Source organism: Enterococcus cecorum DSM 20682 = ATCC 43198, assembly GCF_000407565.1.
In the GTDB taxonomy this organism is placed as follows: Bacteria; Bacillota; Bacilli; order Lactobacillales; family Enterococcaceae; genus Enterococcus_E; species Enterococcus_E cecorum.
Genome location: NZ_ASWI01000003.1, coordinates 173014 through 230684, shown reverse-complemented (window position 1 = coordinate 230684; position 57671 = coordinate 173014). Strand labels below are relative to the sequence as shown.

52 protein-coding genes, 1 rRNA gene, 5 pseudogenes and 1 other annotated feature (2 of these 59 only partly in view) are annotated in these 57671 nt (G+C 39.0%); of the genes and pseudogenes, 19 read left to right on the top strand and 39 right to left on the bottom strand.

Annotation, left to right across the window (positions count from 1 at the left end; all coding sequences use genetic code 11):
- Nucleotides 1–669, bottom strand: a 16S ribosomal RNA gene (locus I567_RS01800) (it extends 890 nt beyond the left edge of the window).
- Nucleotides 670–1320: 651 nt separating this feature from the next.
- Here I567_RS01800 and I567_RS01795 point away from each other — a divergent pair.
- The 3 genes from I567_RS01795 to serS all read left to right on the top strand — a co-directional run bounded on the left by I567_RS01795 (nucleotide 1321) and on the right by serS (nucleotide 4839).
- Nucleotides 1321–2010, top strand: a complete 690-nt coding sequence (locus tag I567_RS01795) for a response regulator transcription factor (protein WP_016250547.1) — start codon at nucleotides 1321–1323, stop codon at nucleotides 2008–2010.
- Nucleotides 2000–3178, top strand: a complete 1179-nt coding sequence (locus I567_RS01790; RefSeq protein WP_016250546.1) for a sensor histidine kinase — start codon at nucleotides 2000–2002, stop codon at nucleotides 3176–3178. The genes I567_RS01795 and I567_RS01790 overlap by 11 nt, the downstream gene beginning before the upstream one ends.
- A gap of 98 nt (nucleotides 3179–3276) precedes the next feature.
- Nucleotides 3277–3477 (top strand) — a binding site (T-box leader).
- Between the two features lie 93 nt (nucleotides 3478–3570).
- Nucleotides 3571–4839 (top strand): serine--tRNA ligase, encoded by a 1269-nt coding sequence (serS, locus tag I567_RS01785; RefSeq protein WP_016250545.1) that lies wholly within the window; start codon nucleotides 3571–3573, stop codon nucleotides 4837–4839.
- Nucleotides 4840–5203: 364 nt separating this feature from the next.
- On the opposite strand, the gene I567_RS01780 is transcribed toward serS, so the two are convergent.
- Genes I567_RS01780 through I567_RS01770 form a run of 3 tightly spaced genes read right to left on the bottom strand, consistent with a single transcriptional unit; the run spans nucleotide 5204 to nucleotide 7998 of the window.
- Nucleotides 5204–6418 carry an NAD(P)H-dependent oxidoreductase gene (locus I567_RS01780; protein ID WP_016250544.1) on the bottom strand — a complete coding sequence of 405 codons (1215 nt, stop codon included), beginning with the start codon at nucleotides 6416–6418 and terminating at the stop codon, nucleotides 5204–5206.
- 18 nt (nucleotides 6419–6436) lie between these two features.
- Nucleotides 6437–7042, bottom strand: a complete 606-nt coding sequence (locus tag I567_RS01775) for an NADPH-dependent FMN reductase (RefSeq protein WP_016250543.1) — start codon at nucleotides 7040–7042, stop codon at nucleotides 6437–6439.
- A gap of 20 nt (nucleotides 7043–7062) precedes the next feature.
- On the bottom strand, nucleotides 7063–7998 hold the full coding sequence (locus tag I567_RS01770; protein ID WP_016250542.1) for an FAD:protein FMN transferase: 936 nt from the start codon (nucleotides 7996–7998) through the stop codon (nucleotides 7063–7065).
- A gap of 288 nt (nucleotides 7999–8286) precedes the next feature.
- Here I567_RS01770 and I567_RS01760 point away from each other — a divergent pair, with 288 nt between their 5' ends.
- Nucleotides 8287–9738 (top strand): polysaccharide deacetylase family protein, encoded by a 1452-nt coding sequence (locus I567_RS01760; RefSeq protein ID WP_016250541.1) that lies wholly within the window; start codon nucleotides 8287–8289, stop codon nucleotides 9736–9738.
- Between the two features lie 228 nt (nucleotides 9739–9966).
- On the opposite strand, the gene guaB is transcribed toward I567_RS01760, so the two are convergent.
- The 15 genes from guaB to rsmG all read right to left on the bottom strand — a co-directional run bounded on the left by guaB (nucleotide 9967) and on the right by rsmG (nucleotide 23869).
- Nucleotides 9967–11451, bottom strand: coding sequence for an IMP dehydrogenase (gene guaB / locus I567_RS01755; RefSeq protein WP_016250540.1), 1485 nt, complete (start codon nucleotides 11449–11451; stop codon nucleotides 9967–9969).
- Nucleotides 11452–11732: 281 nt separating this feature from the next.
- Nucleotides 11733–12911, bottom strand: a complete 1179-nt coding sequence (locus I567_RS01750) for an MFS transporter (protein WP_016250539.1) — start codon at nucleotides 12909–12911, stop codon at nucleotides 11733–11735.
- Nucleotides 12912–13448: 537 nt separating this feature from the next.
- Nucleotides 13449–14045: an ATP-binding cassette domain-containing protein gene (locus I567_RS01740; protein ID WP_016250538.1), complete on the bottom strand. Its 597-nt coding sequence runs from the start codon at nucleotides 14043–14045 to the stop codon at nucleotides 13449–13451.
- A gap of 15 nt (nucleotides 14046–14060) precedes the next feature.
- Entirely contained in the window at nucleotides 14061–15017 is a 957-nt protein-coding gene (locus I567_RS01735) for an ABC transporter transmembrane domain-containing protein (protein WP_016250537.1), read from the bottom strand.
- Nucleotides 15018–15872, bottom strand: coding sequence for an ATP-binding cassette domain-containing protein (locus I567_RS01730; protein ID WP_016250536.1), 855 nt, complete (start codon nucleotides 15870–15872; stop codon nucleotides 15018–15020).
- Nucleotides 15873–15911: 39 nt separating this feature from the next.
- Nucleotides 15912–16583 (bottom strand): ABC transporter transmembrane domain-containing protein, encoded by a 672-nt coding sequence (locus tag I567_RS01725; protein WP_016250535.1) that lies wholly within the window; start codon nucleotides 16581–16583, stop codon nucleotides 15912–15914.
- Nucleotides 16584–16781: 198 nt separating this feature from the next.
- The gene (locus tag I567_RS01720) at nucleotides 16782–16997 is read right to left on the bottom strand and encodes a P-loop NTPase family protein (protein WP_016250534.1); all 216 of its coding nucleotides are present in this window, start codon (nucleotides 16995–16997) and stop codon (nucleotides 16782–16784) included.
- An 81-nt stretch (nucleotides 16998–17078) separates the two neighbouring features.
- Nucleotides 17079–17942 (bottom strand): Rgg/GadR/MutR family transcriptional regulator, encoded by an 864-nt coding sequence (locus I567_RS01715; protein WP_016250533.1) that lies wholly within the window; start codon nucleotides 17940–17942, stop codon nucleotides 17079–17081.
- A gap of 54 nt (nucleotides 17943–17996) precedes the next feature.
- Nucleotides 17997–18860, bottom strand: a complete 864-nt coding sequence (locus tag I567_RS01710) for a helix-turn-helix domain-containing protein (RefSeq protein WP_016250532.1) — start codon at nucleotides 18858–18860, stop codon at nucleotides 17997–17999.
- A 477-nt stretch (nucleotides 18861–19337) separates the two neighbouring features.
- On the bottom strand, nucleotides 19338–20036 hold the full coding sequence (locus I567_RS01705) for a DUF1129 domain-containing protein (protein WP_016250531.1): 699 nt from the start codon (nucleotides 20034–20036) through the stop codon (nucleotides 19338–19340).
- Nucleotides 20037–20133: 97 nt separating this feature from the next.
- Nucleotides 20134–21234 carry a redox-regulated ATPase YchF gene (gene ychF, locus I567_RS01700; protein ID WP_016250530.1) on the bottom strand — a complete coding sequence of 367 codons (1101 nt, stop codon included), beginning with the start codon at nucleotides 21232–21234 and terminating at the stop codon, nucleotides 20134–20136.
- 2 nt (nucleotides 21235–21236) lie between these two features.
- The gene (locus I567_RS01695) at nucleotides 21237–21425 is read right to left on the bottom strand and encodes a DUF951 domain-containing protein (protein ID WP_016250529.1); all 189 of its coding nucleotides are present in this window, start codon (nucleotides 21423–21425) and stop codon (nucleotides 21237–21239) included.
- A gap of 79 nt (nucleotides 21426–21504) precedes the next feature.
- The gene (locus I567_RS01690; RefSeq protein WP_016250528.1) at nucleotides 21505–22380 is read right to left on the bottom strand and encodes a ParB/RepB/Spo0J family partition protein; all 876 of its coding nucleotides are present in this window, start codon (nucleotides 22378–22380) and stop codon (nucleotides 21505–21507) included.
- Complete coding sequence (locus I567_RS01685) at nucleotides 22370–23134, bottom strand: ParA family protein (RefSeq protein ID WP_016250527.1); 765 nt, start codon at nucleotides 23132–23134, stop codon at nucleotides 22370–22372. Before I567_RS01685 ends, I567_RS01690 begins: the two co-directional genes overlap by 11 nt.
- Nucleotides 23135–23152: 18 nt before the next feature.
- A complete protein-coding gene (gene rsmG / locus I567_RS01680) occupies nucleotides 23153–23869 on the bottom strand; it encodes a 16S rRNA (guanine(527)-N(7))-methyltransferase RsmG (protein WP_016250526.1) in 717 nt (238 codons plus the stop codon).
- 741 nt (nucleotides 23870–24610) lie between these two features.
- Between rsmG and I567_RS01675 the strand changes: the two genes are divergently transcribed.
- Both I567_RS01675 and I567_RS01670 read left to right on the top strand, forming a co-directional pair.
- Nucleotides 24611–24919, top strand: coding sequence for a hypothetical protein (locus I567_RS01675; RefSeq protein WP_016250525.1), 309 nt, complete (start codon nucleotides 24611–24613; stop codon nucleotides 24917–24919).
- A 27-nt stretch (nucleotides 24920–24946) separates the two neighbouring features.
- Nucleotides 24947–25468 carry a hypothetical protein gene (locus I567_RS01670; RefSeq protein WP_016250524.1) on the top strand — a complete coding sequence of 174 codons (522 nt, stop codon included), beginning with the start codon at nucleotides 24947–24949 and terminating at the stop codon, nucleotides 25466–25468.
- Between the two features lie 189 nt (nucleotides 25469–25657).
- On the opposite strand, the gene I567_RS01665 is transcribed toward I567_RS01670, so the two are convergent.
- Complete coding sequence (locus I567_RS01665) at nucleotides 25658–26314, bottom strand: HD domain-containing protein (RefSeq protein ID WP_016250523.1); 657 nt, start codon at nucleotides 26312–26314, stop codon at nucleotides 25658–25660.
- An 82-nt stretch (nucleotides 26315–26396) separates the two neighbouring features.
- On the bottom strand, nucleotides 26397–27899 hold the full coding sequence (gene glpK, locus I567_RS01660; protein ID WP_016250522.1) for a glycerol kinase GlpK: 1503 nt from the start codon (nucleotides 27897–27899) through the stop codon (nucleotides 26397–26399).
- A gap of 234 nt (nucleotides 27900–28133) precedes the next feature.
- Between glpK and I567_RS01655 the strand changes: the two genes are divergently transcribed.
- Both I567_RS01655 and I567_RS01650 read left to right on the top strand, forming a co-directional pair.
- Nucleotides 28134–29177, top strand: coding sequence for a GGDEF domain-containing protein (locus I567_RS01655; protein ID WP_016250521.1), 1044 nt, complete (start codon nucleotides 28134–28136; stop codon nucleotides 29175–29177).
- A gap of 54 nt (nucleotides 29178–29231) precedes the next feature.
- On the top strand, nucleotides 29232–31430 hold the full coding sequence (locus I567_RS01650) for a glycosyltransferase (protein ID WP_016250520.1): 2199 nt from the start codon (nucleotides 29232–29234) through the stop codon (nucleotides 31428–31430).
- A 58-nt stretch (nucleotides 31431–31488) separates the two neighbouring features.
- On the opposite strand, the gene I567_RS01645 is transcribed toward I567_RS01650, so the two are convergent.
- Entirely contained in the window at nucleotides 31489–32376 is an 888-nt protein-coding gene (locus I567_RS01645; RefSeq protein ID WP_016250519.1) for a LysR family transcriptional regulator, read from the bottom strand.
- Between the two features lie 100 nt (nucleotides 32377–32476).
- Here I567_RS01645 and I567_RS01640 point away from each other — a divergent pair, with 100 nt between their 5' ends.
- Nucleotides 32477–34129, top strand: a complete 1653-nt coding sequence (locus tag I567_RS01640) for a malolactic enzyme (protein ID WP_224762890.1) — start codon at nucleotides 32477–32479, stop codon at nucleotides 34127–34129.
- Nucleotides 34130–34138: 9 nt separating this feature from the next.
- Nucleotides 34139–35443 carry a 2-hydroxycarboxylate transporter family protein gene (locus I567_RS01635; RefSeq protein WP_016250517.1) on the top strand — a complete coding sequence of 435 codons (1305 nt, stop codon included), beginning with the start codon at nucleotides 34139–34141 and terminating at the stop codon, nucleotides 35441–35443.
- Nucleotides 35444–35524: 81 nt separating this feature from the next.
- Here I567_RS01635 and I567_RS01630 read toward each other — a convergent pair whose 3' ends face one another.
- The 4 genes from I567_RS01630 to I567_RS01615 all read right to left on the bottom strand — a co-directional run bounded on the left by I567_RS01630 (nucleotide 35525) and on the right by I567_RS01615 (nucleotide 38090).
- Nucleotides 35525–36508: an aldo/keto reductase gene (locus tag I567_RS01630; protein ID WP_016250516.1), complete on the bottom strand. Its 984-nt coding sequence runs from the start codon at nucleotides 36506–36508 to the stop codon at nucleotides 35525–35527.
- A 469-nt stretch (nucleotides 36509–36977) separates the two neighbouring features.
- The gene (locus I567_RS01625; protein ID WP_016250515.1) at nucleotides 36978–37529 is read right to left on the bottom strand and encodes a TetR family transcriptional regulator; all 552 of its coding nucleotides are present in this window, start codon (nucleotides 37527–37529) and stop codon (nucleotides 36978–36980) included.
- Nucleotides 37530–37611: 82 nt separating this feature from the next.
- Nucleotides 37612–37836, bottom strand: coding sequence for a DUF2922 domain-containing protein (locus I567_RS01620; RefSeq protein WP_016250514.1), 225 nt, complete (start codon nucleotides 37834–37836; stop codon nucleotides 37612–37614).
- Between the two features lie 44 nt (nucleotides 37837–37880).
- The gene (locus tag I567_RS01615; protein ID WP_016250513.1) at nucleotides 37881–38090 is read right to left on the bottom strand and encodes a hypothetical protein; all 210 of its coding nucleotides are present in this window, start codon (nucleotides 38088–38090) and stop codon (nucleotides 37881–37883) included.
- 507 nt (nucleotides 38091–38597) lie between these two features.
- Between I567_RS01615 and I567_RS01610 the strand changes: the two genes are divergently transcribed.
- Complete coding sequence (locus I567_RS01610) at nucleotides 38598–39872, top strand: ISL3 family transposase (RefSeq protein WP_016250512.1); 1275 nt, start codon at nucleotides 38598–38600, stop codon at nucleotides 39870–39872.
- A 106-nt stretch (nucleotides 39873–39978) separates the two neighbouring features.
- Here the strand turns inward: I567_RS01610 and I567_RS01605 are convergent, their stop codons facing one another.
- From I567_RS01605 to I567_RS01585, 5 genes are read right to left on the bottom strand one after another with little or no spacing between them, the layout of a single operon-like run.
- The gene (locus I567_RS01605; RefSeq protein WP_016250511.1) at nucleotides 39979–41010 is read right to left on the bottom strand and encodes an ABC transporter ATP-binding protein; all 1032 of its coding nucleotides are present in this window, start codon (nucleotides 41008–41010) and stop codon (nucleotides 39979–39981) included.
- Nucleotides 40991–41848, bottom strand: a complete 858-nt coding sequence (locus tag I567_RS01600; RefSeq protein WP_016250510.1) for an ABC transporter permease — start codon at nucleotides 41846–41848, stop codon at nucleotides 40991–40993. The genes I567_RS01605 and I567_RS01600 overlap by 20 nt, the downstream gene beginning before the upstream one ends.
- Before the next feature lie 2 nt (nucleotides 41849–41850).
- A complete protein-coding gene (locus I567_RS01595) occupies nucleotides 41851–42660 on the bottom strand; it encodes an ABC transporter permease (RefSeq protein WP_026209928.1) in 810 nt (269 codons plus the stop codon).
- Entirely contained in the window at nucleotides 42657–43481 is an 825-nt protein-coding gene (locus tag I567_RS01590; protein ID WP_016250508.1) for an alkaline phosphatase family protein, read from the bottom strand. The genes I567_RS01595 and I567_RS01590 overlap by 4 nt, the downstream gene beginning before the upstream one ends.
- Nucleotides 43471–44562 carry an ABC transporter substrate-binding protein gene (locus I567_RS01585; RefSeq protein WP_016250507.1) on the bottom strand — a complete coding sequence of 364 codons (1092 nt, stop codon included), beginning with the start codon at nucleotides 44560–44562 and terminating at the stop codon, nucleotides 43471–43473. Before I567_RS01585 ends, I567_RS01590 begins: the two co-directional genes overlap by 11 nt.
- A gap of 177 nt (nucleotides 44563–44739) precedes the next feature.
- On the opposite strand from I567_RS01585, the gene I567_RS01580 reads away from it, so the two are divergent.
- The 5 genes and pseudogenes from I567_RS01580 (at nucleotide 44740) to I567_RS13090 (ending at nucleotide 46554) form a co-directional block, all read left to right on the top strand.
- Nucleotides 44740–45525 (top strand): PHP domain-containing protein, encoded by a 786-nt coding sequence (locus tag I567_RS01580; protein ID WP_016250506.1) that lies wholly within the window; start codon nucleotides 44740–44742, stop codon nucleotides 45523–45525.
- A gap of 31 nt (nucleotides 45526–45556) precedes the next feature.
- A pseudogene (locus I567_RS01575) lies at nucleotides 45557–45940 on the top strand (hydrolase).
- Between the two features lie 75 nt (nucleotides 45941–46015).
- Entirely contained in the window at nucleotides 46016–46147 is a 132-nt protein-coding gene (locus I567_RS13095) for a peptidylprolyl isomerase (RefSeq protein ID WP_080637635.1), read from the top strand.
- The gene (locus I567_RS01570) at nucleotides 46116–46340 is read left to right on the top strand and encodes a peptidylprolyl isomerase (RefSeq protein WP_016250505.1); all 225 of its coding nucleotides are present in this window, start codon (nucleotides 46116–46118) and stop codon (nucleotides 46338–46340) included. Before I567_RS13095 ends, I567_RS01570 begins: the two co-directional genes overlap by 32 nt.
- Entirely contained in the window at nucleotides 46315–46554 is a 240-nt protein-coding gene (locus I567_RS13090; protein WP_071858890.1) for a peptidylprolyl isomerase, read from the top strand. Before I567_RS01570 ends, I567_RS13090 begins: the two co-directional genes overlap by 26 nt.
- A 64-nt stretch (nucleotides 46555–46618) precedes the next feature.
- Here I567_RS13090 and I567_RS01560 read toward each other — a convergent pair whose 3' ends face one another.
- From I567_RS01560 to I567_RS01540, 5 genes and pseudogenes are all read right to left on the bottom strand, one after another.
- Nucleotides 46619–47419, bottom strand: coding sequence for a radical SAM protein (locus I567_RS01560; RefSeq protein WP_016250504.1), 801 nt, complete (start codon nucleotides 47417–47419; stop codon nucleotides 46619–46621).
- A 30-nt stretch (nucleotides 47420–47449) separates the two neighbouring features.
- A complete protein-coding gene (locus I567_RS01555) occupies nucleotides 47450–47737 on the bottom strand; it encodes a helix-turn-helix domain-containing protein (RefSeq protein WP_016250503.1) in 288 nt (95 codons plus the stop codon).
- A 386-nt stretch (nucleotides 47738–48123) separates the two neighbouring features.
- Nucleotides 48124–50028, bottom strand: coding sequence for a tRNA uridine-5-carboxymethylaminomethyl(34) synthesis enzyme MnmG (gene mnmG, locus I567_RS01550; protein ID WP_016250502.1), 1905 nt, complete (start codon nucleotides 50026–50028; stop codon nucleotides 48124–48126).
- 18 nt (nucleotides 50029–50046) lie between these two features.
- On the bottom strand, nucleotides 50047–51444 hold the full coding sequence (gene mnmE / locus I567_RS01545; RefSeq protein ID WP_016250501.1) for a tRNA uridine-5-carboxymethylaminomethyl(34) synthesis GTPase MnmE: 1398 nt from the start codon (nucleotides 51442–51444) through the stop codon (nucleotides 50047–50049).
- Between the two features lie 583 nt (nucleotides 51445–52027).
- A pseudogene (locus I567_RS01540) lies at nucleotides 52028–52225 on the bottom strand (recombinase family protein); the annotation flags it as partial.
- A 178-nt stretch (nucleotides 52226–52403) separates the two neighbouring features.
- On the opposite strand from I567_RS01540, the pseudogene I567_RS12600 reads away from it, so the two are divergent.
- From I567_RS12600 to I567_RS01520, 3 pseudogenes are all read left to right on the top strand, one after another.
- Nucleotides 52404–53823 (top strand): annotated as a pseudogene (locus tag I567_RS12600) (IS3 family transposase).
- Between the two features lie 50 nt (nucleotides 53824–53873).
- Nucleotides 53874–54837, top strand: a pseudogene (locus I567_RS01525) (IS3 family transposase); the annotation flags it as partial.
- Nucleotides 54838–54887: 50 nt separating this feature from the next.
- Nucleotides 54888–55852: pseudogene (locus I567_RS01520) on the top strand (IS3 family transposase); the annotation flags it as partial.
- 71 nt (nucleotides 55853–55923) lie between these two features.
- On the opposite strand, the gene I567_RS01515 reads toward I567_RS01520, so the two are convergent.
- The 3 genes from I567_RS01515 to I567_RS01505 all read right to left on the bottom strand — a co-directional run.
- Nucleotides 55924–56160: a hypothetical protein gene (locus tag I567_RS01515; RefSeq protein WP_016631275.1), complete on the bottom strand. Its 237-nt coding sequence runs from the start codon at nucleotides 56158–56160 to the stop codon at nucleotides 55924–55926.
- Nucleotides 56142–57188, bottom strand: a complete 1047-nt coding sequence (locus tag I567_RS01510) for a LacI family DNA-binding transcriptional regulator (RefSeq protein ID WP_016250496.1) — start codon at nucleotides 57186–57188, stop codon at nucleotides 56142–56144. Before I567_RS01510 ends, I567_RS01515 begins: the two co-directional genes overlap by 19 nt.
- Before the next feature lie 332 nt (nucleotides 57189–57520).
- A protein-coding gene (locus I567_RS01505; RefSeq protein ID WP_016250495.1) for a PTS lactose/cellobiose transporter subunit IIA crosses the window boundary here: on the bottom strand, nucleotides 57521–57671 show its 3' portion. The gene runs 164 nt beyond the window's last position; 151 of the gene's 315 nt are visible here — the last part of the coding sequence; its start codon lies beyond the right edge, outside the window; it ends in the stop codon at nucleotides 57521–57523.

Genomic DNA, 57671 nt, shown 5'->3' with positions numbered 1-57671 from the left:
AGTCTCCCAGTTTCCAATGACCCTCCCCGGTTAAGCCGGGGGCTTTCACATCAGACTTAAAAGACCGCCTGCGCTCGCTTTACGCCCAATAAATCCGGACAACGCTTGCCACCTACGTATTACCGCGGCTGCTGGCACGTAGTTAGCCGTGGCTTTCTGGTTAGATACCGTCAAGGGATGAACTTTCCACTCTCATCCTTGTTCTTCTCTAACAACAGAGTTTTACGATCCGAAAACCTTCTTCACTCACGCGGCGTTGCTCGGTCAGACTTGCGTCCATTGCCGAAGATTCCCTACTGCTGCCTCCCGTAGGAGTCTGGGCCGTGTCTCAGTCCCAGTGTGGCCGATCACCCTCTCAGGTCGGCTATGCATCGCAGCCTTGGTAGGCCGTTACCCCACCAACTAGCTAATGCACCGCGGGTCCATCCATCAGTGACGCAAAAGCGCCTTTCATCCATCTGCCATGCGGTAAATGGAATTATGCGGTATTAGCACCTGTTTCCAAGTGTTATCCCCCGCTGATGGGCAGGTTACCCACGTGTTACTCACCCGTTCGCCACTCATTTTCTTTCGGTGTAGCAAGCTACGGTGAAAGAAAATGCGTTCGACTTGCATGTATTAGGCACGCCGCCAGCGTTCGTCCTGAGCCAGGATCAAACTCTCATAAAAAGTATTGATAAGTCATAAATGACTTTAAGCTCAAAATTGATTTTGCTAGCTATTGCTTGCATGTATTTTTCTTTAACTCAAAAGTTAAAGACCCTACACATTGGTTGTTTGCATTTATTTGTTCAGTTTTCAAAGGTCTACTTTATTTAACTAACAACTCTTAAATCTTACACTAGATTCAATCGATTGTCAAGTATTTTTATGTCTCAGCGACTTTTTTATAATAGCAAATCCATCTTTTTTTGTCAACACTTTTTTAAAATATTTTTTCAAAAAAGTTATCTAAATCTGTCTGAATCAAGCAGCTATCTTTATCATCTCTCAAAGACATTGGCTAGTATATCAAGTTTCTAGCCCTTCGTCAACTAAAAAATAGAAGTTTCTTAAAGTTTGCTTTTATGTTGTTTATAAGCGTGCGTATTTCTACAAAACGTAAAAATATACCGAAAAGAACGAACATTAACCGATAAATTGATTATTTATTTCGATAATTAGCGAATATTCCTGATTTATCAGTAAAATTTTTTGGTAAATTTCTTGATATTTTTTTCTTTTCGGGCCAATTTTTGCTAAAATAAGGCTAGTGATAAGTCTAAAATAAGTGAGTAAAATCTACTTACTTCTATATATTATGTTAGGAGGCTTTTTTGTATGAAAATTTTAGTAGCTGATGATGATAAGGAAATTGTAGAACTATTAAGTATCTATTTACAAAATGAAGGCTATGAACCAGTCAAAGCCTATGATGGCAAAGATGCCTTAAGTAAGGTACGCACAAATCCTGATATTGAGCTTTTGATTTTAGATATTATGATGCCTGAAGTCGATGGTATGCAAGTGGTGAAAGCTTTACGTAAAGAGTCACAAATTCCGATTATTATGTTAACTGCAAAATCAACGGATATGGATAAGATCAAAGGGCTTGTAGCGGGTGCCGATGATTATGTCACTAAGCCATTTAATCCTTTAGAAATTATGGCGCGCGTGAAGTCTCTATTAAGAAGAACGAAAATGCAAGTCAAGGCCAACCAACCTGAAATTTTAGAGGTGGCTTCCTTAGTAATTAATCGAGATTCTCATGAGGTAAAAACGATTAGCGGCAAAGAAATTCAATTAACGGCTTTAGAATTTGGCATTTTATACTTACTTGCTTCTCATCCGAATCGTGTCTTTAGTGCAGACGAAATCTTTGAACGTGTCTGGAAACAAGAAAGTATTGTTTCTGCTAAGACGGTCATGGTGCATGTCAGTCATTTACGCGACAAGATTGAAGAAGCCACTGGTGGCGAAAAGATTATCCAAACTGTTTGGGGTGTAGGGTACAAGATAGATGCAAAATAAGAATGCTAACACCTTACATGACAATAAAAAAATCGTACTCACCTCCAAAGAAATCAGTGAATTATTTGCCGAGGGAATTGTAACAGTCATTTTATTACTACTATTAAATGTCTCGTTACTGGTCATTCTTTCAGCAATCATTAAAAGTTCGCCGAATCTGCAAGACGCTATCTTTGAAACGAAATTTATCTTCTCGCAAAATTTAGATAATGATCTATTTTGGAGTGGCCGCAACTTTTTGATTCCAATCTTTCTTGTGATAGATGCTTTGGTGCTCTATTGGCGGCTACATCGGCGGTATAAACAAATGCAGCTGCGCCATATTATTAGTGAGTTGCACTATATCGCTGAAGGGAACTATGATTATCGGATTCCTTTTGAACTGAAGGGAGATTTAAATCGGATTATTCAAAGTATCAATGGTCTTGTGGATAGTACCATGATGGCGATTGAAGAAGAGCGCAAAATCGAGCAATCTAAAGACGAATTGATTACCAATGTAAGTCACGATATTCGTACACCACTGACTTCGATTATTGGCTATTTAGGTTTAATAGAAGATAAGCAATATCATTCAGAAGAGGAATTGTTGAAATATACGCACACCGCCTTTATGAAAGCCAAACAGATGAAATCCTTAGTGGAAGATTTGTTTGAATATACGAAGGTTCGCCAATCTAGTGTGCCGATTTACTACATTACTTTTGATATGGTGCAATTAGTCGAGCAGCTAGCCGTCGATTTTGAACTGGAAGCGGCGAAAAAAGGCATCGAGATTATCGTACAGGCCAATCAAAAACAAATCATGATGGAAGGCGATACCGAAAAAATTGTCCGCGTCTTTAATAATCTGATTTCCAATGCTTTAAAATATGGTAAAGGTGCTACCCAAATTGTCGTGGAACTAGAGCAAATTAGTCAGGAAGTCATCATTACGGTAAAAAACAACGGCCAAATGATTCCACAAAAATCACTGGAACAACTATTTGACCGCTTTTATCGGGTGGAAGAATCGCGCTCACAAGAAACAGGCGGCACAGGATTAGGGTTAGCCATCGCCCAAAGTATCATCGCTTTACACGGCGGCTATATCTATGCCAAATCCAACCCAGAGTGGACGAGTTTCATCATGCATCTTCCTATTAAAAAAGGGAAAGTCAAAAAATAAATACATGCAGTCATTCTTTTTGGGTGGCTGCGTTTATTTTTTGCACAAATTTGCCAAAACACTTGCAAAATCTAAAATTTAAGCTACAATAAGCGTAAATAGATTTCCTGGAAAGACTAGTAGTTATTGACTCCTTTTTAGAGAGCAGTTGGGTGGTGCAAAACTGTATGGAAGATAGCGAATCCACTTTCTGATAGGACTCGCAAAGAAATTTGTGACGGCTCGCAACCGTTATCCTGTACAAAGTGTAGTATGTAGATACTAAATTTAGGTGGCACCGCGTAATTTACGTCCTAAAGTGTAAGAGATTTTCTTATGCTTTAGGGCTTTTTTGTTTACTGCCCCTATGACTTTGTGGATGAGAAGATAAAAAAATTTTTGGAGGGATTTTGATGTTAGATATTAAAATGATTCGTCAAAATGTAGCCATGGTTAAAGAAAAACTAGCTACCCGCAATGTCGACGAAGCAAAAATCAATGAATTTGTCGCTTTAGATGAAAAACGACGCGCAGAATTAGTCAAAGTAGAAGAGTTGAAAAAACTTAGAAATAACGTATCTGGTGAAATTGCGCAATTAAAACGCAATAAAGAAAATGCCGATGACAAAATTGCGCAAATGAAAAAAGTCGGTGAAGAAATCAAAGCTTTGGACGAACAAATCGCCAAAATCGACGAAGAACTAACCGCCATCGCCACGACTTTGCCAAACTTACCACATGAAAGTACACCAATTGGTAAAGATGAAGATGATAATGTCGAAGTTCGCCGTCATGGTAGCGTGCGTGCATTTGACTTTGAACCAAAACCTCATTGGGAAATCGCTGAAAACCTTGGTATTTTAGACTTTGAACGTGGGGCTAAGGTGTCTGGTAGTCGTTTTGTCTTTTATAAAGGGTTAGGTGCCCGTTTGGAAAGAGCGATTTACAACTTTATGCTCGATGAACACGGCAAAGAAGGATATACCGAAGTCATCCCCCCTTATATTGTAAATAGCCATTCAATGTTTGGGACTGGACAATTTCCTAAGTTTAAGGAAGATGTTTTCCAATTAGCCAACACGGATTTGACTTTGATTCCAACGGCTGAAGTGCCATTAACCAACTATTATAATGGCGAAATTTTAGAAGAAGCGGATCTACCTGTTTACTTTACAGCTTTAAGCCCTTCTTTCCGTTCAGAAGCTGGTAGTGCCGGTCGTGATACGCGTGGTTTGATTCGTTTGCACCAATTTAACAAAGTCGAAATGGTGAAATTAACGAAACCAGAAGAATCTTACAATGAATTAGAAAAAATGACGCAAAACGCTGAAAATATCTTGCAAAAATTGAACTTGCCTTACCGTGTTGTAGCCTTATCAACTGGTGATATGGGATTCTCTGCGGCTAAAACCTATGACTTAGAAGTATGGATTCCAGCGCAAGATACGTATCGCGAAATCAGTTCTTGCTCAAACTGCGAGGACTTCCAAGCAAGACGCGCCATGATTCGTTACCGTGATGAAAATGGTAAAGTGCAATATGTCCACACATTGAATGGTTCAGGGCTAGCTGTTGGTCGTACGGTTGCGGCTATCTTGGAAAACTACCAAAACGAAGACGGTAGCGTGACCATCCCTGAAGTCTTAGTTCCATACATGGGCGGCGTAACAGTTATCAAATAAGGTTGTGAGGCAGCTTGATTAGACATGAAGAAATTCGTGTGCTTACCTACCACTGCAAAAATCGGATGAAAGGAGATTTTTGCAAGTGGTAGGGCGAATTTCACAATGTCTAGCTGCCGAACACCGTGAATAAGGTTGTGAAGCGACTCGGTCAGCCACGAGCGGATAAGTTTGTCCAGAACGTCGGGAAAGTCCGAGAAGTAAAGACTTTCCCAGACGGGCTGGCTTATACGCCGAAGTGGCTAGTCGCTGAACACCGTCAAATAAGTTGTGACGTACAAAAATAAAGCGAATAGCCCTCTTAAGTTATATTCTTAAGAGGACTATTCGCTTTTTGAATTAATACTAACTAGTTATAACATGTTTAATGTTCAGATGCTCCAGAAGTGGCATCAGCTTGCCCCCCAGCTTGTGACGCTCCAGAAGTGGCATCGGCTGACGGCATTGTTGCTACTTTGCCACCTGCTAGATACTGACCGGTTTCTTGTAAATACCAATCTAACCATGGCTTAAAGTTAAAGACAATTTCATTAATTCCCGCAAAAGAACCATCTGGATAATACATCGCTTGATAGTTATGCGTATTGATAATGCCTTCTGGGGAACCTGGCACAATAGTCCGTACATATTCTTGGTTTCCATTACGTAAAGTTCCTACTACCCACTCTACATTTTTCATCCGATTTGCAGGCAAAGAATTATGAACTGTTGATAGTCGATTACCCACTTGACTTGGCACACGTTTAGCCAACATAGTATCTGGATCTTGATGACTAGCATTATAGTATAAAAATTGATTATTATCATCAGAATAAGTTAATTCAAATGGCATAGCTTTTAAAAACATATTTAATTGATTTACGGTTAATAAGCCATTATCTAACTTCACATAAGTATCTCCTGAAACAGCTCCTGTTAATTCGGCTGCTTTTTCTAACCAATCTGGGTCATCTGGATCAATTTCAGTAATCGTAGTAGCAATTGGATGAGAAGCAGTTAAATCTTCTGGTTCAATTGGTTTAGGTTTTTTTAAATGACTAACTACATCCACATATTTTACAAAATTATCTAAACAACTTTCTAAAAAATTCACTGTTCCTTCGTTAATGATATTCCCCTCGTTATCAAAGGCTTCTTTGGCTTTTCCTAATAAGAATTCATTACCTGGTAAAGTATATGCATTGACCCCAGGAGCATCTAAAATTTTTCGTAAATGAACTTGGGCACGAGAAGTTCCTTGATCATAATAAGAAGCCCCCACAATCATTACTGGTTTACTTTCAAATGGATGAACCTTATAAGATAGCCATTCTAAAACACTCTTTAAGGCTGCAGTAATTGTGTGATTGTGTTCAGGAGTTGCAATAATCACACCATCTGCTCGGGTAATTTTATTATAAAGATATCTTAGTTGGAAGCTCTCTTGCCAATCTTCATCTTGATTAAACATTGGTACTTGATCAATTTCCAATAATTCTAATTCAAATTTTGTTTTAAAGTGACGACGAATAAATTCTAATAACTTACGATTATATGATAGTTCTGCATTCGAACCGACAATACCGACAAATTTTTTCATGAAAGTATACCACCTTTTCTACAAGTTTTCCCAATCAAAGTTTTCTGCATCTTTTTTCAAAGCTTCTTTGGCATGAACCATTTTTTCATTCACTTTTATAAATAAGCGGAAATCAGCAAACAAGCCTTCTAACTTATGAATGGTATCTAGATCGATTAAATCCCCATTTTCATCAAATGCTTGTAATGAATGAGCCAATAGAAATTCTGAACTAGGCATAATTGTCGCATTGATTTCTGGTGAATCAAGAATTTGACGTAACTGTGCTTGTGCTCTTGAAGATCCTAATGTTCCGTAAGAGGCACCAGTAATCATCACAGGTTTATTTAATAATGGATGAATCCCATAAGATAACCAAGCCAAAGCACTCATTAACACCGCTGGAATAGAATGATCGTATTCAGGGGTCCCAATAATCACGCCATCCGCTTCTTCAATCTTTTTGGCAATTTCTGACACACTAGCAGGCACTTTACGATTGGCAGGTTTATTAAAAATCGGTAAATCTTTAATTTCTACCAACTCGATACTTGCTTGTTTTGCAAAATGTTTTTGCATATATTCTAATAATTGTCGATTCGTTGAACGTTTTGAATTCGTTCCTACAATACCAATTAACTTCATAAAAAAGCCTCCTTAAATATTTATCTATTTGGATAGTAAAAAGATTTCAATCCTGAAGAAAGATATACCTGATTTTCTTGATCTACAATAATTCCTTCAAGTTCTGGATGCTGCTCAATCACTGCTAATGCCTCTGAAATAGGTAAACCAAACAAACGACTTGTCCATATTTCACAGGTTAAGGATTGGTTTGCAACAATCGTCAAACTGGCCATCCGCGTTTCAAAAGGAAATCCTGTTTGCGAATCTAGCAAATGATGATACCGCTTTCCATCAACCATCAAAAAACGCTCATAAATACCTGAAGTGACTACAGATTGATTTTCAATTGCTAATATTCCTAAATGTTGGTGACGTGGCTTTTGTGGATGTTGAATACCTACATACCATTTGCCATTTTCACGTTTTGGATTAGGACCAAAAGCTAAAAAGTTACCACCTAAATTAATCATCGCACTATGGCATTGTTTTTTCAATTTAGCCATTAAATAGTCAGCAATGTAACCCTTAGCAAGTGCCCCTAAATCAATTTCCATCCCTTTTCGTGCTAAAAATACCGTTTGCTGTTGTGAATCTAAAATGATTTGTTCACTGTTGAGCAATGGTAAGGTCGCAAAAATCTCTGTTGGTGTAGGGAGTTTCGCTTGTTTAAAACCAATACGCCACAATTTCACTAAAGGACCAATAGCAATATTCAAATGGCTAGGTTGTGCCAAACTATGCTGCTTGCCAATTGAAATCAACGAAAAAAGCGCTGGACTCACAGCCACTGGACAAACTCCTGCTAAGTGATTTAATTGCATTAATTCAGAGGTTTCTTGATTGGCTGAAAAGCATTGATTTAAAGCTAATAATTCATCTGTTATATTTATGAATATTTTTTCACAATCTAAATCAGAATCTATCCATAAATCAATAAACGTGCCCATCATCCTCCATTGCTTAGATGCTTGCATTCTGTCACATCCTTCTTTTTACGTGTAGTTATGATATCGGTTTCTAAGGGAAATTGCAAGCAAAATATTTCACAGAGTGAACTATTATTGTTTATTAGCCAATACGTCAGATGACAGCTTATGCTTATCCAAAATTCGTTATTATCATTGAAAATATTTTGAAAAATTTTCAGTCTAAAGTCCCATTGTATTCATCTTTCAAACATGATAAGTTTAGAATATATGTGAAAGTGAAAAATCAATTAGTTTTTTATTTCACAGAATTGAAGGGAAAAAGGGGTTGGGAAAATGGCCGAAAATTCAAATGAAAAAACGACAAATTCTAGAAGACAACGCCGAGAAGTCCAACTAGAACATAGAAAGCATAAAACGGGTTGGATGTGGCACTTACCTTTAGCGTTGATTGTTCTGGGGATTGCCTTTTTAATCGTGTTTATCTGGCATAACAAAGACCAGCAAAAAGTCGATACCTTTGAAACGGCTCAAAAACAACTGATTAAACAGCAACGAATAGCTGATTTTAGTGAAGAAAAAGTTCAAGAAAAACGCTTATACACCGTAACTTTCCATCCGAAAAATGAAAAATTCACGAAAGAACAACCTTTAATAGAAGAAAAATTCCAAGAGATGAAGGTCGCTTTCCAGAAAAAACATAAAATTGATGCGGGTACAACTTGGATTAAAAAAATCGAAAAGCATGTCTTAAATCCAAAAATGAATAAAATTGTGCTCTCTAGCCAATTTTTCACATGGAATCAAGACAAGGAAAAATTTCATGAACAACCACTGCAACAGAGTGCGCTTTTGCTTTCAAGTGAAACGGGACAGATACCAAGCGCAAAGCAAATCATTGGTAGTGAAGAAAATTTATTGACGATTAAACCTATTGTCCAACAACAAATTCTCGAACAGGTAAAAAATCCTGACCAAGTCGTCGATGAAGTCTTGAATTTACCAAATCTCAATATGGAACAAAAAATGAAAATTCAGGATAATCAATTAAATATTACTTTAGCGAAAAAAATTGGCGATTTGAAAACTGTCAACGTGCCACTTAATCTTGTTTTGCCATATATCGACCAAAATTATGCGCTCGGACAAACACAAGAGCAACTGCCTGGCCTCGATCCGAATAAAAAGTACGTTGCTTTGACTTTTGATGATGGACCCAAAGCGCAAACCACCAATCAATTGTTAGATATTTTAGCAGCCCAACAAGTTAAAGCCACTTTCTTTATGTTAGGAAGTAGCGCACGTCAATATCCTGAAGTGGTGAAACGGGCCGCAAGTGAAGGTCATGAAATCGGTAACCACTCTAATGTGCATAATAATTTACGTTTGATGACTCCAGATGCAATCAAAACGGATATCCATGAAGCCGATAAGTCCATTTATCTAGCAGGTGGACAGCTACCTAAGATTTTACGTCCGCCATATGGTGCGATTAATAGCCAAGGTGCACAGGTTATCGACAAGGCCATCATCCAGTGGAATATTGATTCTCGTGACTGGGAGCTAAGAAATACACCACTGATTGTGCAACATGTCTTACAAACGGTACAGCCTGGTTCGATTATTTTGATGCATGATATTTATCAGTCTAGCGTTGATGCGGTCACCCCGATTATCGAACAATTAAAGGCACAGGGCTATGAGTTTGTTACGGTTGACCAGCTATTGCAGTATCAAGACAAACCTCGTATGCAATACTTTAGCCAAGACGATGCCCGTGCTGTATAAACTAACAAATCCTAGCCTACATGCAAAAAGTAGACTAGGATTTTTTGATTTGCTCTATCCGCTCGTGGCTGACCGACCCGGCTCACAACCTTTTATTAATCTGTGTTCGCCGGGTAACTCCTGTGTATCTAAGCCGCCTTGGCTAGGAAAGTCTTTAACCTTTCGGACTTTTCTGCCAATTCGGATCTTAGCTGCTTGGAGTTGACCGACCCGGCTCACATCTTTGTTTTAAAATTCGGCGGAGTAGTTTGGTGCTTCTTTGGTGATTTGGACATCGTGTGGGTGAGATTCGCGTAAGCCATTGCCACTCATACGTACAAATTGGGCATTTTCACGTAAAGCTTCTAAATTAGCGGCTCCGACATAACCCATACCAGCTTTTAGTCCGCCAATCATTTGGAAGATAATGTCGGCTACACTACCTTTGTAAGCGACACGGCCTTCAATTCCTTCTGGGACAAGTTTATTGGCTTCGTTCACGCCACCTTGGAAGTAACGGTCACTTGAACCTTTTTCCATCGCCCCTAATGAACCCATCCCGCGGTAAGTCTTGAAGCGACGACCTTGGTAGATTTCGAATTCACCTGGAGATTCATCGGTACCAGCTAACATACTTCCTAGCATCACCGCAAAACCACCAGCAGCTAAAGCTTTCACGATATCACCTGAGTACTTGATTCCTCCATCGGCAATGATTGCTTTTCCATATTGACGAGCCACACTAGCCGCATCGTAAATCGCTGTTAATTGTGGCACACCGACACCCGCAACGATACGAGTCGTACAAATAGAACCAGGTCCGATTCCGACTTTGACAACATCGACACCGGCATCATATAAAGCCTTCGTACCTTCTGCAGTCGCTACATTTCCGGCAATTAAAGTCGCTTCAGGGAAAGTTTCGCGGATTTCTTTAATCTTGCGTAAAACCCCTGCACTATGACCATGCGCAGTATCAATTACAATCGCATCGGCACCGGCTTGTAACAACGCTTGGGCACGCTCAAAGGTATCGCTTGTAACCCCAACAGCTGCGGCCACTAATAAACGACCATGTTCATCTTTAGCTGCATTTGGAAATTCAATCACTTTTTCAATATCTTTAATCGTAATTAAACCACTTAGACGACCTGCTTCGTCCACGATTGGTAATTTTTCAATTTTATGTTGTTGTAAAATCTTTTCGGCATCTTTTAGTGAAGTTCCGACTGGCGCTGTCACTAGATTTTCTTTCGTCATGACTTGTTCAATGGCAATCGAATAATCTGTCACAAAACGCATGTCACGGTTGGTAATGATACCGACTAATTTGCGGTTTTCCAATGTTTCAACAATTGGCACCCCACTAATGCGATATTTACTCATCAAGTGTTCTGCATCACTGACTAAATCTTGTGGTGTTAAGAAGAATGGATCAATGATAACGCCACTTTCTGAACGTTTTACCTTACGAACTTCATCTGCTTGAGCTTCGATGGACATATTTTTGTGAATAACCCCTAATCCACCTTGACGCGCCATTGCAATCGCCATTTTGCTATCAGTGACGGTATCCATACTTGCACTAATAATAGGAATGTTCAACTTAATATTTTTCGCAAGTTGCACGCTCATATCGACATCATTTGGCAAGACGTGACTTTCTGCTGGGATAAGCAAAACATCATCGAACGTTAATCCTTTTTTCGCGAATTTAGTCTCCCAATTTGACATTTCTTCACACACCTCGTTTAATAAATTTTTGATTGATTTTATGTCAAACAATCGTGATTTTCAGCGATTGGTCCGGCATAAAAATTTGGATATTTTTAATGATGAACATAACAAAAAAACCAAGAGAAGTCAAGGATTCTGACTAGATTCTCATCAAATTGCTAAGGTTGGGGGGAATTTATCGCTCATTTCATCAATCATTTGTCGCTCATTTTCTGACCATTCTTCCATAGACACAGCGCAAAAACACCTGCAAGCACGAAACTTACAGGTGTTTGTGTCTATTCGTTTATAAGATTTTGATTACGATAATAAATCCACGCTTCAACGACCAAGGCCAAAATAGCAATCATAAATACAACACGAACGCCAAAATACTGGGCTAGGCTACTCATGACTAGAGTAAATAAAGAAAAACTAAGCGTACTAATCACTTCTAAGGCAGCATATAGATGGACCAACTGATTTTCTGCCACCGCTGATTGAAGTAAGACGGTTTCCGGAATTTCTTTCAATTGTGAGAAAAAGCCAATCCCCACTGAACAAATAAGAAAAATCCAAACATTCGCACTCACTAAGCCAATCAACGTCATACTCGCAGCAAAAAGTAACGCCAGAATAATACTCTTACACTTTTTGTCACTCACCTTTTCAGCATAGCGATAAATCAAAGCACCACCTAAAATGATGCCCAGTGAATAAGTCGTGTTGATATATCCCCAATAATGCTCATCTTGATGCAAAATCTGCGTAACGAAAACCAAAATAATTGAGGAAACCCAAATGCTATTGGCTAAAATTTCGAACAAATTACAACCGACCACCACACTCAATGTCTTGTTTGTAAAAATGAAGCGCCATCCTTTTGTCACACTTTGCCAACTGGTCTCATTTTCGATAACCTCACACTGGGCAGTAGGCAAAACAAAGGATAGGATGCTCGCCAACAAATACAACGCAAAAATAACCCACAAACTTCCTATTAGATGCAAATAACCATACAAGATACCACCTAAGGACCAGCCGACAACCGAAATTATCTCACTAATGGTCGCAAACAAGGCATTTCCTCTAGCTAAATCCGTCAAGTAGGTCGGAATTAAAGCAGAACTCACCGGCTGCGCAAAACCATCAAAAATCGAAATCCCTACAATACAAATGTAAACAATGGCAATAGGATAAGCACAAATGTTTAAACTAACGACCAATAAGAGTAAAAGTAGCGTCTTAGCCAGTTGCGTAAAACTCAACACTTGATTCATAGGAAATTTTTTGGTCACTAATGGCACCAAAAAGCTGGCGATAAAAGCACTTAAACCAATTAATACAGGAATGACGGTGGTAGCCATCACAGAATGCGTGACTAAATAAATATCCGCTATCAAACTTAAGCGTAAAAAAACATCAGCCAAGTTAGCTAGCGATTGCGAAGTTACTAAAAGATAAAATGAACGAAACACGAAAAATCTCTCCTTTAATCATAGATGATCAGGCGAAATTTAGCATCTCTAGCTTTTTTGGCTATTCAATTCAATGAGACAAGCGAGCTAGCAATACCGTTCGCCTGTTATAGTTCGATGTTTCGTATCTTACATTTAGCTTCTTCCTCTCTGTTTTACTATCACTTTTTTGTTGTTTTAAGCGTATCGTAATTTTTTCACAATGTCAATATAAAAATGAAAATTTGATGAGATTCAGTTAGACTATCTTGATTCATTTTTATAAATATAAAAGCACATAAATAAACACCTACAAGCACAAAACTTACAGGTGTTTTCATTTTTATTGAATAAGCTTTATGATACTTTCTAATATCTTTGAAAAAATCCTCCACTCGTGGCTGACCGAGTCGCTTCACAACCTTATCCACGGTGTTCAGCGACTAGCCACTTCGGCGTATAAGCCAGCCCGTCTGGGAAAGTCTTTACTTCTCGGACTTTCCCGACGTTCTGAACAAACTTATCCGCTCGTGGCTGACCGAGTCGCTTCACAACCTTTTATTTCAATGCGATAATTTGGTCATAGTGGGCTTTTTGGTCGATGTGGTGAGCGATTTCGATAATGGTTAGTGGTAAGCTCAAAATCAATTCGTGGACTTTTTTGGCGTTTTCTGGGTCAAGGGAGGCCGTGGCTTCATCAACTAAAAGTACTTCCTTTTGACGCAGTAACGAACGCGCAATCTCTAGGCGAATCTTCTGCCCACCGGAGATATTTTCACCGTTATTTTCGATTTTTACATTTAAAATATCTTCAAACTCCGAAGTTAAACCTACTTGATCGAGTGCTTTTAGCATTTGTTCATCGGTAAAATCAGAACCTAACGCTAAATTGTAACGGATGGTCTGATTAAATAAATGCGGGCTTTGTGAAATCAAGCCAATATTAGCCGCAAAATTGTCCACTGTCTGACCATTTTTTTCACGGAAAATAATTTGTCCCTCATCCAACGTTTCATCGCCTAAAAGCATCGCAAAGAAGGTTGATTTCCCACAACCACTTGGACCAGTTAAGAGATATTTTTTGCCGCGTTCAAAGACGTGTGAAAAATGCGTAAACAAAGTACGTTCGCCAAAACTTTTCGCTAAATCTTGCACTTGTAATTGTGAAAATTAGGCATTTGCAGCTGGATGAACAATCAGAGGGGTCTCTTCTAATGCAAAGATTTCGACAAATTTATCTTTGACGGAATTACTTGCTCTAAGCTGATTATAACAGTCAATCGCTTCACCTATGCTAGTACCAAAAGATCTAGACGCTACAAACATCGCCACCAAACTCGCCATCGTTACACCAGAAACACCCAAACTTTGAAGATAAAAGCCGATAAACAATGGTAAGACTTGAGCGATAAACCCAACTAAACCTAAAACAAATTGTGCCCCTTTACGGATGATACTCGCTTTTTTTCGCGCATTTTCATAAGCGACTGTTGCGTCATTCACTTGTGAAAAAGCAGCATCCAAAGCTTGATTCATGCGTAAAGTTTGCTGACCATTCATCGCGTCCATGATTTTTGATAGCAAGGTACTACGAGTCGTCGATTGTTTGCCCCCTAATTCGTCAATTTTTTTATCAAAGGCGTGACGAACAAAAATCGATAGTGTTGCACAAACGATAAATAACGCACCTACAATGACATTTTGATATAACAAATACGCAGACAACACGATAATGAATTGTATTCTCACTAGTACCAATAATGCCATGGTCATATATTGTTGAAAGAAGAATTCGACATCTTGCGTTAAAATAGCAATTTGCTCGTCTTCAGTATAGGCATGCTTGCGTGTCGTGAGTAGCTGATACAGTTTCACTCGCAACTCGCCCGTACGATAGACCATATAATAATTGCTCAACAGATTATCCGCTAACATCAAAGCATAAAGTAAAAGATAAACGCACAAACCATAGAGGATAAAACTCCAGACTTGCTGTATTCCTTGTGCGTGTTCAAGCGTGAAAAGTCGTTTTAAAATCAAAGGTTCACACAAAATACACAGCGTTGAAATAAAGCCTAATAGTATTAAAAGCGCTACAACCTTTTTTCCCATAATTTTGACAAACATCTAAGCCACCTCCCAATCAATCACTGCATCATATACACTTAAATCGTCTACATAATGCGCCACTTCGATAATCATAATTGGTAGTGAAAGTAAGAGTTGACGGACTTTACGTGCATTTGCTAGATCGAGTGCCGCAGTAATTTCATCGGCGAGTAGGATATCTTTTTGCCGCAATAAAAAGCGTGCAATCTCTAGACGTACCCGCTGACCGCCAGAAACATTTTTCCCATTATCTTCCACTTGAAAATCTAAACCTTCAGGAAATTCTTGATCCAATCCGACTTGTTGTAAGAGCGTTAACAATTGCTCCTCTTGAAAATTTTGACCAAGGCTGAGGTTTTCGCGGATAGTCGCATTGAATAGATACGGATTTTGCTGAATCATCCCGACATTTTGCGTAAAGTCTGTAAAGGAGTGCTGTGAATCATCATAAACTGCAATCTTCCCTGCATCAAGGGTTTCTTCTTTACTAATGAGCTTGAGTAAGGTACTCTTACCACTACCACTTGCCCCACGAATTAAATAATGCTTGCCGGCTTCAAAAGTATAGTTAAAATCCTGTAAAATACATTTTTTATCAAAGCTTTTCGCAACATCCGTACAGACCAAACGTTGAAGCTGTTCGACATAATTCGTTTGTGGGCTTTCTGGGACTTCATCGAGCACTGCATAGACTTTTTCTGTCGTGCTTTTCGCTTCTTGAAAGGCTAACAGCGAGTACATCATCGTTTGTAATGGATTCGTTAGCGTACCTGAAGCAATAAACATCGCCACGAGTGCTGCAAAATTCGTTTCTTCAAAAAAGTGAGGGAACAAAAAGTATAAGGCAATCGGTACTACTCGACCTAAAAACATGGTAATCCCATTAAAGAAAAATAGAAAATTATAGATATATTAGTATTTCGCACGTTTACTTTCATAATCCATAATCTGCGTTTTCATATCGGCAAATGTCGCTTGATTGGATTGATTATGTAAAATGGTGCCTCGGCCTTTCACAAAATCCATCAATTGCGCCATCACCTCGTTACGGGCAACCCCTTGCGCTTCACCGACTTTTTCCGTATAGCTATTTAGCAATAATTGTGGCAGTGGTCGCAATAAAGAAAGAATAACAAATAGTAGACCGAGTTTCACATTTTGTAAGATAAGATAACCTGACACTGCACAAAAACTAAGTAGCATGGCAACAAATTTAAACACTTCTTCTACATAGTAATCATGGAAAAATTCGACATCTTGGCTCAAAAGATTAATGGCATCGGATTTGGCTGCTTTTTCATTGGCATATAATTTCCGTTGCACCAATTGTCGACGAATATTGACCAAAGCTTCTTGTGTGGCTTCAGAGGTTACTACATCGGATAGATACTGCAAACCATTAAAAAGCACATACACACCTAGACCAGATAATGTCAACTTCAATAACGAAGCCATGTCTGTTAGCTGATTTGTATTTAACACTTTGTCAATGACGATGGGCGAAACTAACCCCCAAAAGGCGCCGAGAACTGCCATGACGAAGAAGCCTAAGCGCCAGCGATGTATATAACGAAATAACCGCATAAAAACACTCCTTTTTTCTGTTTTCTTCACTTTAACGTAGATGGAAGAATCGTTTAAAAATTTCCCATATATGCAAGTTAGTATTTTCAGACAATTCTTATTATGCTCTCATCATACCGTATCGCCATTTGGATTACAATCGTTTTCTAAAAAAACAAATCGCAACAGTTTCTCCTTACAAAAAACTGTTGCGACTCGTTATTTCACAATTTCAAATTTCCCGTTTTTTAAGCACCACACACGATCAAAAAGTGAAAGTAAGTCTTTGTTTTGGTGAATAGTTAATAACACGGTTCCTTCATCATTTAGTACTTTAAGCAACTCTTTTTTTAATTGTTCTGCATCCATCGCTGAAAAAGGTTCATCTAAAATTAAGAATGGCGATTGATGATTTTGTTCCCTTGATAGATACATTCTTTGTTTTTCTCCACCGGAAAGGTTAATAATATTTTATACTATTTACAACTCTCTAAGAATATATCCCATATATGCAATCTAGCTATCACTACCCAACATTTTAGCTAATTCTTCTTCAAATGAACTGGCAATATTATGACAATCTACCATTTTTAATCCAGCAATAATCTTTTTCATTTCGATAATCGCGTTATCCTCTCCATCTTTTTTATATCTGAGCATTTGTTTGGCAAAATAAAAGTAATAACGTTCATAAATTTCTGTTTCCTTAAAAAAGGTCATTTCTAGTTGTTTTTCAAAATAATGTGCATCTAACCATTTATTTCGTTCAATACACGTAATGAAAGCATTTAAATTCATGGAAGCAATAATTCTTCTATTACTTGGGATTTCTTTATAAAAATCCGTTCGACGATTCATTTCTTTTAACAGCATCATACTCATTTCATGATTTAAAGCGAATAATAAGTTAGAGAAAATCAACAATTCATACTCTCCCCAATAATCCACTACGAATAGGTAATCAACAATATAATCAATATCTTTTTGAGTATATAATTTTTCCTTAGTTAAATCCGATAAATATATTTTAATAATGGTAGTATTCAACTGTTGAAATATTTTAACTTCTCGTTCCATTTCCTGTTGCTCACTTAGTAATTTTTGTAAGCCATGAATATCTTTAGTTATAAATAATGTTTGTATCTGAACCCATAATCTATTTATCTCATCTATTTTAAAATCATTTGTTGTATACATGAACTCATTGATGGGCATTTTGATTTTTCGTAAAGCCTTAATAAATTTTGTTATTGTTAAATCGCTTTCTCCTTTTTCAAATCTAGATAACTGTGAAGTAGATAAACCACTTTCAGCAATATCTTTTAGACTCAGCCCTCTTGCTTCGCGATAAGTTTTAAAAATTTCTCCATAGTTCTCCATAATATCCTACTCCTTGCATATATAGGATAAACAAAAACTTACTAGGTAATCCCTTTACTCATTTAGCTGCAATATCTTATTTAAATGTTCCTCAAAATTTTCAGCTAGGTGAACACTTCCAGCAAGTTTCATCGCCTTGATTACATCGTATAATTGTCTTAACGCTTTTTCATCTTTATTCTTTTTATAATCATGGAACGCTTTAGCATAAATAAATACAAGACGTTCATAGATTTCTGTTTCTTTAAAATAAGTTTCCTTAAGTTGTTGTTCAAAATACTGTGCTTCTATCCATTCTGAATTTTCTACGCAAAAAATATACGCGTTGACATTCATGGAAGCAATTAAAGTTCTATTTTGAGGAAGTTCTTTATAAAAATCTGTTCGCCGATTCATTTCCCTCAACAAAGTTAAATTTGTCATTTTATTAAATACTTTAATAGAGTTAGCAAATATTAGTAGTTCATTTCTTCCCCAATACGCTACACTAAATAGATAGTCTGCTAAATCTTCAACATCTGCTTCATTAAATAACTTTTCTCCAGATAACCCATTGATACTAATCTTGATGAGTAGGATCCTAATTTTTTGCATAGTTAGATTATTGCTTGTAGCACTTTCTTCATCTGATAACATCTTTTTCAAACTATCAATATCTCTATTTGCTGTATATTGTTGAATTTTGTATAACAATTCATTCAATTCATCTCGTTTAAAATGATTTGCTGTATACATAAATTCATCTATCGGCATATTGATTAATTGGATGGCATGCATGAATTTCGTAATCGTTAAGTCACTTTCACCATTTTCAAAGCGTGATATTTGTGAAGTGGATAATTCCTTACTGGCAATATCACGGAGTTTTAATTGCCTAGATTCTCGGTATTTTTTAAATATTTTGCCAAAATCTTCCATAAAAATTCCTCACTTGCATATTAGAGATAAAAATGTGGATGTATTGTCCATCTGATAAAGTGATAGAAAATAAGAAAGGATGTCTATTTGCTATGATAAAAAATGTCTTTCCTAAAAAAATATTTTATTCTCTATTTTTTATTATTTTGGATATTGCTATAGTAGTTGTTTCAAGATAATCTATATTTATCATGACACATATAGTTACTAGTTGAAGCTTTCACATATTTATAAATATATTTTTAATGCGCTTTCATCAATCCTTTTGACTACGCTCCTTTTATGAATTTATTATAATATGATTTTTTTATGATAACAATCATATTTTTATTTTTATCAAGCATTTGTTTATTATACTTGCATCAACTTATACTATTTTTCTCTTTACAAAAGCATGTAATAAATTGCAAAAAAAAAAACAGCCCACAAACATCTCTGAAAAAAAGACGTTTGTAGGCTGTTGATTGTTTCAATTAGTTATTTTTGACGAGTACGTGGGCTGGATAGGCTGCTGACGATATTGAATTTCTTCTTCAAATAGAAACGCAATCCTAAAGCAATGGCCCCTAAAATCATCATGATAATTGGATTTAAGATTGGCTGTGGAATCAAGGCACTTCCCATGATTACGACAAACCAAAGTAGGAAGCTTCCTACTAAAATGGCGATGACTTTGCCCCCACGAGGACGGTTTTTCACATCTGCACCAGGCATTTGGTATTGATAGACATAACGGTGCATCAGATAGAAGACCCAGCCCCCAACTGCTGCCGTACCAAATAACGTCAACACGCCATATGGTTGGGCTTGTCCTTTGCTAAACTGAGCAACCAGACCGATAAACAGACCGAATAATCCCAATAACAATAAGAAATTATCTAACCAAATCATCACTGATTGGCTATTTGGTTTGGCTTCTTCGGCTGGTTTATTAATAATCGCATCTGTACGCTCAGAAACAGTGCCAAACAATTGACGCGCAGTGACGCCACTTTTTTGTTCACGCACCAAAACTGGCAACATCTCATGTAAAACAACGGTTAATTCTTCTTCAGAGAGGTTTGCTGCGTTTAATGCTTTTTTCAAGTCAAAAATATATTGCTGATTACGCTTGGTGAGTTGTGTTTCTAACTCGCGGTTTTGTGCAACATATTCTCTAAGTGTTTCTACTTCCATCTACTTTCCAAGTTCCCCTTTCCAATTACTGAATAGTCAGTAAAGCGGATTCTTATCTACATTGTAACAAAATTTTAGTCTTTGTGATAGAACTTTTTTAAACGTTAAATCTAAAGAGCATAATATCGCCGTCTTGCACTTCGTAATCTTTACCTTCTAAACGGACACGACCAGCTTCTTTAGCCGCATGCATCGTCCCATAATGATCTAAGTCTTCAAATGATACGGTTTCTGCACGGATAAAGCCTCGTTCAAAGTCAGAGTGGATAATCCCTGCACATTGTGGCGCCTTCATGCCTTTTCTAAAGGTCCAAGCACGGACTTCTTGCTCACCGGCTGTAAAGTAAGTCGCTAAACCTAATAAATCATAGGCTGCACGAATTAATTGATCTAAGCCTGATTCTTCAATCCCCATCGCTTCTAAAAATTCAGCTTTGTCCTCTTCTTCTAACTCGGTAATTTCTTCTTCTGCCCGTGCACAAACAATGATGACTTCTGCATTTTCACTTGCTGCAAATTCCTTCACTTGTTTGACATACGGATTGTTCTCGCCATCTGCCACTTCATCTTCTGCCACGTTTGCCACGTACAAGACAGGTTTAGTTGTTAATAAGAATAGTCCTTTCACAATTTTTTGTTCTTCTTCGCTAAATTCAACACTGCGCGCAGACTTACCTTCTTCTAAGACAGGTTTGATTTTATCTAAGACCGCTAATTCAGCAACGGCATCTTTATCTTTGGTTTTCGCTACTTTGGCCACACGAGTATAGCGTTTGTTCACAGATTCCAAATCCGCTAGCACCAACTCTAAATTAATCGTTTCGATATCGGCAATTGGATCCACGCGACCTTCTACGTGGGTAATATTCTCATCATCAAAACAACGAACCACATGACAAATCGCATCCACTTGACGAATGTGGCTTAAAAATTGGTTTCCTAGTCCTTCTCCTTTACTTGCTCCTTTTACAATTCCGGCAATATCGGTAAATTCAAAGGTGGTTGGGACTTCTTTTTTCGGTTTGACTAATTCTGTTAATCGTTTCAAACGCCAATCAGGGACTTCCACCATGCCGACGTTAGGATCGATGGTCGCAAAAGGATAGTTCGCTGCTTCTGCGCCAGCTTTTGTAATTGCGTTAAATAAAGTAGATTTGCCGACATTTGGTAAACCTACAATTCCAGCAGTTAATGCCATTTTTATTGTTCCTCAGCTTTCACTAATATTTTCTTCATTTTTTTGGTAAATTCGCGTCTAGGCATCATGACGATATGCTCGCATCCTAGACATTTTATTTTGATATCGGCACCCATGCGAATGATTTGCCAACGATTCGTCTTACAGGCATGCGGTTTTTTCATTTCAACAATATCATTTAAATCAAACATACGCCTCACCTATTTCTTTTTTCGCTAATTTTTCACGGACTTTCATCAAGGAATAGCCTAGCAAATTGCTTCCTTGTTTTTATGAATCAAAATGAATATCCAAAATATCTAAAATACGGGTTAAATCATTTTGTGAAAGGTATTCGATTTCGATTTTACCTTTGCCGTTTTTCTCCTGGATAGCTACACTGGTGCCAAATTTATCCATCAAACGCTCTTCACTTTCACGTAAATAATACGGTTTTTCCTTCATCAAGCGCGGAATTTTTTTCTTCTCTTTGGCTTCATTCATCTCAGAAACTAGTTTTTCCAATTGACGGACAGTAAGATTTTCTTTGACGCAACGGTTGGCTAGTTTTAATAAATTGCTCTTATCTTTTAAGCCTAGTAGTGTGCGGGCTTGTCCCATCGATAGGCGCTCTTCTTGGACCATTTCTTTGACTAATTTTGGTAAAGATAACAAGCGCAAATAATTGGCGATATACGGACGACTCTTGCCTAAACGCTCAGCCACTTGCGCTTGCGTTAATTTCAAGTTTTTCATCAGCATATCATAGGCCTCGGCTTCTTCTAGCGGATTTAAATCTTCACGCTGCAAGTTTTCCAAGACCGCAATTTGCATCATCATCTCTTCGTCAAAGTCACGGATAATTGCAGGAATATCCGTTTTGCCCGCAAGTTTTGAAGCTCTAAAGCGACGTTCTCCGGCAATGATTTCATACCCTTTAATCTGTGAACGACGGACAATAATCGGTTGAAACACGCCAGAACGTTCGATGGAGTTGGCCAATTCTTTTAACGACTGCTCATCAAAAGTTTTTCGCGGTTGATAAGGATTTGGTCGCAATTCATTGAGCGGTAAGTCCAATACTTCTTCTTTTTTCACATCGACTTCTTCAATATCTTGGAATAACGCATCGATGCCACGTCCTAAACCTTTGCCTTTATTTTTCACGCGCTAACACTTCCTTTGCTAGAGCTTGATATACTTCGGCTCCTTTTGAACGAATATCATAATCGATAATGCTCAAGCCATGACTTGGTGCTTCTGAGAGTCTGACATTTCGCGGAATGACCGTTTCATACACTTTTTCCTGGAAGTAACGGCGCACTTCTTCGACCACTTCAGCTCCGAGATTGGTTCTGGCATCAAACATCGTCAACAAGACCCCTTCAATGGCCAAATCTGGATTGAAATGTTTTTGCACCAAACGAACCGTATTTAATAACTGACTCAAACCTTCTAAGGCATAATACTCACACTGTACCGGAATCAAAATGGAATCACTCGCGGTAAAAGCGTTGATGGTTAAATGACCTAAAGAAGGCGGACAATCAATCAAAATATAATCGTAATCGTCTTTAATTTCATCTAAGGCTAATTTCAAACGAGACTCACGCGCCATCATGGAAGTCAATTCAATTTCGGCCCCGGCTAATTGTAAAGTCGCTGGCACAATAAATAAATTTTCACGACTGGTTGGTAAAATCGTCTCTTTAATATCGACTTCATTGACTAAAATATCGTAAATATCTTCATTGACGTCGGGTTTTCTGATACCCACGCCGCTTGTTGCATTTCCTTGGGCATCGATATCGACTAACAATACTTTTTTGCCAAGATAAGCTAAACTAGCCCCTAAATTGACAGTCGTTGTTGTCTTACCGACGCCTCCTTTTTGATTTGCTACTGAAATAATGCGTACCAACTCGTGCACCTCCATAAATTATTGAATCGGTTTTTTATTGGGTAATCCTGGTTTGCGCGGATATTTATTCGGCGTTTCTTTGCGCTTTTGAATCACTAAAATATGACGCTCATCGTTTAACTCCGGCAACGTAAAGGCGATATCTTCTATAAATTTTCCGCCTAATGTGGCAATGGCTTTTTGCGCTTCTTGCAGTTCTTCTTCACTTTTCGCTGCTTTTAGTGCATAGAAGTAGCCTTGTTTTTTCACTAATGGCAGACACAATTCGCTCAAGACATTCAATCTCGCCACCGCCCGTGCAGTCACATAGTCAAACTGTGCGCGGAATTTAGGATTTTGCCCGAAAGTTTCCGCCCGATCATGGTAAAACGCCACCTGTTCTAAGCCTAGTTCAGCAGCTAAATGCGTTAAAAACTGGATGCGTTTATTTAACGAGTCCACAATCGTCACCTTTAGCTCAGGAAAAACAATTTTTAACGGAATACTTGGAAAACCCGCTCCTGAGCCGACATCGCATAATTTGGCATTTTCGTCTAATTGTAGGGCCAAACCAAGCATAATCGAATCATAAAAGTGCTTGAGATAGACTTCTTTTTCTTCCGTAATGGCGGTTAGATTCATCTTTTCGTTCCACTCCACCAGCAAGGCAAAATATCGTGCAAATTGCTGCTCTTGGACGGGTGTTAATACGATTCCCTTTGCCGCCAAACTTGCTTTAAATTCTTCTGGGTTCATCTATTTACCTCAATTTTTCTACTAGGACTGATTCTCTTGTGAAACAGAATTTTTGTTTCACAGAACAATTACTACTTTACCGTAAATCAGCCAAAGTGTAAACCTTTATCCGCAAAAACAACCTAGCTTTTTCCTTCATCTATTATAGCATTTTTCTATCTTAAAACTAGTCAACGACAAAATACGCTCCCTAGTCATACTTAATAAGACCGGCCCAGCAAATATATGCCTATTCTATTGATTTCTCTGCCTAAATGTTTCACGTGGAACAAAATGTGGGCTTGCCAACTTTTTGATGCAGTGTGATTTTGGTTTAGATTAATGAAGGAATTACCTTTCTAATAAGTCTACAGCTTTCCTTTTCCCAGTATACCTCTTTTTTTTACCTGAAAAATCTTTGACAGTTGCAATCCGTAAAAATTGCTGTACCCCTTGCACGCCAAAGGATAGATGAATTTGATTCACCTGAAAAAGTGTTGTATGTGATACAGAACAGAATGACTATTTGATATGAAAATAAATCAACAATCCTTCCAAAAATTTTTGGGAGGTTTTTTCGCGCTTTTGAGATTTTTTTGCGTATTTAATAAGTAGCAGCAAAAAACTTATACTCCAGATACTATACTAGATGATTTTTGGATTTTTTGAGTCCAATGGCGAGTTGACTGTTCGTACTTCTTTTGATATCCAATGAAAAGGTTTTATAGTATAATAAATTTGTGGAGAAGAAAGGATATTTTCATGAAAAAAGAAAATAAAAATCCAGTGTATTTTGGATTGACCAACGATATTATCTTTGGGTGGGTTATGAAAAGTGAGGAGAATTGTTTAGCGATTATCCGTGCGATTTTGCCTGAACTAAACATTACCGGCATTGTTCATAAAGAGGTCCAGCACGAAATTACCCCAGTAACCTCCGCTCGCGGTGTTCGATTTGATGCCGTGGTTAAAGATGACCAAGAACGTTACTATGATATTGAAATGCAGGTGGAAAATACCGGCGACTTAGGAAGACGTGCACGCTATTATCAATCACAAATTGATAATTAAACCTTAATGAAAGGACAAACCTTCCACATGTTGAAAGAAAGTTTTGTTATTTTATTATGTACATTTGATCCGTTTAGTCATGGATTACGCCGCTATCAATTCCACCAATATGAAGACACGATTCGGGATTTACGCTTAGATACGCATGAGCATGTGCTATTTGTTAATTCAAAGGGTACGGAAGGTGAAGTATCAAATGATTTGGCAGGAATTATCGATGTGATGAACCAAAAGCCAAATCAAACCAATCCCCTAGCAAGCAAATTAATGAAGGAAATTGATTATTATAACCAAGATTCAGAAAAGAGGCGAGAACTGATGGACTATGAAACAAGACTTCTAGATGAACGCTTAATTGGTGAGGAAAAAGGAAGACAAGAAGGAAGAATAGAAGCAACAAATCGAAATGCAAGAAATATAATTATTGCATTTAAAGCGAATCAAGCTGCCCCTAGTTATATTTTTCAATTTGTTAAAAGTGCATTTAAAGATGACCTTACCGATGAAGAAATCCAACAAATGATAGATGACGTGGAAGAAAATGAATAAGTAGTATCGTCTGTATTCAACAATTAGCATACAAAAAGAGCAAAGAGAATATCCTTCTTTTTGCTCTTTTCGTTTAGTTACTTTTATTGAGTCCTTATTTTAGCTAGCCTTTCGAAATTGTGCTACAAAAAAACTCCTCACTAACTAAATAAGCAAATAAGGAGTAAAATCTTTATTTATTTTTATTTTTTAGCATCGGCCATCCCATTCTGCATAGAATTCTGTCAAAAAATCTTCCATATATTGATGACGATGTTGAGCCATTTGTTTAGCCGTCGCGGTGTTCATCAAATCTTTTAACTTCAATAACTTTTCGTAAAAATGCATAATCGCAGTATCTTGACCGTTGCGATATGTTTCTAATGTTAATGTTTCACGTGGAACTTTCTGCGGATCGTGAATCAGTCTGTGATGAAAACCTGAGTAACTCATGGTCCGCGCAATCCCAATCGCTCCAATGGCATCAAGACGGTCAGCATCCTGGACAATTTCTGCCTCCAAAGTGGAAGGAGTCTGCGAATTATGGCCACCTTTAAAAGAAATTTCCTGCATAATTTGCAAAATCCATGTTATTTCTTCTGCGGTCAATCCCACTTCTAGCAACTCTTCTTGTAATTGGCGTTTCGCTTTGGCAACATCTGAAACTAATTTTTCATCAATCGCATCATGGAGTAACGCAGCACACGTCACAATAAATAGATTGGCGGATTCTTTTTTGGCAATGCTTTGAGCCATATTTTTCACTCGCACTAGATGCCAATAATCATGGCCGCTACTTTCCCCACCAAATTGATTTTTCATTTTTTGTTCGATTTTCTGAATGATTTTTTCTTGTTTTGGATCCATTTTGTGTCCTTTACTTTATTTTTTAGTTATGATAGCCAACATTGGGTAATCCGCTTGTAGCTGACCGAGTCAATTTACAACCTTATTTTACTGGTTTGTAGTTTTGGGTAGCTTGGATGGCTTTTTGCCAGTTGGTTAGGTGTTTGTGGCGTTCTTGTTCGCTCATGTGTGGGATAAAAGTCGCGCCGATGGTGTGAATGGCTTTGAGTTCGTCCACACTTTGCCAAAAACCAACCGCTAAACCTGCTAGATAAGCCACACCTAAAGCAGTGGTCTCCAAATTGCCGGCTTGTTGGACTTCAATCTCTAATAAATCCGCTTGAAATTGCATCAAATAATGATTCCGAGCTGCCCCACCATCCACTTTCAGCTGTGGAATGGTTAATTGCGTGTCTTTTTGCATAGTATCAATTATATCCACCACTTGATAGGCCACAGATTGTAAGGTGGCTTTGATTAAATCTTCGCGCGTCGTCCCCCGAGTCAGCCCAAAAATCGCCCCTCTTGCATCGGCATCCCAATACGGTGCTCCTAACCCAACAAAAGCCGGCACGACATAAACCTCATCATCTGGACTAGCTTTCAAAACGGCCTGTTCGCTTTCTTTGGCACTCTTAATGATTCTCAAACCATCACGTAGCCATTGAATCGCCGAACCCGCCACAAAAATGCTCCCTTCCAGCGCATAATTGACTTGACCATTCAAACCATAGGCAATCGTCGTTAACAGCTGATGATCCGAATGTTTCGGCGTATGACCGGTATTCATCACAATAAATGAACCCGTCCCATACGTATTTTTTATCATGCCTTCTTCAAAAGCAAGTTGGCCAAAAAGTGCGGCTTGTTGGTCCCCGGCCATAGCTGCGATGGGCACTTTACAACCAAAAAAGACATCAGGTTGCGTATAGCCATAGACAGTCGAATTTTCTTTGACTTCCGGCAGTATACATTCTGGGATATTTAGTAATTTTAAAATCTCTTTATCCCAAATTAACTGATGAATATTAAATAACATCGTCCGGCTAGCATTAGTATAATCAGTAACATGGATTGCCCCTCCAGTAAGATTCCATGCCAACCAAGTATCCACTGTACCAAAAAGCAATTCGCCCTTTTCTGCTCGTTCTTGCGCACCAGGGACTGCATCTAAAATAAAGCGAATTTTAGTTGCTGAAAAGTAAGCATCTATTCGAAGGCCGGTCTTTTGATAAAACCATTCTTCTAAACCTTGCTGCTTTAATTGATCAGCGAGTGGACTGGATTGTCGCGATTGCCAAACCACAGCTGGATAGATGGGCTTGCCTGTTTTTTTATCCCAAATAATGGTCGTCTCACGTTGGTTGGTAATCCCTATGGCCGCAATTTGACTCGCCTTGACACCAGACTCGATAAACGCCCCAGCCATCACGGTTTGCACACTATGCCAAATTTCTAACGGATTATGCTCGACCCAACCTTCTTTAGGAAAATACTGGGGAAATTCCTTTTGCGAGCTCGCGATCACTTCTCCTTGATGATTGATTAATAAGGCCCGACTACTCGTCGTTCCTTGGTCGATGGATAAAATATATTGGCTTTGCATCTCTTCACCTCAAATTTCTCTATTATTTATTGAATTGTTGGTCATACTTTTTTAATACTTGCAATCGTTTGCCACCTATAGACTACCACAATCTAGACAAGATGAAAACAGGTAAGTAAATTTCACGATTTATATTATTTTGTTATGTTTGAAAGATAACGTTTGGAGATAGTTGCTATTTAGCGGTATAATAAAAAGTTGGAAAGAGTATTTAAAAATAAAGAGGGTGTTTGTTTGTTCGATAGTCTTCTAGCTAATATTAGTATCTTGACTTTGGCGGTTTACTTATATTTTCGGATGAATGATTATTTAGACCAAAAACGGGCTGGACCGCTCAAAAGAAACTGTTTTTATTGTCTTTGGGTAGTTTTAGTTGGCACGATTATAATGAAGTACTCCATTGTAGCGTTTCAAACTCATTTTGATTTTCGCTTTATTTTGATTGCGCTTGCTTGTATTTATTTCGATTGGTCCGTGGTCATTGCTAGTATCTTTTTCCTTTCATTAACGCGTTTTATCTTTGGATCGAATCTGATGAGCGTGGTTAATTTGTTTTTTTATTTATATTTGATGGGCACTCTACCCTTGATTAGCAAGTACAGTAAAAAGCGTTTGTCGATTTTTCATCAGATGAATCTGACGATGAGTTTCATGGTCATAAGTTCGATAATCCTACACTTAATGCTCGGGCGTTTGAATCCAACTATTATCCTGAATTGCTTGATATTACTAGCTTCTGGTGTAGTTGGCAATGGCTTGATGAGCTTATATATTGAAGATTTATCTGAGGTGTATCAAGCGAGCAACTTTGATCCACTGACGAAATTGCAAAACCGCCGTAAACTCAATCAGCTCCTGCTATCCCTGGAAAATAGCGGCGAAGAGTGTTGTATCAGTATTTTAGATATTGATTATTTTAAAAAATTCAATGACACCTATGGACATGCGGTAGGAGATCGCGTGTTAAGATTCGTGGCGGATTATCTCCGGCAAATCGAAAGTTCAAACGCGCGGATTTTTCGGTTTGGCGGCGAAGAAATGGTCATTGTGCTCTTTGGAAAAAATCTTAGCGAATCATGCGAAAACTTAGTGCAGCTACAAGAAAATTTACCTGCGTTTTGTCACAAGAAAGCCGATTTTCCATACACTGTGACACTTTCACAAGGAATTGCGCTTAAACAAAGAAACGAAAATCTATTCAAAACACTCAATCGGGCAGATCATGCTTTGTATCGCGCCAAAGAACAAGGACGAAACCAAACAATTCTGAGTGATTAAGATAACTAACAATTTGTAATTCATAGATATTCAATAACGATAGAAGGTGATATTTTGAGTTTAACAAAACGTATAATCTTTACCTTAGCATTTTTGTTTTCTGTTATTTATTTAGCTTGGCGGGGGCTCTTTACTTTGCCGTTTCACCAAGCTTGGTGGGTATTGGTCTTTGGGATTTTGCTATGGTTGTGTGAAGTAGTCTCAACCTTTACGGGGATGATTTTAATCTACAATAAGCAAAAAGCCAAAAAATTAAGCAAACCACAGGCCAATGCAAAAGACTATCCGGATGTCGATGTCTTGATTGCCACACACAATGAAGATGTCGCGCTTCTTAGAAAAACTGTCAATGCCTGTGTAAAGATGAAGTATCCAGACAAACAAAAGGTACATATTTATCTTTGTGATGATAGTAATCGCCCTGAAGTCAAAGCACTGGCAGAGGAATTCGGCATCACTCACATCGGGATGACAGGAAATAAGCAGGCCAAATCCGGAAATCTCAATCACGCTTTGAGTCAGACTAGTTCTCCTTTAGTGGCGACTTTTGATGCGGATATGATTCCTTATAGTAATTTTTTACTTGAAACAGTACCTTTCTTTGTGGAGAATCAGTACAAACGCAGCCAAGATGAGAAAATCAAACCGCTGGGCCTTGTGCAAACACCACAAAGTTTTTACAATGCGGACCTTTTCCAATTTAATCTCTTTGTCGAACAAAATGTAGCCAATGAGCAAGACTTTTTCTCAAGGGAAATTAATATTTTAAACAATGCCCATGGTGCGGCGATTTATACCGGATCGAATACGGTTCTTTCACGTGATGCCATTATGCAAGCGGGCGGATTTCCAACTGATACGATTACGGAAGATTTCGAATTAGGCGCGAGAATGAATATTGCTGGCTACCAAAATTTATCCACGCTTTCACCCATGGCTAGCGGACTTACACCTGTTGACATTCCTAGTATGATTAAGCAACGTGTGCGCTGGGCTCAAGGGGTGGTCCAAAGTGTGCGAAACATTCATCTACTCACGAATAAAAACTTATCTTTTGGCCAAAAAATTGTTTATCTAAATAGTTATTTATATTGGTGGAGTTTTTCAAGGAGATTGGTATTTATTTTAGCGCCGATTTGTTATACATTGCTCGGTTGGGAAGTCGTGAATACTAACTTTTGGACTTTGTTGTATTTTTGGATTCCTTGCCAAATTTTCCAAAAACTTGCACTAAAAGAAGTCTCTAGCAAAGTGAGCACACCACGTTGGGGCGAAATTCAGGAAACCATTCTTGCACCGTTTTTGACGATTCCGGTATTCAAACAATGGATTGGCCTGGGGGAACATCGCTTTAAGGTGACCGATAAAAATGCCAAAGCGAGCAAAAAAGACATTCTTTATGGTTGGCCCCATTTTCTACTTTGGCTACTCGCGCTAGTTGGCTTGATTCGCTTTAATCTTGGTAAAACGCCGACTGAACTCTTCTATGGTAGTGTGATTAGTTTTTGGTTGCTGAGTCACTTATTTAATCTGACTTTTGCACTACTCTTTTTCGTGGAACGCCCAAGTTATCGTAGTTATGAACGATTTAAAGCAAGTTATCCTTTGAAATTTATGCTTAACGGACAACTTTATCAAACACAAACGCATGATATTTCTGAAGCAGGTCTTTCTTTTATGAATGAAGAAATGCTTAACGTAGCGCTCAATCAAAAAATGGCCTTTACCTTAATGCGTGACCACCAACCGCTGACTTTAATGGGTGAAGTGGTGCGAGTGGTGCCTCTGGGGGACAAATATCTCTTTGGGGTACATCTGGATTTGACCAACAAAAGCCAGTATCACGAGTATTTAAGCTATATTTATGATGGTTTTAATCAAAATTTGCCGCAATATTATGACCATCAAATCAGCTTGTTTAGACGGTTTGTCAATATTTTTTATCAACGCACGCGCTTAGTCCAAACGAAAATGACACGAGAAGAAGCACAACTCAAAGTACCGATTTTCCAACAAATTCATACCGCAGATGGGACCTTGACGCTTCAATACTTCATTGCCAAACACTTGATTATCCAAGCAGAGTCACTGTTATTTGCCCCTAAACTAAATATTTCCTATCAGGGCATTGATTTTCAGTTAAGTTTGGTGCGGGCTTTGTCGCAGGATACCTTTGTTTACCACATTGATAATTGGCAGGAAGTCTTGCACCACACCAATTACCGCAAACTTTTCAGCACGCGTAACAGTTAAATGTTCCACGTGAAACACAAACAGCCAGCTGACAGTTTTAACTATCAGTTGGCTGTTTTTACGATAATAAGTTTTCTTCTAAAATTTGTTGTACGACTTGTTGGCTCACACTGGCTGGCTGATTTTTGCGCGATAACAAGGAAATATGAAACGAAGGCTGATTTTTATCGGCAATCTCTAGACATACCAGCTCATCTTTTTGCTCATCTACCGCAATTTCCACTAAAAATCCAATCCCCACCCCTTCTTTAATCATGCCTTTTAAAATGTTCAAATCGCTATTTTGATAAATGACTTTTGGGGTAAAGCCTGCTTGTTTGGCTAATTTTTGCATCGCTTTGGGGTGAATATACTGCTCGTTTAACACCACGAATTTTTCCTCTACTAACTCACTAAAGGCGACTGATTTTTGTTTAGCGAGTGGATGATGGCGCCCCACAACAATCTTAAACTGTTTTTGAGCAATCGGTAATATCTCTATTTGGTCATCATACAAAGGATTCATCATACCGACAATCGCTAAATCCAGTTGCCCTTTGAGTAAAGCTTGATACAACTCCTGTGAACCAGAATTTGAAATCTCTAGTTTGGCTAATAATTGTTGGGCGGCTAAGGCTTTGGACACCTTTGGAAAATAGAAATTACCGATAATTGGCGGTAATCCTAAGCGCACCTGGACCTCTTGCAAATGATTGATTTCCAGTTTGGCCAAAGCGAGCTCTTTTAAGATATTTTGGGCATGTTTGGCTAAAATTTTGCCCGCAGGTGTCAATTGAATCTGTGCATGCGATTGATTTCGCACAAGCAATTCCGTCTGTACTTCCTCTTCCAAACGCTTGATAGCATAGGTAATCGTTGGCTGCTTCACCTGAAAAAAGGCCGCCGTCTTCGTATAACTCTTCAATTTCGCTAACTGCTGAAAATACTCCAAATCCTTAAATTTCATCGTCTGTACCTCTCATATAAATATTATTTATTATAAATCATCCTTTTGACTATAACAAATTTTTTAGCGTAAAGTAGCGCACGTAAAGAAAAACAAACTATTGGAGGATCTAAAGATGAACGGTTTTGAAATTTTAAACAACCCATTTTTAAACAAAGGAACAGCATTTACCAAAGAAGAACGCCAAAAATACGGCTTGACCGGAATGCTTCCTAGCGCTGTCCAAACCTTGGAACAACAAAAAGTCCAAGCATATGGTCAATTTTTAAGCAAAGAATCACGTCTTGAAAAACGAATCTTCTTGATGAACTTATTCAATACCAACCGCACCTTATTCTATGCCTTAATGGATGAACATTTAGTAGAATTTATGCCGGTTGTTTATGATCCAGTGGTGGCTGAATCCATCGAACAATACAACGAAATCTTCCTAAAACCACAAGATGCCGCCTTCTTATCAGTGGACGAACCTGAAAACATCGAAGCTACATTAAAAAATGCCGCAGCGGGTCGTGATATTCGCTTAATCGTCGTCACAGATGCAGAAGGAATTTTAGGAATGGGTGACTGGGGAGTGAACGGCGTCGATATTGCCATTGGAAAATTAATGGTCTACACGGCCGCCGCTGGTATCAATCCTAGCCAAGTGTTGCCTGTTTCTATTGATGCTGGTACGAATAATCAAGCCTTACTCGACAACCCGTTATATCTAGGGAACCGTCATGAAAGAATTTACGGTGAAAAATATGATGCTTTTATTGAAAAATTCGTGCGTACGACTGAAAAATTATTCCCTGAAATTTTATTACACTGGGAAGACTTTGGCCGAAGCAATGCCGCAAAAATTCTAGATAAATATCAAGATCAATTAACCACCTTCAATGATGATATTCAAGGAACTGGACTTGTTGTAATGGCCGGAATCTTTGGTGCGTTAAATATCTCTAAAGAAGACTTAAAAGACCAAGTTATCTTAAATTTTGGTGCCGGAACTGCTGGTGTAGGGATTTGTAATTTGATTTTTGAAGAAATGGTAAGAAGTGGTTTGAGTGAAGAAGAAGCGCGCAAACATTTCTATCTCGTGGATAAACAAGGTTTGCTATTTAGTGATACAGAAGATTTAACACCTGGTCAAAAAGCTTTTGTCCGCGAACGAAGCGAATTTGAAAATGCTGATGAATTAACCAATCTAGAAGCCATTGTGAAAGCTGTACACCCAACGATTTTAATTGGTACTTCAACACAACCAGGAACATTTACTGAAAGTATCGTCAAAGAAATGGCTGCACATACGAAAAGACCTATTATCTTCCCATTATCCAATCCAACCAAACTGGCTGAAGCTAAAGCCGCTGATTTGCTTGCTTGGACAGATGGACGTGCGTTGGTCGGAACTGGTATCCCTGCAGCAGACGTGACTTACAAAGGGGTGACTTATCAAATCGGGCAAGCCAACAATGCCTTAATGTACCCAGGATTAGGACTTGGATTGATTGCTTCTACTGCCACTCGCGTCAATGGAGAAATCTTAGCCAAAGCAAGCCGTGCCCTAGGAGGAATTGTTGATAGTAGTAAACCAGGAGCAGCTATTTTACCACCAGTTGCTAAAATCACGGAATTCTCCCAAAAAATTGCTGAAATCGTGGCGCAAAACGTGGTCGATCAAGGCTTAAACCGCGAAGAAATAAAAGATGTCAAACAAGCCGTGGCAGACATGAAATGGACTCCTGAATACCGCGAATTGGACATATAAGGAGTGGAGATGATGGAATTGACTCGTGAAAAAAACAAACTTGAATCATGGATGTCGGTCAAAATTACTGGCATCTCCCTTCCAGTTTATCTTATTTTATTACTTGTTTTAATCTTAGCGTTAAGCGTAGATAAATTACCACATAATATTCTAGGTGCCTTAGCCGTCTTAGTATTATTAGGCAATCTCTTCCATTTTCTAGGGACCAAAATTCCTATTGTCAAAACATATCTTGGCGGCGGTGCGGTCTTTTGTATCTTTGCTAGTGCTGCCATCGCCACTTTCCATATTTTGCCAGATAGTGCGGTGGATTTAACCAAAGATTTTGTCAACCACATGGGCTTTTTGGACTTTTATATTGCGGCCTTGATTACAGGAAGTATTTTAGGAATGAACCGCGATTTATTAGTGAAAGCAGCGGTACGTTTTATCCCAGTTGCCCTTCTTTCAATGGTTAGTTGCTTTTTTGCTGTCGGTCTAGTGGGCATGCTTTTAGGAAATGGCTTCAAAGACTCAGTGATGTATGTAGCTTTTCCTGCGATGGCGGGCGGAATCGGTGCTGGTGTCGTGCCACTCTCTAGTATTTATGCAGGTAGCCTACACACTTCTTCAGCAGCGGTGATTTCACGTTTGATTCCGGCTTCTGCTTTATGTAATGTACTGGCGATTATTTTTGCGGCTATGACCAGCAAAATTGGCGAAAACTTTCCTAAACAAAATGGCCATGGAATTTTGATGAAGATTGATGTTGATTTAAATCAGCCTGCACCAAAATTAGATATTGCCAAAATGGGCGTGGGACTTGCCTTATCTATCGCCTTTTTCTTAAGTGGTAGTATTTTGAATTATTTTGTACCGAAAGTTCATGCTTATGCGTTTATGATTATTGTTGTTTTTATATGTAAAGCTTTTAATTTTATTCCTAGTTATTATCAAGAGTCAGCTGTTATGTTTAACCAACTAATTGTCAAAAATTTAACCGCGGCGGTCTTAGCTGCGATTGGGATTGCCTTATTAAACTTAAATGTCTTAGCTCAAGCGTTAACTTGGCAATTTGTCGTACTTTGTGTCGTAAGTGTGACGGTAATCTCCGTAGCAGCCGGTCTATTCGGCAAATTATTCGGTCTTTATCCAGTTGAGTCCATGATTACTGCTGGAATGTGCAATAACAGTATGGGCGGTACCGGAAATGTCGCGGTGCTATCTGCTAGCAATCGTATGGAACTCATCGCCTTTGCACAAATGGGAAACCGACTTGGCGGTGCGATTATCTTAATTCTATCCGGTATTTTAATCCAATTATTTATGATTTAAAAAAACGAGAACCTCTTTTTGATTCGGAGGTTCTCGTTTTGTCTATCTATTTCAATTTTCATCAAAGCTAACCGACCCGGCTCACATCCTTTTTGCCATCATTCCTACTAGGTCGTGGGCGTGGTAATTTTCTTCTAAATATTGGCTTTCTTCTGGTGTTAAGGTGACACCCTCTAATTGTGACAAGGTAGTCAAATGTCGGTCTTTGGTGATACCCATAATTGGAAAGGTGCCTTTTTGCATTAACCAGGTCAAAGCAATAGCACTCATGCTTGTATTTTTCTTTTCGGATAATTCCGCGACTCGTTGGATTATTGTTTGATCTTGGTCTTTAGTCGCTTCATATTTTCCTTTGGCATAAGTATCTAATTGCGCACGTTTCGAATCAGCAGTCAGACGAGCCAAACGACCAGAAGCTAGCGAACTATAAGGTGTATAGGCCATTCCTTCTTTTTGGCAGTACGGCAACATTTCACGTTCTTCTTCTCTAAAAATCAAATTATAATGACCTTGCATCGAAGCAAACGGCGTCAACCCATGTGCTTTGGCGATTTCATTAGCTTGAGCGACTTGCCAACTCAACGCGTTAGACACCCCGATATGACGCACCTTGCCACTTTTGACTAAACCATCTAAAATCGTCATCAATTCAAGAGGCGCAATACTTTCATCCCAAGCGTGCATAATATATAAATCGATATAATCCGTTTGTAGGCGGCGTAGACTATCTTCCAAACAGCGTTCAATATAAGCTTTTGGTGCTAATTCTGGATACAATTGGCTATGTATTTGCGGCATGAACTTAGTCGCAATCACACTTTTTTCACGACTATTATTTTCTCTCAAAGCACGCCCTAAAAATTCTTCGCTCGTGCCATTTTGATAACTCATCGCAGTATCAAAAAAATTAATTCCTAGTCCTTGAGCCTCATGAATTAAGCGCGCAGAAGTTGGATAATCCACCGTCCAGGCATGCATCCCACTATTTGCCTCACCAAATCCCATACAACCAAGACAAACTTGCGATACCATTAAATCTGTTAAGCCAAATTTTCTCATTTCCATCATCTTTCCCTCACTTTGTCCTTGATAGCTTTAGTATAACGCAAGAAAAGTGCAAAGATAATAGACAATTTCACGGAAAAATCAAGTTTTGGACATTTAAGCAATCCATCTGGGAAAGTCTTTACTTCTCATACTTTCCCGACGTTCTGGACAAACCTTATCCTTCTCGGTATCAATCAACTAAATACTTGGAAAATTCACCCTCCTGCTTAAGAAAATCTCCTTTCATCCGATTTTCTTAGCAGTAAGTAACACATGAATTTTCTCGTATTTGACCAAGTTGATTGATAACCTTTTGCTTGTAGCTGTTCGAGTCGCTTCACATCCTTGGTTTAATCTGTGTTCGGTAGCTAGACATTTTGAAAATTCGCCCCGCCGATTGTGAAAATCTTTAAAGCTGACTGATTTTCTCATCGGTGGGTAAACACGAATTTTCTCATGTCTGCCCAAGCTACCTCACATCCTTAGTTTAATACGGCATTGGTTTGTTGTGTTTTTCAAAGAGGGGGTTGAGGCTGGCTTTGCGGGTGTTGGCGATGCTTTCGACGATTTCTTGGTAGTCAAAAGTGCCGGCTTCTATCCATTCTAGTGTTAGATGGGTGCAAGCGTGGGCATGATATTGACAAGCCAGCAGTACTTCGGTTGGGAGCGGACCTTTAAACAATAATTGGTACCAAGCTAAGTCAAAATTATAGCAGTGATAAAAGATATATTCCTGCAAATTATTCTGATCTTTGAACCGGCAAGCTTGCTGCATAAATTTCCGATGATTTTGCATGTTTTGATAAGCAACCAACATATTCGCCGTAAAATCAAAATCTGCAGACAAATGATCGAAATTTGGGATAATCATATGCTTGTATACATATTGAATAAGCTCATATTTATCGGCAAAATGATTATAAAAAGTTTGACGACTAAAACCAGCCTTCTTTAAAATATCAGAAATTGTGATTTTATCTAAATCTTTTGTTTTATTTAATGCAAGTAAGCTTTCTCCAAAAATTGTTTTTGTATCCATATTCTCAATCCTCTCATAACCTATACTTTGACTTCATTATAACACGACAAAGAGAGACAGATTGAACTGCCTCTCTAAAAAATTATTTATCGACACTAAATAATGGTGTTTCGATAGTTTCTACGTAGCGCGCACCGGCAACTTTGGCGTATAAACCGTACTCATCTTTATGGAAAATGCCAAGTCCAGCCATTTCATTCATTGCTTGGCGTACCACATCAGCCTCTAAATTTTCCGCAAAGACTTTCGGTGTGATGCTTGTTTTTTTGCCATTCTCGTTTTTAAAAGTTAGGTATAATTTTTTCATGTTTGATTCCTCCAATATTTCTTATCTTTCACTTTAAGCCGTTATTATTTGGCGATAATCTTACGTTGCGTGGTTTCGATGATGCTGACAACTTCGCTATTTGCTGGGGCTAATTTCACCAAAGCTTGGGCAAATTGTTGGGCTTTTGTTTCATCATAAGTTTCCACGACATTTGGAAAAGTTTGGCTAATAGCCTTTTCTTGGTTAGGATCATTCACTAAAATAGTTAGTTTGTTGTTGATAAATTCTTTCATGTTTCTTCATCCTTTGCTTGTTTATTGAGTAATTCATACGTATGTCTTACATCTTTAATAACGGATGGAAGAAAGAAAATGTCAAAAAAATTTTGAAAAAAAAAATAAAAAAATCCTCAACTAGCATCAAACTAGCTGAGGAAAGTTAGGATAGATTACGCTTCTGGTTGGATTTTGGCAATTTTTCCTTGTTCGATATAGACCCAAATTGATCTATCAATAATTATCAAACTGAGTCATATAGAGACAAAAACATCAAATTTGACCTGTTAAATGGTCATCGAATAACATTTAAAATCAATAAAACGGAGTCAGACACGCTGAGAGTAAAAAAATATATACAGCCCTGTAGGTAAAGTACCACAGGGCTGTATATTTTTTATGGCGCTATAATTTCTAGGACTGATAAAAAATCATTCTATCGGTCCTTTTGATCATAAAAAAACAAAACATACAGAAGCTCCGTTAGAATTGAATCACCACAACACAATCAAAGAAGCGTTTTGTATGCCTGATCTTCATCTTATCAAACTATTACTAGGAATCCAAGATGAAAACATTCAAATCACTCATGTCGAGAAGAAAAAAATACATTCAATCAACAGTATCGTTGTTTTTGCCACGCTCATTAAAACGATTCATCGCTGTCCTCAGTGTAAACAGCTGAATCAACATGAGCTGATCGTTAAGAACGGAAAGAAAAAATCGCTGATCCTTCTCAATAAGTGTGCGAATCAACGGACTTATCTTGCTTTGGCAAAGCAACGGTCCCTCTGTCGTGGCTGTCACACCTATTTTACGGTGAATACCTACATTGTTGAAAAAAACTGTTTTATCGCCAAACAAGTATATTATAAAATATTGGAAGAATTGACTGAAAAACAAGAAATGACGACGATTTCTAAACATTGCGGCGTTTCTTGGTCAACCGTTTCGCGAACACTCGCTTCTCTGCTCCCTATGACAAACGTGAAAAGGAATTGGTTGCCTCGCTGTTTATTGGTGGATGAATTTCGTTCATTGAAAAATCAAGTCGGTCCCTATTCCTTTTCTTGTATGGATGGCGATACTGGGAAATTACTGGATATTCTTCCTTCACGTAAGAAGAAAGATCTCGTTTCTTATTTTATGCAATTTGAACGACGTGCACGTTTAAACGTAAAAATACTCGTAACGGATATGAACGCCTCTTATGCTTCGTTGATAAAAGAGTGCTTTCCTCATGCCAAACTCGTTGTGGATCGCTTTCACATCGTCAAGCACCTCATTCGCAGTTTTGAAGATATTCGACTACGAGTCATGAAAATCTTCGACCGAAACGATCCAATACAAGCTAAATACTATCGACAAGTGAAGACTTTATCTCGACTTCTGATTAAACGACAGGACATGCTTGTTTATGACAAATGGACAAAATGGCGCAATTTTAGTTGGGCCTATCTAACCGAAAGTGAAGTCGTAGAACGTCTACTTTCTACTTCTGATGAACTACGAATAGCTTATGCTTACTATCAAGAAATTCATGACAAAGAAGCGGACACCTTCTCTCAGCTTGTAAAAACAATGCCCAATTCGGTACCAAGAGAACTGCATCATATAAAAAAAGCGTTTATAAACTATGAATCCGGTATTCGTTTAGCCTTAGAGTTGCCTTACTCAAATGCCAAAATAGAGAATCTGCATACTCATATCAAAGCATTGAAACGAGTAGCTTACGGGTTTAGAAGCTTTCGTAGGATGAGAACCAGAATTTTCTTAATCAATCATCTGATCACTTACTAAGCATAAAAAAACATCTAAAGCAGAAAATCAATTCTACCTTAGATGTTCTTATATCACTCTATCAGTCCTATTTGACAAAGAGCCAGAAATGTTTGCCGACTATACACTAGCTTTGTTGTGCAAAATGCTGAGTATCAATTTCCACAGGGATTGCTAGAATATCTTTCAGCTGAATGTATAAGGCATCGCTAATTTTCTCTTCCCGATCGTTCAACCGATCCACTAAAATTTCTTTTCCCTCCAGCGTTTGAAAAACATACCGTTGAATGTTGCCTAAAATAAATGATTCCTTCCATAAAACTGGAATCTTAATCCCCTGAGGAACCGGTTCAAATTGAATCAGCTCCGGTCTTAAATAATAAATGTAGCGATTGCCCTTAGCGGAAAACTCGTGGGTATACTGATCCAGCTCATACCATTCGAAACGATTATAGTTGCCGATAAATTCCGCAACAAATCGGCTCTGAGGATTCTGATACAATTCCTTCGAGGTGGAAACCTGAGCCACCCGCCCAGCTTCCATCACAAAAATCCGATCACTGATTCGCATCGCCTCTTCTTGGTCATGAGTCACAAAAATCATCGTCATCCCTAGCGATTGCTGGATAGCGCGCAAATCCCGCTGCAACTGTTTTCTAATTCGGGCATCCAAAGCACTTAATGGCTCATCCAGCAGCAGGACTTTCGGCTCAGTGACCAATGAGCGAGCCAGTGCCACCCGTTGTCGTTGACCGCCAGAAAGAAACTGGACATTTTTATCTGCCTGCTCCGTCATATCCACTAATGACAGCATCTCAAAAACCTTTTCCTTAATCACCTCAGGACTCAGCTTCTTTACCTTCAAACCAAAGGCTACATTTTCAAAAACAGTCATAGTTGGAAACAATGCATACTGTTGAAAAACAAAGCCGATATTGCGATCCTTCGTAGGCTTATCGGCAATATTCTCATTGTCCAGCACAATCTCACCGCTCTTTGGTTGTTCCAATCCCGTGATACAGCGCAGCAACGTAGACTTTCCGCACCCGCTGGGACCTAGTAAAGTAACCAGCTCACCCTTTTCAATCTGAATTTCATCAATAGCTAAAATCTGTTTTTCATCAAAAAACAGATTGAGATCATGTATTTCTAAAAACATTTTCCGTCACAACTCCTTTAAAGGCTTCATTTTTCGACTGCTTCTCTTCCCTCGTCTGCTTAAGGTACAGCTGTTGCTTTTGTCGATTAGTCAGCATAAAGGTAGTTAAAGCAATTCCCACCATAAACAGCAAATACAAAACCATCACAGCGCTAGCCAAATGGCCGTTTTCGTTCATCCGCCGCAGCATATAGATGCGTACCGTCTGAAATCGACCGCCAATCAACAGGTTCGTCAGCATGTACTCCCCAAAAACCGAAGAAAAAATCATCAGAGAAACCAGGGTCGCACCGATACGGATGTTGGGAAACAGCACCTGGATAATAATCGTAGACATCGGGGCGCCCAAGGTTTCTGCTGCATCCACTAATTCCTTCAGATTAATTAAGCGCATCTGGTTGTTAAGACTAAGATAGACAATCGGCAACGCCGTAATAAACAATGCACCTACCAACACTACAAACATTGAGATACCAGTTTTAGCATACGTTCGAAGCAAAGCCGTTACCAAAATCACTCCCGGTAAAGCATACGGCAGCAGGATCAGCTTTTCCAGCCAACGATTCAAACGAGGGAAATACAAATGAATCCAAATAATGGTTGGAATCATCAACAACAGAATCGTCACCAAGACCACACCTGCTAATAAAAGTGAGCGACCCACCGCAGCAATAAATTCCCTGTCCGTCAGCAGCTGTTGGAACCATTGCAAGGTAAAATCACTAGGTAAAAGCGATTTTGACCATTTTGTGGAGCTGGCATACAAAATCGTTCCAATAATCGGCAGCAAGTAATACAGGACAAAGCAGAACAAAATCGGTTTTACTAACTTTTTCACGTCTACACCACCTTGCCTTTCTTTTGAATAATCAACATTGCCGTTACCAGCAGGACACCTAAAGCGACTGCCAACGCACTGCCTAAATTAGGCTTGGCGAACACATCTCCCGATACTAAAGCCGCAATTCGAATCGTTAAAAGATTTACATTACTGCTGGTCAGGGCATACGCTGTTTCATAGGTCCCCATGCCATTAGCAAATAAGATGACAAAGGTGCTTGCAATCGATGGTCGCAAAAAAGGCAAAGCCACCTTGAACCAAGCATACGCTGATGAAGCGCCCAGCAATTGTGCGGACTCCAGCCATTCCTTTTTCACTTCCTTCATGCTGGGATACAAAAACAAGACCCCTAACGGAATTTGGAAATAGGTATACGTGATGGTCAATCCCCACCAAGAATACAAATTGAAGTCCGCTAGAAATGGCAAAATCATTTTCAGCACACCTACATTCCCCAACAAAATAATAAAAGAGAATGCCAGCGGAATCCCAGCAAAATTAGCTGCCAAATTGGAAACAAAGGTGATTTTCTCCTGCAATTTAGTCGATAGATTCATTAAGCATAAACATAAAATAAACGTCCCGATTAACCCAATCACACTGGAGCTGACAGCAATCAGTATGCTGTTAACAAAGGCCTGTGTGTAATATTTGTTGCTGAAAATATCACTGTAATTGGCCAATGTCCACTGGTTAGTTAAATCACTGTGCAAGCTGCACAGAACCATAAAAAGAAGCGGCAGCAGTAAAAATGCACAGAAGATAAAGGAGGCAGGAACCAGAACCAAGCGTTTTTTCATCTCTTTCACCCCCTCATCAATTCTTGAATGTCTTGCATTTTCTCTGACGGTGCAATTCCTAATAACCAGCAAAACAATGGAGCCGCCAGCAGCTGTGGTACAGTTTGTTCCTTCAGCTTTTGGCGTTTATTTGAAATCAAATAAAAAGGAACTTCACGATGTGCAGCTAAGTTGCCGCCATGCAGTCCGTGCGCATCCATCCCGTGATCCGCAGTCACCACGACTTGATAACCTTTTTGCAGCCATTCAGGAAGGTAAATAGCCAATAATCTGTCCGCCTGATTAACCGCTGCTGCATATTCATGAGAATCGGCGGTAAATTTGTGACCGACATCATCAATATTCATCGAATGTACGACCAAAAAGTCTGGCTGATACTGATTCACTAAATAATGGGCATCCGCAAATAAATGCGAATCAGGGTAAGTGTCCTCACTATAAAAGATGCCATGCTGAATCAGTCGCTCCTCCTGATGCTGGATGCGATCAACCAAATGATTATAGGGGGCTTGATTGTACAACTCGCTGTACCAGTGGTAAGCGGCGGCTCCTGTTTTTCCGCCAGCTTCCTTAACTAATTCAAACAGCGACCACTCTTTAGATCGCTGAGCATGGTAATTACTATAGATGCCATTTTCATAGGCTGGAACGCCGGTCATCAGTACTTCGTATAACGGACGTGAATTGCTGGGCAGCTCACTTTTTACCTTCAATAAGCTTGCTTGCTGGTGCTCAACTAAATGATTCATGAACCCAAGCTGGGCGACGGCTGTGTCGTAGCGACAGCCGTCTAGTATAACTACAATCAGTTTGTCAAGTCTACTTTGCATAAATCAGTACCTCTTCCTGCCAAAGCTCTGGAAGCTCTACAGAGGTCTTGTTCCAAGCTTCATTGTCTTCAACTGGCACCGCCGCTGCATAAGCATCCTCCGGCAGTAATTTTTCAGCTACTTCTTTAGGCAGATCTACCTTGCGAATAGGTCGCGCATAGCCCTTTGCCAAATTGATTTGCCCTTCATCAGATAAAATATATTCCCGTGCTAGCTTTGCCGCATTGGGATGAGGGGCATTTTTATTGATTAAGGTTGTGTACCCGCTAATGATGGAGCCGTCTGTTGGCACAGTTACCTCAAAACGCTCGGAGTCAATTTGGTCACGATAATTTAGTCCATTGAAGTCCCAAACAACTGCCACATCGATTTCACCTTTTTCAAGATTTGCTACGCTGGCATCAACGGTGGACAAACGGCCTTTTTCTGCCATTTTTTTGTAGTAATTCAGACCTGGCTGAATATCCTTTTCGTCACCTCCGTTGGCAATCGCCGCAGCCAATACAGCAAATTGTGCTTGGTTGGCAACCGTCACATCCCCCACGCTAACTTGATAGTCACCCTCTTGTAACTCCTTCCAGCTAGTCGGTGCTTGCTTCACATTCTCTTTATCGGTGATAAAGGAAATGGTTCCCGTATAGCTTAACAACCAATCCCCATCATCATCCTTTGCCCAATCCGGAATTTCCTCCCAATAGCTGGTCTTATAAGGCAAGGTTAACTCTTTGCTTTCAGCCAACGGACCGAAGCTGATACCGACATCACCAATATCGGCGGTTCCATTTTTTCCTTCTGATTCAAACTTGGCCAATTCTTCTGCACTGGACATATCCGTATCCACGTGACTTAAGCCGTATTCTTTTTCAAGGTCGTTCCAAGTGCCTACCCAATTTGCCCAAGTATCCGGCATTCCCAAGCTGGCAATCTCTCCTTCTTTCTTGGCTTTTTCTATAATCGTATCTAAAGAGTCGTCTGCCGCAGCCGATTGCTTCGTTGCTTCACCTGAGCCGCAGCCTGTCAACAGGATACTTACTGTTGTTGCACAAAATAAACCGATAGTCATGTTACGAATTTTTTTCATTCATTATTATCCCCTTTCGATAATTCCATTCTAACAAAGCTTTGTAATGAGAGAATCAATTTCTTGAAAAGGTTTCATGAACAATGTAAAGGTTGTGTATGGTTTGTAAATTTCGACGAATTCCCATTAACCTTCTAAAGCTTTTGCGGTATAGTAGTAGAAAAAAGGAGGCTCCCTATGCAGTATTATGATCAGCATCTCCACACGTATTTTTCCTTTGATTCAGAGGAAAAATTTGAAAACTATTTAGCCTATCAGCCGGAGTTTTTCGTTTCTACGGATCACTTTGATTTAAACAATCCATCTACCGGAAAAGATGACATTCCGGATTATCCAGCCTATATAAACAAACTGGACTCTTTAAAAGAAACCTATTCCACCAAATTTCTGCGAGGTATCGAGATTGGCGTTGTTCCAGGACAAGAAGATCGGATCGTGGATTACCTCGCTCAGCATCCCTATGATTTAAAGCTGGTAAGTATTCATCAAAATGGCCGCTTTGATTATATGGACGATGTGGTTTTAACCAAAGATCCCATTCAAACTACCAAGGAATATTTTGATCAGATGTTGCAGGTCTTGACGGATTTTCCAGAAGGAGATATTTTGACTCACTTTGATTATGGATTACGCCGCTTCACCTTCACAGCGGAAGAATTCGCGGAGCATTTTGAGGCTCAGCTGCTAACGATTTTCAAAAAGGTTGTTGAACGAGAATTGGCGATGGAGTTAAATGCCAAGAGCTTCTTGAAATACGGCAACGAAGACCTTTACCGTTATGCCGTTCCTTTGTATCAAAGTGTCGGCGGAAAGCTCTTTACCTTAGGCTCGGATGCTCATGTTGCCGAAGATTATCAGCTGGGCTTTAAAAAAATGAGTCAGCTGTTGGCAGACTGTCAGGTAGAAAAGTTGCTAGTCATTCAAGGAAAAGAACGCTGCCTGACGCCGCTGCCGATTTTGTGATTCCTATATAATAGAAGAAAGTGGTGAAAAAATGAGCAACCTGCGGGACTACAATCAAGAGGCACCCATCCATCATTTAATTGCGCGACATTGGGATGCATTGGAAATTGAGGCGGTTTGCCGATCCTTGTTAGCAACCGTTCCAAAACAACAACTGGAAAATTTTTTGGTGGCTGACAGCTTGTAGCGGGAAAAAGTTCAGGCTTATTTTGCAGCCTTTAAAGATCAGCCTTTGGAATATTTGCATGCGCAGTTTCATCTTTTTTATCAAGTAGCCGCCCCAGATGACTACAACGATTTACGAGGACAGCTGCAATTGACCTTTCAAGCGGATGAAACCGCCTATACCGTTTTATTGGGAATGGCTCGCCTTGGTGATCAGGCGAAGGTCGAGTGGCGGATTTTCGATATTTGATGGCAGGATCAAGGCGTTTCAGTTGCAAACCTTCCTCTCTTTCAATTAGAAAAACCGCAGCAGGAAGAAGTTTGTGTGCTGGTCACCGATGCTGGTGAAATTCGTCTCCGCTTATTTCCTGACCAAGCTCCCCTAGCTGTAGCCAACTGGCGCTCCCTAGCTGAGCAAGGCGTTTATGACAACACATATTTCGGCTCGTGTCATTAAGGAATTTGTTATTCAAGCTGGCGCTTTGGATGGTTCTGGTGATGAAGCTGTTTCCAGCTATGAGGGCTTTTTCGCTGGTGAAGTGCATCGCGGACTTTATCATTTTAATGGCGCCTTGGCCTTAGGGGACCACGGTCCCCACCCCAACGGCAACCAGTTTTTTTATTGTGCAAAACACAAAGGCGCAGGCTGACCTGCTGCCGAGGCTCTTGCTTCCTCAGAATGTAAAGCAAGCATACTTGGAGCTTGGAGGACTACCGGAGCTGGATGGTCGTTATACTGTTTTTGGACAGGTATACCAAGGGTTAGAAATCGTATCAGTGATCGCAGCTCAGCCGACAAACAGTGAAGATGTGCCGATTGAGCCAGTGTTCATTCGACAAATTAACTTCGAAAAAACATCGTAAAAAGACACTCACTGACTTCAGCAAAAGCTCTATTCTTGAGCTGGCTGCAGCTAGTGAGTGTCTTTCATTTATCCATAAGATAAAGCTTGGATTCAATAATAAATGTTTTGGTTAAAGCTGTGACCGGCAAATGAGGAACCGTGCGAGCCAGTTGATCTGCCAATGCAAACATTTCTTTAGGTGAAGACGCTGGCGTGTCTGCCAACGGATACTCCAGTCCCAATGCTTGGTAACCGTGCATACCATAGCGGTGGTACGGTAGTAATTCTAACGGTACGAACCGATCAAGATCTGCCACAAAACAAGCAATCGTCAGCAGCTCGGTCAGGTTCATATTGATACCTGGAACCACAGGAACTCGAATTCGCACTTCGCAGTTAGGATACTCAATTAAAAAGCGACGAATATTCTTCAAAATTTGTTGGTTATCTAAGCTGGTCCATTGTTTGTGGAGCTTGCTGGTAAACATTTTTACATCCACAAACAATGTATCCACATAGGGAGCTACCTTTTGGATTTCATTATAAGCACCACAAAAGCTGGTTTCCAGTACGGTATTGATTCCAATGTATTTCGATTTTTGCAAAATTTCTTTAGCAAAATCCGCCTGAACCAGTGCCTCGCCTCCGCTAATGGTCACTCCGCCATCCGAGTGAAAGTAAAAAACAGCATCTTTCTCAATCTCATCCATTACCTCTTCAGCGGTCATGGTCTGGCCAAATCCTTTTTCAATCTGCTTGCTTTGTGATTCGGGAATCGAACACCAGGCACAGCGTAATGGGCAGCCCTTTAAATAAACAACGGTCCGTAAACCAGCACCATCATGTAGAGAACCCTGTTCTATTCTTAATACTGTTCCTTCCATATAGATTTTTGAATTACACACTAGTTTAAACTAAAACAAACGATGACAAAGTAGATGCTTTTGTTTATAACGTTCATGAGCATATGTAGGATCATAGATATTAAAGTAGCTTATTTTCCCATTAATTTTCTTTTTTTGTCGGACGGTTCCACGGTTCACTTCATTTACAACTGTTTGGGGAGAAACGCCGATATACTTAGCGATTTTTCTGTAAGAATAACTTTGCTTCAGTAAAGCATTGAGCGTTTCACGCTCTTCTTTTGATAAATGTTTGCCTCTTTGACGCGCTATTTTTGTGTTAAAATTGACTTCAGTCATAGTGAAAAAATCTCCTTATATTATTTTTTTGTCAAATTAAATATACACGATTTTTCACTATGATTATTTTTTGTCAAAAGTGTCCAACTTGATTATAAAAACTCGCCCTATGTTTTTTCTTTATTTTTGTTCTCTTTTTTTATCTAAATAATAATCAAACACTTAAAATTATTACAGAATAAAAAAAAACACATTCTATAAGAAAATTTGACTCTCTTTATTCGAGAACAAAATTTCAATAGAATGCGTTATTATTTTACGGATAAAATCCGATAAATATCCTTGTTAAAATTAATCAAACAAGCAGAAGTTGCTGAAAATTTACCAAAATATATGCTTTTCTGACCAATAGTTTTAGGTAATCAATATTTCATTTATTAATACTATCAAGATTCTTCTACGTTCACTTTAGAAATCTTGCCTTGTTCGATATAAACCATCAAAATAGAGATATCAGAAGGGTTGACGCCGCTGATACGACTCGCTTGGGCAATGGTTTCTGGACGAATTTTAGATAATTTTTGACGGGCTTCAGTTGCTAAACTATTGATCGCATCATAGTCGATATTTTCTGGAATACGTTTAGCTTCCATGCGTTTTAATTTTTCGACTTTATCTAAAGCCTTCTTGATATAACCTTCATATTTGATTTGAATTTCGACTTGTTCGATTTCTTTATTGGTTAACTCAGGACCTGCTGGAATAAATTGCGTTAATTCTAAGTAGCTGACTTCTGGACGGCGTAAGAAATCCAGTGCTAAGACGCCATCTTTTAAGGCCGCTGCTTGCTTTTGGGCTAAAAATTCATTGATTTCTTTAGTTGGTTTTAAGCGAATTTCACTTAAACGTTTGATTTCTGCTTCGATATTGGCTTTTTTCGCTAAGTAGGCTTGGTATTGGTCTTCTTTGACTAAGCCGATTGCATGCCCCATTTCAGTTAGGCGCAAATCTGCATTATCGTGACGCAAAATCAAGCGGTATTCCGCACGTGAAGTCAATAAACGATAAGGTTCGTTGGTGCCTTTCGTGACTAAATCATCAATCATCACGCCGATATAACCATCTGAACGACTTAATACGAAGGGATCTTTGCCTTGGACTTTCAATGCAGCGTTAATGCCGGCAATTAATCCTTGACCGGCCGCTTCTTCATAACCACTGGTACCGTTTGTTTGGCCAGCGGTGAAAAGATTGGCAATTTTTTTCGTTTCAAGTGTTGGGCGCAATTGGTGAGGGACCACCACATCATATTCAATGGCATAACCCGTACGCATCATTTCCGCTTTTTCTAATCCGGCAATTGAGTGCAACATTTTCAATTGGACATCTTCAGGTAGCGAAGTAGAAAAGCCTTGTACGTAAACTTCTTCATTTTCGAGTCCTTCTGGTTCTAGGAAGAGTTGGTGGCGTGGTTTGTCGTTGAAGCGCACGATCTTATCTTCAATCGATGGACAGTAACGCGCACCGACCCCTTTCACAATCCCGGTAAACATAGGCGCACGATGTAGGTTTTCTTCAATAATTTCGTGGGTGCGTTTATTGGTATAGGTCAACCAACAGGGTACTTGTTCTTGTTTATAGGCACTATCTGGCGTTGTGAAACTGAAATGGTTAGGGGTGGTATCGCCTGGTTGGATTTCAGTCACTGAGTAATCAATCGTGCTTGATTTGACGCGTGGTGGGGTTCCGGTTTTAAAACGTGTAATTTCCAAACCTAATTCTTTCAAATGATCAGCAAGGCCAATGGATGGTTGCGAATTGTTTGGTCCTGAAGAATATTTTAATTCCCCGATAATAATTTCTCCGCGTAAAGCCGTACCAGTCGTGATGACCACCGCTTTGGCATCATATCGCGCACCTGTTGAAGTCACCACCCCTTTGCAGACATTATCTTCAACAATTAAACGTTCGACGATGCCTTGACGCAAAGTCAGGTTTTCTTCTAATTCAATGGTATGTTTCATCGCGCGGTGGTAGGCATGTTTGTCTGCTTGTGCTCGTAATGCGCGGACAGCTGGCCCTTTCCCGGTGTTTAACATACGCATTTGGATATAGGTTTTGTCGATATTTTTTCCCATTTCGCCGCCGAGTGCATCGATTTCGCGCACGACCACGCCTTTTGCTGGACCACCGACAGAAGGGTTACATGGCATAAAAGCGACCATGTCTAAATTGATGGTAACTAATAGGGTTTTGTTTCCCATACGACTACTTGCTAAAGCTGCTTCACAACCCGCATGACCGGCACCGACAACGATGACATCATACGAACCTGCTTGATATTCTTCCATTGATTTGTTCACCTCTTGTTATTTTCCTAGACAGAATTGACTGAATAATTGTGTGATTAATTCATCTTGAACACTTTCACCCGTGATTTCTCCTAATAGATCCCAACAACGGGTTAAATCCATTTGTACTAAATCGACGGGCATCCCTGCATCAATGCCATTTTCCACTTCTTTTAGACTGGCTAGTGCTTGTTCTAAAAGGGAAATATGACGCGTATTGGAGACATAAGATGCTTCTTTAGACTGGGTTTGACCGGCGAAAAATAGGTCTTTAATGGCTTTTTCTAATTGCTCCAAACCATCTTGAGCCACCACGGAAATCGCAAAAACTGGACTGTCTTGGGCCACTTCTTGTAATTGCGCACGGTCTAAAGCACTTGGTAAATCTGTTTTATTAAGCAAAATGATACGCTTGGATTGTTTGGTTAAATCTAATAGCGCTAAATCTTCTTTGGTTAGTGCTTCAGCTTGATTTAAGACTAACAATACCAAATCGGCTTGTTGGAGGGCTTTTTTACTGCGCTCCACTCCGATTTTTTCCACGACATCTTCTGTTTGACGAATGCCGGCTGTATCAATCAGTTTCAGTGGCACGCCATTGACATTGACATATTCTTCGATGACATCGCGCGTCGTTCCAGCAATGTCCGTGACAATCGCTTTTTCTTCGTCCAATAAATAGTTTAATAGACTGGATTTTCCGACATTTGGCCGGCCGATAATCGCTGTCTGCAAGCCTTCACGCAAAATTTTTCCTTGCGTGGCGGTCTTTAGCAGCTGTTCGATTTTTTCTTCTATATGTTTGGCTGTGGTTAGCATCAACTGGCTGGTCATCTCTTCTACATCATCGTATTCTGGATAATCGATATTGACTTCAACTTGCGCCAAGGTTTCCAAAATTTCTTGACGTAAACTTTTAATTAAAGTCGATAAGCGTCCTTCTAATTGTTGGTAGGCCATTTGCATCGATTGGTCGGTTTTGGCTTGGATAAGGTCCATCACCGCTTCAGCTTGCGATAAATCGATACGGCCATTTAAAAAAGCGCGTTTGGTAAATTCACCTGGTTCAGCTAGGCGTGCCCCTTTGCGTAAAACCAGTTGTAAAATTTGATTGGTAACGACCATCCCACCATGACAATTGATTTCGATAATGTCTTCGCGAGTAAATGTTTTCGGTGCTTTTAAGACACTGACCATCACTTCATCTAAAAATCCCTCTCGTTTGTCGTCATAGATATGGCCATAATGAATGGTATGGCTGTCGACTTGGCTGAGTTTTTTCTTGCCAGCGACAAATATTTCATCTGCAATCTCTAACGCTTGGCTCCCACTTAGGCGCACCATGCTGATGGCTCCTTCACCGGGTGCTGTCGAAATCGCCGCAATCGTATCAAATTCTTTGGTAATCTGATTCATGTTCTCCTCCGTTAATGATAAAACAACTACAAACCTACTAAATCAAACAGACTCAAGCGCGTGAAAAAGGCTATCAGCTAGGTAGATATTAGGGACTTTCCCGATGGTGTTGGAGAAACCTTTTGCTCCGTAGCTGATCGAGTCGCTTCACATCCTTTGACTAATCTGTGTTCGGCGGGTAGCTCCTGTGCATCTAAGCCGGCCTGTCTTGGAAAATCTTAAAACATAATGGATTTTCCTGACATTCCGGAAACCTTAGCTGCTTGGAGCTAATCGACCCGCCTCACATCCTTAATATAAAAAAGTGCCCACTCCACCTATTGTTTTCTCATAAATGAAAAGTAATAGGTAGACGAGCACTTTGACTGCCTGTCTGATTGAATTCGTTTGTAGATTATCATAATTTCAGGCAAAATTCAAGACAAAAGCAAAAAATAAAGATGCTTATCGGTAAGGTTGGAATCTGTTCATAGCAAAATGATACCTCTGAAGGTGATTTCTAACTATTATGTAAAGCGTGGTCATGAAGTACTTTAACATGTACAAATTTTTTGCCATACTTAGGCTGAAGCGTATCATCGATAATCTTCACGCCTTTTTCGAAAAGGAATTTAATTGTGTTCAATGCATCTTGAGTGCTGCGAACGAAGCGATCCATTTTTGTTATTACTAGCGTATCGCCAGTCTGTATTTCCTGTAGGAGTTTTTGAAACTCAGGTCGGTTACTTTTGGTTCCAGTAATTTTTTCAAAATAGATTCGATCGCAACGCTCATCTTCCATTTATCTTTTTTTCACTAGGTCAGGACTTGGGAGCTAGACATTGATGGCTGAACTTATAATCCCCTAGTCTACAAAAAAATATGCTCCCCCAATATAATAAAAAGAGGAGGAGAAATCGTTTTGTACCGACCCCCAAAAGTTAGACCATAAAATCTAACAATTGGAGGTCGGTATTTTTATGTCCAAATATTCTTTTGAGTTTAAAAAGCAAGTTGTAAATGCTTATCTTAATGGCGAAGGTGGTTATACTTATCTTGCAAATAAGTTCGGCATTCCATCTGATAATAAAGTTAAACTATGGGTGGATAATTACAATGCATTTGGTGATGAAGGATTAAAACGTTCTAGAAAAAAAGATTTTTATTCTTTTGAAAAGAAGCTTTCTATAGTAGAGTTATATTTATCAAGTGAAATCTCATATCAAGATTTAGCTCTGCAAGAAGGAATTACTAATCCAAGTATGATCACAAATTGGGTGAGTCGCTTTCGTGCAGCTGGTCCTGATGCCCTAAGACCACGCAAGAAGGGACGAAAGAAAACATTGAATACAACTAATGGCAATACACAAAACAAACCAGTTGAAAAATCTTCTGTTGATACAAGTGCAGAACATGTAAAAGAGCTAGAAGAGGAACTTCTTAAATTGAGAATTGAGAATGCCTTTTTAAAAGAACTGAGGAGGCTGCGTTTAGAGGACGAGGAAAAAATGAGAGAAAGGCACTCGTCATCAACAGTCTCCGACGAGAATTCAAACTAAAAGACCTTCTCTCTTATACAGGCATGCCTAAAGCAACATATATGTATTGGCAAAAACGATTTGATAGAGAAAATCCTGACAAAGAACTTGAAGAAAAAATCCAAGAAATCCGTAAGAATAATAAGGATTACGGATATCGTAGAATACATGGAGAGCTTTATAATCAGGGATATCTCATCAACAAAAAGAAGGTTCAGCGAATAGTTCAAAAACTTGGCTTGCAGGTGACATCCTACACACGCAAAAGTAGGAAATATAGTTCCTATAAGGGCAGGATTGGTACCATTGCACCCAACAGAATTCGCAGACGCTTTAATACGCACATACCCCATCAAAAAATCACAACGGATACGACTGAATTTAAGTATTATGAAGTTGATGTCAAAGGACATATGACAATGCATAAGCTGTATTTAGATCCATTTATGGATATGTGTAATGGAGAAATACTAAGTTACAGCATCGATAAGAAACCTTCAGCAAAGAATGTAATGAATGCCTTGGATAAAGCCATTGAAATCACTTCAGACTGCCCTTATAGACGAACATTCCATTCTGACCAGGGTTGGGCATACCAGATGAAGGCGTACTCTCACAGGCTAAAAGAAGAACGAATATTTCAAAGCATGTCTCGAAAGGGCAACTGTCTAGATAATTCCGTAATGGAGAATTTCTTCGGTCTGCTTAAGCAAGAGATATACTATGCGTTATTTACCATAGCTATGAGGAATTAAAAATGGAAATAGAACGATTTATAAAGTATTATAATGAACAACGAATAAAAGAAAAGTTAGGATGGATGAGTCCTGTTCAATATAGGCTCCATCTTTTAGCTGCATAATGAAAACGAGACGACCGGAGTCGTCTCGTAAAAAAGTCTAACTTTTGGGGGTCACCTCATTGAGAATTGAGAATGCCTTTTTAAAAGAACTGAGGAGGCTGCGTTTAGAGGACGAGGAAAAAATGAGAGAAAGGCACTCGTCATCAACAGTCTCCGACGAGAATTCAAACTAAAAGACCTTCTCTCTTATACAGGCATGCCTAAAGCAACATATATGTATTGGCAAAAACGATTTGATAGAGAAAATCCTGACAAAGAACTTGAAGAAAAAATCCAAGAAATCCGTAAGAATAATAAGGATTACGGATATCGTAGAATACATGGAGAGCTTTATAATCAGGGATATCTCATCAACAAAAAGAAGGTTCAGCGAATAGTTCAAAAACTTGGCTTGCAGGTGACATCCTACACACGCAAAAGTAGGAAATATAGTTCCTATAAGGGCAGGATTGGTACCATTGCACCCAACAGAATTCGCAGACGCTTTAATACGCACATACCCCATCAAAAAATCACAACGGATACGACTGAATTTAAGTATTATGAAGTTGATGTCAAAGGACATATGACAATGCATAAGCTGTATTTAGATCCATTTATGGATATGTGTAATGGAGAAATACTAAGTTACAGCATCGATAAGAAACCTTCAGCAAAGAATGTAATGAATGCCTTGGATAAAGCCATTGAAATCACTTCAGACTGCCCTTATAGACGAACATTCCATTCTGACCAGGGTTGGGCATACCAGATGAAGGCGTACTCTCACAGGCTAAAAGAAGAACGAATATTTCAAAGCATGTCTCGAAAGGGCAACTGTCTAGATAATTCCGTAATGGAGAATTTCTTCGGTCTGCTTAAGCAAGAGATATACTATGCGTTATTTACCATAGCTATGAGGAATTAAAAATGGAAATAGAACGATTTATAAAGTATTATAATGAACAACGAATAAAAGAAAAGTTAGGATGGATGAGTCCTGTTCAATATAGGCTCCATCTTTTAGCTGCATAATGAAAACGAGACGACCGGAGTCGTCTCGTAAAAAAGTCTAACTTTTGGGGGTCACCTCATTGAGAATTGAGAATGCCTTTTTAAAAGAACTGAGGAGGCTGCGTTTAGAGGACGAGGAAAAAATGAGAGAAAGGCACTCGTCATCAACAGTCTCCGACGAGAATTCAAACTAAAAGACCTTCTCTCTTATACAGGCATGCCTAAAGCAACATATATGTATTGGCAAAAACGATTTGATAGAGAAAATCCTGACAAAGAACTTGAAGAAAAAATCCAAGAAATCCGTAAGAATAATAAGGATTACGGATATCGTAGAATACATGGAGAGCTTTATAATCAGGGATATCTCATCAACAAAAAGAAGGTTCAGCGAATAGTTCAAAAACTTGGCTTGCAGGTGACATCCTACACACGCAAAAGTAGGAAATATAGTTCCTATAAGGGCAGGATTGGTACCATTGCACCCAACAGAATTCGCAGACGCTTTAATACGCACATACCCCATCAAAAAATCACAACGGATACGACTGAATTTAAGTATTATGAAGTTGATGTCAAAGGACATATGACAATGCATAAGCTGTATTTAGATCCATTTATGGATATGTGTAATGGAGAAATACTAAGTTACAGCATCGATAAGAAACCTTCAGCAAAGAATGTAATGAATGCCTTGGATAAAGCCATTGAAATCACTTCAGACTGCCCTTATAGACGAACATTCCATTCTGACCAGGGTTGGGCATACCAGATGAAGGCATACTCTCACAGGCTAAAAGAAGAACGAATATTTCAAAGCATGTCTCGAAAGGGCAACTGTCTAGATAATTCCGTAATGGAGAATTTCTTCGGTCTGCTTAAGCAAGAGATATACTATGGCGTTATTTACCATAGCTATGAGGAATTAAAAATGGAAATAGAACGATTTATAAAGTATTATAATGAACAACGAATAAAAGAAAAGTTAGGATGGATGAGTCCTGTTCAATATAGGCTCCATCTTTTAGCTGCATAATGAAAACGAGACGACCGGAGTCGTCTCGTAAAAAAGTCTAACTTTTGGGGGTCACCTCATTTAAAAACTTTTTAAATTATCTTATCATGAAAAAAGAAAGTCTGCATAATTTTTGTATAATTACTCAAAGAAGGAGATGTTTGGGAAATATTCCTGTTTTTGCTGAGATTTAAAGTACAGAGCATTTTTGGGCGCTGTACTTTACTTTTCAAGTCGACATAGACACAGTCATTGTCTACCTCAATCAAAATAATCAAATAATCAGCTCCAACTAATTCAGCAAGTTTTGCTACTGCAAAATCCCACAACTCTCCCTTTCCACTAATGAGACAGGTACTACATTTATAGATGACTTCGTTTCACCTTCAATCGATGCAACAATCGACTTTGTGGCGATATCAGCCATTTCTCCTAACTTCATTTTCATAGAAGTCAATGGTGGATTAAAATATTTAGACGATTCAATATCATCAAATCCTATAACAGAGATGTCATCTGGAACTTTGAGACCTCTTTCTTGAATAGCTTTGATTGCTCCAAATGCTATCTTATCATTACTGGCAAAAATAGCCGAAAACTCACTATTTCCATTAAGTAATTTTTTCGCAGCCTCATATCCAGCATTTTCCACAAATTCGCTATTTACAATCAAGTTCTTATTTACTTCTATCCCTGCATCTTCTAATGCTTTTTTGTATCCTCTTATCCTGTCTTTAGAAGAGAATTTGACCGTACCGCCTGTAATATGTGCGATTTGTTTATGTTTTTTATCTATGAGATATTTTGTCGCACAATAAGCGCCGTTGTAATTGTCCGCATTCACTATCATGCACTGGTTATAGGTGGCATCTTCAGGTCTGATTGATTGATCGATCAGCACAACTTTATACCCTCTATCAATGATTGTTTTTATCGATTCATCGTCGTCATTCTGGCCTATGAAAATCCCACCAGAAATTGTCTTATTATAAAAACTCTCTTTAATTTTTTTATAGCCTGCGACGCTATGTATAATATGGACAAGAACCAGGTAATCCATCTCACTTGCTGTTTCTATCACTGAACTAGTAAATTCTAGATAATACGGACTTTTGGTAATTCTATTTTTTAGTCCAGCTTCTTCATGTATCAGGTCTATAATAAATAAGCCGATCACCTTATTTTGGCTTCCTGCAAGCATCCTTGCTGAAGCCTGTGGCACATACTCATGTTCCTTAATTACTCTTAAAACCTTTTCTCTTGTTTCTTCCGAGACATTTGAATAATTATTTATCACTCTGGATACAGTACTGCGTGATACTCCGGCAATTTTTGCAATTTCAGTACTATTCATCATAAAGGCATCTCCTTTCGTTCGTAAACTCGTGTTCATACTACAACACTATACTATTTGTCCATTTTTTTCAATCTTTTTCTGTTTTTCGAAAAACTCTGCCTGCTTCAAGATTCCAGCAAAAGGAGACTTTTGGCAATACCTTTCATGCAGAAACCATCAGCAAATGCCTTCAATCGCAGAACAAACCACCACCCAGTGTTTTGTTCTAAAAATAAGGCACCCAGGATTATATTTCATCCTGGGTGCTCTATGTTTTGCTGCTAGCATCAGATTCTGCCTGTAAAGTAAGCAAGCAATTCTAGTTCATCTAATATTTTCTCTTTCATGTTCACTTATTTATTGTTTAACTGTTTGAACATTTCTATCATTTCTTCGATTAATAATTTAGTTGTCTCCGTCGACATCAATTGATCTTCTGCGTGCATGATTATTAACGAAAGTTCAACATTTTCGCCAGCAGCTTCTTTTTGTATCAAAGAAGTA

What these genes read in the sequence shown, in the direction of transcription:
- I567_RS01580 (WP_016250506.1), top strand. Translation starts at nt 44,740, where the DNA reads ATGCAGTATTATGATCAGCATCTCCACACGTATTTTTCCTTTGATTCA.
- I567_RS01620 (WP_016250514.1), bottom strand. Translation starts at nt 37,836, where the DNA reads ATGAAAAAATTATACCTAACTTTTAAAAACGAGAATGGCAAAAAAACA.
- I567_RS01665 (WP_016250523.1), bottom strand. Translation starts at nt 26,314, where the DNA reads ATGGATCCAAAACAAGAAAAAATCATTCAGAAAATCGAACAAAAAATG.
- I567_RS01610 (WP_016250512.1), top strand. Translation starts at nt 38,598, where the DNA reads ATGCCTGATCTTCATCTTATCAAACTATTACTAGGAATCCAAGATGAA.
- I567_RS01775 (WP_016250543.1), bottom strand. Translation starts at nt 7,042, where the DNA reads ATGAAGTTAATTGGTATTGTAGGAACGAATTCAAAACGTTCAACGAAT.
- I567_RS01705 (WP_016250531.1), bottom strand. Translation starts at nt 20,036, where the DNA reads ATGGAAGTAGAAACACTTAGAGAATATGTTGCACAAAACCGCGAGTTA.
- I567_RS01615 (WP_016250513.1), bottom strand. Translation starts at nt 38,090, where the DNA reads ATGAAAGAATTTATCAACAACAAACTAACTATTTTAGTGAATGATCCT.
- I567_RS01625 (WP_016250515.1), bottom strand. Translation starts at nt 37,529, where the DNA reads ATGGATACAAAAACAATTTTTGGAGAAAGCTTACTTGCATTAAATAAA.
- I567_RS01675 (WP_016250525.1), top strand. Translation starts at nt 24,611, where the DNA reads ATGAAAAAAGAAAATAAAAATCCAGTGTATTTTGGATTGACCAACGAT.
- I567_RS01630 (WP_016250516.1), bottom strand. Translation starts at nt 36,508, where the DNA reads ATGGAAATGAGAAAATTTGGCTTAACAGATTTAATGGTATCGCAAGTT.
- ychF (WP_016250530.1), bottom strand. Translation starts at nt 21,234, where the DNA reads ATGGCATTAACTGCTGGAATTGTAGGTTTACCAAATGTCGGCAAATCT.
- guaB (WP_016250540.1), bottom strand. Translation starts at nt 11,451, where the DNA reads ATGTCAAATTGGGAGACTAAATTCGCGAAAAAAGGATTAACGTTCGAT.
- I567_RS01695 (WP_016250529.1), bottom strand. Translation starts at nt 21,425, where the DNA reads ATGTTTGATTTAAATGATATTGTTGAAATGAAAAAACCGCATGCCTGT.
- I567_RS01635 (WP_016250517.1), top strand. Translation starts at nt 34,139, where the DNA reads ATGATGGAATTGACTCGTGAAAAAAACAAACTTGAATCATGGATGTCG.
- I567_RS01670 (WP_016250524.1), top strand. Translation starts at nt 24,947, where the DNA reads ATGTTGAAAGAAAGTTTTGTTATTTTATTATGTACATTTGATCCGTTT.
- glpK (WP_016250522.1), bottom strand. Translation starts at nt 27,899, where the DNA reads ATGCAAAGCCAATATATTTTATCCATCGACCAAGGAACGACGAGTAGT.
- I567_RS01760 (WP_016250541.1), top strand. Translation starts at nt 8,287, where the DNA reads ATGGCCGAAAATTCAAATGAAAAAACGACAAATTCTAGAAGACAACGC.
- mnmG (WP_016250502.1), bottom strand. Translation starts at nt 50,028, where the DNA reads ATGGAAGAATATCAAGCAGGTTCGTATGATGTCATCGTTGTCGGTGCC.
- I567_RS01605 (WP_016250511.1), bottom strand. Translation starts at nt 41,010, where the DNA reads ATGTTTTTAGAAATACATGATCTCAATCTGTTTTTTGATGAAAAACAG.
- mnmE (WP_016250501.1), bottom strand. Translation starts at nt 51,444, where the DNA reads ATGAATCAGATTACCAAAGAATTTGATACGATTGCGGCGATTTCGACA.
- I567_RS01710 (WP_016250532.1), bottom strand. Translation starts at nt 18,860, where the DNA reads ATGGAAGATTTTGGCAAAATATTTAAAAAATACCGAGAATCTAGGCAA.
- I567_RS01780 (WP_016250544.1), bottom strand. Translation starts at nt 6,418, where the DNA reads ATGAAAAAATTTGTCGGTATTGTCGGTTCGAATGCAGAACTATCATAT.
- I567_RS01715 (WP_016250533.1), bottom strand. Translation starts at nt 17,942, where the DNA reads ATGGAGAACTATGGAGAAATTTTTAAAACTTATCGCGAAGCAAGAGGG.
- I567_RS01795 (WP_016250547.1), top strand. Translation starts at nt 1,321, where the DNA reads ATGAAAATTTTAGTAGCTGATGATGATAAGGAAATTGTAGAACTATTA.
- I567_RS01730 (WP_016250536.1), bottom strand. Translation starts at nt 15,872, where the DNA reads ATGTTTTTAGGTCGAGTAGTACCGATTGCCTTATACTTTTTGTTCCCT.
- rsmG (WP_016250526.1), bottom strand. Translation starts at nt 23,869, where the DNA reads ATGAACCCAGAAGAATTTAAAGCAAGTTTGGCGGCAAAGGGAATCGTA.
- I567_RS01645 (WP_016250519.1), bottom strand. Translation starts at nt 32,376, where the DNA reads ATGAAATTTAAGGATTTGGAGTATTTTCAGCAGTTAGCGAAATTGAAG.
- I567_RS01790 (WP_016250546.1), top strand. Translation starts at nt 2,000, where the DNA reads ATGCAAAATAAGAATGCTAACACCTTACATGACAATAAAAAAATCGTA.
- I567_RS01590 (WP_016250508.1), bottom strand. Translation starts at nt 43,481, where the DNA reads ATGCAAAGTAGACTTGACAAACTGATTGTAGTTATACTAGACGGCTGT.
- I567_RS01510 (WP_016250496.1), bottom strand. Translation starts at nt 57,188, where the DNA reads ATGATGAATAGTACTGAAATTGCAAAAATTGCCGGAGTATCACGCAGT.
- I567_RS01770 (WP_016250542.1), bottom strand. Translation starts at nt 7,998, where the DNA reads ATGCAAGCATCTAAGCAATGGAGGATGATGGGCACGTTTATTGATTTA.
- I567_RS01725 (WP_016250535.1), bottom strand. Translation starts at nt 16,583, where the DNA reads ATGCGGTTATTTCGTTATATACATCGCTGGCGCTTAGGCTTCTTCGTC.
- I567_RS01570 (WP_016250505.1), top strand. Translation starts at nt 46,116, where the DNA reads ATGACAACACATATTTCGGCTCGTGTCATTAAGGAATTTGTTATTCAA.
- serS (WP_016250545.1), top strand. Translation starts at nt 3,571, where the DNA reads ATGTTAGATATTAAAATGATTCGTCAAAATGTAGCCATGGTTAAAGAA.
- I567_RS01560 (WP_016250504.1), bottom strand. Translation starts at nt 47,419, where the DNA reads ATGGAAGGAACAGTATTAAGAATAGAACAGGGTTCTCTACATGATGGT.
- I567_RS01720 (WP_016250534.1), bottom strand. Translation starts at nt 16,997, where the DNA reads ATGTATCTATCAAGGGAACAAAATCATCAATCGCCATTCTTAATTTTA.
- I567_RS01585 (WP_016250507.1), bottom strand. Translation starts at nt 44,562, where the DNA reads ATGAAAAAAATTCGTAACATGACTATCGGTTTATTTTGTGCAACAACA.
- I567_RS01735 (WP_016250537.1), bottom strand. Translation starts at nt 15,017, where the DNA reads ATGTTTGTCAAAATTATGGGAAAAAAGGTTGTAGCGCTTTTAATACTA.
- I567_RS01555 (WP_016250503.1), bottom strand. Translation starts at nt 47,737, where the DNA reads ATGACTGAAGTCAATTTTAACACAAAAATAGCGCGTCAAAGAGGCAAA.